General features: G+C 54.0%; 41 protein-coding genes and 1 pseudogene (2 of these 42 cut by a window edge). 14 read left to right on the top strand and 28 right to left on the bottom strand.

Translation table 11 applies throughout. The annotated features are described in order from the left end of the window. Positions 1-1,632, bottom strand: the 5' portion of a protein-coding gene (locus JY391_RS13510; protein ID WP_211934456.1) for an ABC transporter ATP-binding protein. Its footprint begins 276 nt before the window's first position; only the first 1,632 of its 1,908 coding nucleotides appear in the window; it begins with the start codon at positions 1,630-1,632; its stop codon lies beyond the left edge, outside the window. Between the two features lie 12 nt (positions 1,633-1,644). Beyond that, the gene (gene rlmKL, locus JY391_RS13515; protein ID WP_042288037.1) at positions 1,645-3,753 is read right to left on the bottom strand and encodes a bifunctional 23S rRNA (guanine(2069)-N(7))-methyltransferase RlmK/23S rRNA (guanine(2445)-N(2))-methyltransferase RlmL; all 2,109 of its coding nucleotides are present in this window, start codon (positions 3,751-3,753) and stop codon (positions 1,645-1,647) included. Positions 3,754-3,850: 97 nt separating this feature from the next. On the opposite strand from rlmKL, the gene JY391_RS13520 reads away from it, so the two are divergent. Beyond that, positions 3,851-4,960, top strand: coding sequence for a YcbX family protein (locus JY391_RS13520; protein WP_211934457.1), 1,110 nt, complete (start codon positions 3,851-3,853; stop codon positions 4,958-4,960). Here the strand turns inward: JY391_RS13520 and zapC are convergent. Both zapC and pyrD read right to left on the bottom strand, forming a co-directional pair. Further along, positions 4,957-5,499, bottom strand: coding sequence for a cell division protein ZapC (zapC, locus tag JY391_RS13525; protein WP_042288043.1), 543 nt, complete (start codon positions 5,497-5,499; stop codon positions 4,957-4,959). The genes JY391_RS13520 and zapC overlap by 4 nt on opposite strands. Before the next feature lie 179 nt (positions 5,500-5,678). Beyond that, entirely contained in the window at positions 5,679-6,689 is a 1,011-nt protein-coding gene (gene pyrD, locus JY391_RS13530; protein ID WP_060569551.1) for a quinone-dependent dihydroorotate dehydrogenase, read from the bottom strand. Between the two features lie 242 nt (positions 6,690-6,931). Here pyrD and JY391_RS13535 point away from each other — a divergent pair. Then, positions 6,932-7,138 (top strand): annotated as a pseudogene (locus JY391_RS13535) (NAD(P)H-dependent oxidoreductase); the annotation flags it as partial. A 101-nt stretch (positions 7,139-7,239) separates the two neighbouring features. Here the strand turns inward: JY391_RS13535 and pepN are convergent. Then, on the bottom strand, positions 7,240-9,852 hold the full coding sequence (pepN, locus tag JY391_RS13540; RefSeq protein WP_211934458.1) for an aminopeptidase N: 2,613 nt from the start codon (positions 9,850-9,852) through the stop codon (positions 7,240-7,242). A 266-nt stretch (positions 9,853-10,118) separates the two neighbouring features. On the opposite strand from pepN, the gene pncB reads away from it, so the two are divergent. The 4 genes from pncB (at position 10,119) to aspC (ending at position 15,972) form a co-directional block, all read left to right on the top strand. After that, positions 10,119-11,321 (top strand): nicotinate phosphoribosyltransferase, encoded by a 1,203-nt coding sequence (pncB, locus tag JY391_RS13545; RefSeq protein WP_042288068.1) that lies wholly within the window; start codon positions 10,119-10,121, stop codon positions 11,319-11,321. Positions 11,322-11,482: 161 nt separating this feature from the next. Continuing rightward, positions 11,483-12,883, top strand: a complete 1,401-nt coding sequence (asnS, locus tag JY391_RS13550; RefSeq protein ID WP_042288071.1) for an asparagine--tRNA ligase — start codon at positions 11,483-11,485, stop codon at positions 12,881-12,883. A gap of 599 nt (positions 12,884-13,482) precedes the next feature. Further along, positions 13,483-14,598 (top strand): porin OmpF, encoded by a 1,116-nt coding sequence (gene ompF / locus JY391_RS13555; RefSeq protein WP_309568840.1) that lies wholly within the window; start codon positions 13,483-13,485, stop codon positions 14,596-14,598. A 183-nt stretch (positions 14,599-14,781) separates the two neighbouring features. Then, entirely contained in the window at positions 14,782-15,972 is a 1,191-nt protein-coding gene (aspC, locus tag JY391_RS13560; RefSeq protein WP_060569544.1) for an aspartate transaminase, read from the top strand. A gap of 95 nt (positions 15,973-16,067) precedes the next feature. Here the strand turns inward: aspC and JY391_RS13565 are convergent, their stop codons facing one another. From JY391_RS13565 to cmoM, 8 genes are all read right to left on the bottom strand, one after another. Further along, on the bottom strand, positions 16,068-16,715 hold the full coding sequence (locus JY391_RS13565; protein WP_060569543.1) for an MBL fold metallo-hydrolase: 648 nt from the start codon (positions 16,713-16,715) through the stop codon (positions 16,068-16,070). Positions 16,716-16,734: 19 nt separating this feature from the next. Beyond that, positions 16,735-17,283, bottom strand: a complete 549-nt coding sequence (gene mepK, locus JY391_RS13570; RefSeq protein WP_042288084.1) for a peptidoglycan L,D-endopeptidase MepK — start codon at positions 17,281-17,283, stop codon at positions 16,735-16,737. A 178-nt stretch (positions 17,284-17,461) separates the two neighbouring features. Continuing rightward, positions 17,462-19,312, bottom strand: coding sequence for a L,D-transpeptidase (ldtD, locus tag JY391_RS13575; protein ID WP_211934459.1), 1,851 nt, complete (start codon positions 19,310-19,312; stop codon positions 17,462-17,464). 187 nt (positions 19,313-19,499) lie between these two features. Further along, the gene (locus tag JY391_RS13580; protein WP_211934460.1) at positions 19,500-23,729 is read right to left on the bottom strand and encodes an Ig-like domain-containing protein; all 4,230 of its coding nucleotides are present in this window, start codon (positions 23,727-23,729) and stop codon (positions 19,500-19,502) included. Positions 23,730-24,054: 325 nt separating this feature from the next. Continuing rightward, positions 24,055-28,503, bottom strand: a complete 4,449-nt coding sequence (mukB, locus tag JY391_RS13585; protein WP_060569540.1) for a chromosome partition protein MukB — start codon at positions 28,501-28,503, stop codon at positions 24,055-24,057. Further along, positions 28,503-29,207, bottom strand: a complete 705-nt coding sequence (gene mukE, locus JY391_RS13590; protein ID WP_042288098.1) for a chromosome partition protein MukE — start codon at positions 29,205-29,207, stop codon at positions 28,503-28,505. The genes mukB and mukE overlap by 1 nt, the downstream gene beginning before the upstream one ends. Further along, a complete protein-coding gene (mukF, locus tag JY391_RS13595) occupies positions 29,188-30,510 on the bottom strand; it encodes a chromosome partition protein MukF (protein ID WP_211934461.1) in 1,323 nt (440 codons plus the stop codon). Before mukF ends, mukE begins: the two co-directional genes overlap by 20 nt. Beyond that, positions 30,503-31,315, bottom strand: coding sequence for a tRNA uridine 5-oxyacetic acid(34) methyltransferase CmoM (gene cmoM / locus JY391_RS13600; RefSeq protein ID WP_042288105.1), 813 nt, complete (start codon positions 31,313-31,315; stop codon positions 30,503-30,505). Before cmoM ends, mukF begins: the two co-directional genes overlap by 8 nt. 133 nt (positions 31,316-31,448) lie before the next feature. Here cmoM and elyC point away from each other — a divergent pair, with 133 nt between their 5' ends. Continuing rightward, positions 31,449-32,228: an envelope biogenesis factor ElyC gene (gene elyC, locus JY391_RS13605; RefSeq protein WP_042288109.1), complete on the top strand. Its 780-nt coding sequence runs from the start codon at positions 31,449-31,451 to the stop codon at positions 32,226-32,228. Here the strand turns inward: elyC and JY391_RS13610 are convergent. The 14 genes from JY391_RS13610 to JY391_RS13675 all read right to left on the bottom strand — a co-directional run bounded on the left by JY391_RS13610 (position 32,205) and on the right by JY391_RS13675 (position 48,052). Beyond that, entirely contained in the window at positions 32,205-33,098 is an 894-nt protein-coding gene (locus JY391_RS13610) for a YcbJ family phosphotransferase (RefSeq protein WP_042288113.1), read from the bottom strand. The two genes, elyC and JY391_RS13610, sit on opposite strands and share 24 nt — an antisense overlap. Before the next feature lie 153 nt (positions 33,099-33,251). Further along, complete coding sequence (gene kdsB, locus JY391_RS13615) at positions 33,252-33,998, bottom strand: 3-deoxy-manno-octulosonate cytidylyltransferase (protein WP_181821570.1); 747 nt, start codon at positions 33,996-33,998, stop codon at positions 33,252-33,254. Beyond that, positions 33,995-34,177 (bottom strand): protein YcaR, encoded by a 183-nt coding sequence (gene ycaR / locus JY391_RS13620; protein ID WP_042288120.1) that lies wholly within the window; start codon positions 34,175-34,177, stop codon positions 33,995-33,997. Before ycaR ends, kdsB begins: the two co-directional genes overlap by 4 nt. A 51-nt stretch (positions 34,178-34,228) precedes the next feature. After that, positions 34,229-35,461 carry a winged helix-turn-helix domain-containing protein gene (locus tag JY391_RS13625; protein ID WP_181821572.1) on the bottom strand — a complete coding sequence of 411 codons (1,233 nt, stop codon included), beginning with the start codon at positions 35,459-35,461 and terminating at the stop codon, positions 34,229-34,231. A gap of 41 nt (positions 35,462-35,502) precedes the next feature. Then, positions 35,503-36,480 (bottom strand): tetraacyldisaccharide 4'-kinase, encoded by a 978-nt coding sequence (gene lpxK / locus JY391_RS13630; RefSeq protein ID WP_211934462.1) that lies wholly within the window; start codon positions 36,478-36,480, stop codon positions 35,503-35,505. Further along, on the bottom strand, positions 36,477-38,225 hold the full coding sequence (gene msbA, locus JY391_RS13635) for a lipid A ABC transporter ATP-binding protein/permease MsbA (protein ID WP_042288128.1): 1,749 nt from the start codon (positions 38,223-38,225) through the stop codon (positions 36,477-36,479). Before msbA ends, lpxK begins: the two co-directional genes overlap by 4 nt. Positions 38,226-38,261: 36 nt before the next feature. Beyond that, a complete protein-coding gene (locus JY391_RS13640) occupies positions 38,262-40,526 on the bottom strand; it encodes a ComEC family protein (RefSeq protein ID WP_211934463.1) in 2,265 nt (754 codons plus the stop codon). A gap of 204 nt (positions 40,527-40,730) precedes the next feature. Then, positions 40,731-41,015, bottom strand: a complete 285-nt coding sequence (gene ihfB / locus JY391_RS13645) for an integration host factor subunit beta (protein WP_000167332.1) — start codon at positions 41,013-41,015, stop codon at positions 40,731-40,733. A gap of 155 nt (positions 41,016-41,170) precedes the next feature. Next, positions 41,171-42,844 (bottom strand): 30S ribosomal protein S1, encoded by a 1,674-nt coding sequence (gene rpsA, locus JY391_RS13650; RefSeq protein ID WP_042288135.1) that lies wholly within the window; start codon positions 42,842-42,844, stop codon positions 41,171-41,173. Positions 42,845-42,957: 113 nt separating this feature from the next. Beyond that, positions 42,958-43,641, bottom strand: a complete 684-nt coding sequence (cmk, locus tag JY391_RS13655; RefSeq protein WP_042288138.1) for a (d)CMP kinase — start codon at positions 43,639-43,641, stop codon at positions 42,958-42,960. Between the two features lie 172 nt (positions 43,642-43,813). Then, a complete protein-coding gene (loiP, locus tag JY391_RS13660) occupies positions 43,814-44,575 on the bottom strand; it encodes a metalloprotease LoiP (RefSeq protein WP_211934464.1) in 762 nt (253 codons plus the stop codon). A gap of 141 nt (positions 44,576-44,716) precedes the next feature. Further along, the gene (aroA, locus tag JY391_RS13665; RefSeq protein ID WP_211934465.1) at positions 44,717-46,000 is read right to left on the bottom strand and encodes a 3-phosphoshikimate 1-carboxyvinyltransferase; all 1,284 of its coding nucleotides are present in this window, start codon (positions 45,998-46,000) and stop codon (positions 44,717-44,719) included. Positions 46,001-46,071: 71 nt separating this feature from the next. Further along, positions 46,072-47,160, bottom strand: a complete 1,089-nt coding sequence (gene serC / locus JY391_RS13670; RefSeq protein WP_211934466.1) for a 3-phosphoserine/phosphohydroxythreonine transaminase — start codon at positions 47,158-47,160, stop codon at positions 46,072-46,074. Positions 47,161-47,359: 199 nt separating this feature from the next. Beyond that, positions 47,360-48,052, bottom strand: coding sequence for a DUF421 domain-containing protein (locus JY391_RS13675; RefSeq protein ID WP_200035753.1), 693 nt, complete (start codon positions 48,050-48,052; stop codon positions 47,360-47,362). A 136-nt stretch (positions 48,053-48,188) separates the two neighbouring features. Here JY391_RS13675 and ycaO point away from each other — a divergent pair, with 136 nt between their 5' ends. The 4 genes from ycaO (at position 48,189) to pflA (ending at position 54,483) form a co-directional block, all read left to right on the top strand. Then, positions 48,189-49,949, top strand: coding sequence for a 30S ribosomal protein S12 methylthiotransferase accessory factor YcaO (ycaO, locus tag JY391_RS13680; protein WP_211934467.1), 1,761 nt, complete (start codon positions 48,189-48,191; stop codon positions 49,947-49,949). Positions 49,950-50,354: 405 nt separating this feature from the next. Continuing rightward, positions 50,355-51,212: a formate transporter FocA gene (focA, locus tag JY391_RS13685; protein WP_042288150.1), complete on the top strand. Its 858-nt coding sequence runs from the start codon at positions 50,355-50,357 to the stop codon at positions 51,210-51,212. A 57-nt stretch (positions 51,213-51,269) separates the two neighbouring features. Continuing rightward, the gene (pflB, locus tag JY391_RS13690) at positions 51,270-53,552 is read left to right on the top strand and encodes a formate C-acetyltransferase (RefSeq protein ID WP_042288152.1); all 2,283 of its coding nucleotides are present in this window, start codon (positions 51,270-51,272) and stop codon (positions 53,550-53,552) included. Between the two features lie 190 nt (positions 53,553-53,742). Then, a complete protein-coding gene (pflA, locus tag JY391_RS13695; protein ID WP_042288154.1) occupies positions 53,743-54,483 on the top strand; it encodes a pyruvate formate lyase 1-activating protein in 741 nt (246 codons plus the stop codon). Between the two features lie 70 nt (positions 54,484-54,553). Here the strand turns inward: pflA and JY391_RS13700 are convergent, their stop codons facing one another. Further along, positions 54,554-55,402 (bottom strand): MurR/RpiR family transcriptional regulator, encoded by an 849-nt coding sequence (locus JY391_RS13700; RefSeq protein WP_181821583.1) that lies wholly within the window; start codon positions 55,400-55,402, stop codon positions 54,554-54,556. A 121-nt stretch (positions 55,403-55,523) separates the two neighbouring features. On the opposite strand from JY391_RS13700, the gene JY391_RS13705 reads away from it, so the two are divergent. The 3 genes in view from JY391_RS13705 to JY391_RS13715 are tightly spaced (at most 17 nt apart) and all read left to right on the top strand, a layout consistent with a single transcriptional unit that may run on beyond the window. After that, a complete protein-coding gene (locus JY391_RS13705) occupies positions 55,524-55,799 on the top strand; it encodes a PTS sugar transporter subunit IIB (protein ID WP_181821585.1) in 276 nt (91 codons plus the stop codon). A 17-nt stretch (positions 55,800-55,816) separates the two neighbouring features. After that, positions 55,817-57,082, top strand: coding sequence for a PTS ascorbate transporter subunit IIC (gene ulaA, locus JY391_RS13710; protein WP_181821587.1), 1,266 nt, complete (start codon positions 55,817-55,819; stop codon positions 57,080-57,082). Positions 57,083-57,094: 12 nt separating this feature from the next. After that, positions 57,095-57,671, top strand: partial view of a transketolase gene (locus tag JY391_RS13715; protein WP_211934468.1) — the 5' portion only. 224 nt of this gene lie beyond the right edge of the window; only the first 577 of its 801 coding nucleotides appear in the window; it begins with the start codon at positions 57,095-57,097; the stop codon falls past the right edge of the window.

Raw genomic sequence — 57,671 nt, forward strand, 5'->3', positions numbered from 1 at the left:
CGATTTCTTCACCGCTGACTGCGTAAACGCCAGATGCTGTTCCTGCTGCCCGCGCGCGTCGTGGTAACCGCCGACATAGCGGCCAATTTTGCCATTGCCTTCAAAGATCCAGCATTCGGTCACGGTATTGTCGACAAACTGACGATCGTGACTAACCAGCAAAACGGTGCCCTGGTAACCGTCGATCAGTTCCTCCAGTAGCTCCAGCGTTTCGACGTCCAGATCGTTGGTAGGTTCATCGAGAATCAATAAATTGCTGGGCTTAAGGAACAGCCGCGCCAGCAACAGTCGGTTGCGTTCACCGCCGGAAAGCGCGCGCACCGGCGTCATCGCCCGCTTAGGATGGAACAGGAAGTCCTGCAGATAGCCCAGTACATGGCGTGGCTTGCCATTCACCATCACTTCCTGCTTACCTTCCGCCAGGTTATCCATGACCGTTTTATCCGGATCCAGCTCGGCGCGGTGCTGATCGAAATAGGCCACTTCCAGCTTTGTGCCGACGTGGATACGCCCGCTGTCCGCCTTAAGCTGGCCCAGCATCAGTTTAAGCAACGTGGTTTTACCGCAGCCGTTGGGGCCAATTAGCGCAATTTTGTCGCCGCGCTGCACCTGGGCGGAAAAATCGTTAACCAGCTGTTTGCCGTCGATCTGATAATTGACGTTTTCCATTTCAAAAACGATCTTGCCTGAGCGGGTTGCTTCTTCAACCTGCATCTTCGCGGTGCCCATCACTTCGCGGCGTTCGCTGCGTTCGCGTCGCATCGCTTTCAGCGCGCGCACGCGACCTTCATTACGGGTACGGCGGGCCTTGATCCCCTGGCGGATCCACACCTCTTCCTGCGCCAGTTTGCGGTCGAACTCGGCGTTCTGTAACTCTTCCACGCGCAACGCTTCTTCTTTTTCCAGCAGATAGTGATCGTAATTACCCGGATAGGTCACCAGCTTGCCGCGATCAAGATCGACAATACGGGTCGCCATGTTACGAATAAAAGAGCGGTCGTGGGAGATGAAAATAATCGTCCCGTTGAACGACTTCAGGAAGCCCTCCAGCCAGTCGATGGTTTCAATGTCGAGATGGTTAGTTGGTTCGTCCAGCAGCAGTACGCGCGGATTACTGACGAGCGCCCGGCCCAGCGCCGCCTTACGCAGCCAGCCACCGGAAAGCGCAGACAGCGCGGCGTTAGGATCGAGCCCCAACTGCGCCAATACTTCGTTGATCCGGTTTTCCAGTTGCCAAAGATTGTGGTGGTCGAGTTGCTCCTGCACCTTCGCCAGCTCGTTAAGGTTTCGCTCGCTCGGATCGGTCATCACCAGACGGGAAACGTCATGGTAACGCTTGAGGTATTCCGCCTGCTCCTCAATGCCTTCCGCGACAAAGTCGTACACGGTGCCTTCGACGTTACGCGGCGGATCCTGCTGCAACCGCGCGACGATCAGATCCTGTTCATAAATAATGCGACCGTCGTCCAGGCCCTGCTCACGATTAAGGATCTTCATCAGCGTTGATTTTCCGGCGCCGTTGCGGCCCACCAGACAGACGCGTTCGTTATCTTCGATATGCAGTTCTGCGTTATCAAGAAGCGGCGCGTCGCTGAACGACAGCCATGCGCCATGCATACTGATTAATGACATTTACTTATCCTTTCAGGCTGCGGTAATCAGCCAGCAGTTGTGGATCTGGCGGTTGCGGGCAAAGTCCTGGGAAAGCGTTTTTTGGGTGATTTCTTGTGCTTTCAGCCCCAGCGCCGCCAGACCGTCGAGATCCATACGGAATCCGCGTTTATTGTTGGAGAACATGATCGTGCCGCCTTTACGCAGCAGACGCTTTAAATCTTTCATCAGCGCCAGGTGATCGCGCTGAACGTCAAACGCGTCCTCCATCCGCTTCGAGTTGGAGAACGTGGGCGGGTCGATAAAGATCAGGTCAAACTGTTCCGTCGCTTCGCGCAGCCAGGCGAGACAGTCGGCCTGAATCAGACGATGCGCGCGGCCACTTAAGCCATTCAGACGCAGGTTACGTTCCGCCCACTCCAGATAGGTTCGCGACATATCGACTGTCGTCGTACTACGCGCCCCGCCCAGGCCCGCATGGACGCTGGCGCTGCCGGTGTAAGAGAACAGGTTAAGGAAGTCTTTCCCCTTGCTCATCTGCCCCAGCATCCGACGGGCAATACGGTGATCAAGGAACAGGCCGGTATCAAGGTAGTCGGTGAGATTTACCCACAGGCGGGCGTTGTACTCACCGACTTCAATGAATTCGCCCTTCTCGTTCATCTTCTGATACTGGTTTTTCCCCTTTTGCCGTTCACGGGTTTTCAGCACCAGCTTGTTTGGCGCAATGTCGAGTACCGACAGCGTTGCCGCAATAATGTCAAACAGCCGCTGACGCGCCTTTTGCGCATCCACGGTTTTCGGCGGCGCGTATTCCTGGATAACCACCCAGTCAGCGTAACGATCCACTGCGACGTTATATTCCGGCAGGTCGGCATCGTACAGGCGATAGCACTCAATGCCTTCCTGACGGGCCCATTTATCCAGCTTTTTGATGTTTTTACGCAGACGGTTAGCGTAATCTTCCGCCACCGTGGCCGGTTTGCTGTCCGGCGTGGTTTCGGCGATATGATAATTTTTCTGCACACAATCCAACGGGCCGTTTTTCGCTTTGAACTGCTTGTCAGCACGCAGTTGCAGGCTACTGAGCAGATCCGGTGAAGCGCTGAACAGCGACAGATTCCAGCCGCCAAACTGGTTCTTCATCGTGCGCCCAAGCAGGCTGTGCAGCGCAATCAGCGCCGGCTCGCTGTCCAGACGCTCACCGTACGGCGGGTTGCTGATCACTGTCCCGTACGGTCCTGTCGGCAGCGGGTTGCTCAGCTGCGCTACGTCTTTCACCTCAAACGAGATCAGCTCGCCGATCCCCGCGCGACGGGCGTTGCTGCGCGCGCGTTCGATCACCCGCGCGTCGCTATCGGAGCCGTAAAAACGCGAACCATAATCCGCCAGACCTTTTCGCGCTCGGGTTTGCGCGTCGGCTTTCACTTCCTGCCAGATGGCTTCGTCGTGTTGCGCCCAGCCACTAAAGCCCCAGCGCCCACGGTGCAGACCCGGCGCGCGATCGGTGGCCCACATTGCCGCTTCAATCAGCAACGTGCCGGAACCACACATCGGATCAAGCAGCGGCGTCCCCGGTTGCCAGCCGGAACGCATCACAATCGCCGCGGCCAGCGTCTCTTTGATGGGCGCAAGACCGGTTCGGTCGCGATAGCCGCGCAGATGCAGGCCGTCACCGCTTAAGTCCAACGCGATACTGGCGGTGTCTTTATTCAGCCAGACGTTAACGCGGATATCCGGCGATTCACGGTCCACATTCGGACGCGGTAAATTCTTACGGGTAAAGGAATCCACAATCGCGTCTTTTACCTTCAGCGCGCCGTACTGGCTGTTGCGGATGGTGTCGTTCAGGCCGCTAAAGTGAACAGCAAAGGTGGCGTCCGGGGAAAACATCGCCGTCCAGTCGATCGCCATAACCCCCAGATAGAGATCTAAGTCACTGTAAACTTTGCACTCACTCAACGGTAAAATAATGCGCGAGGCCAGGCGACTCCACATCAGGCTCTGGTAAACAAGCCGGGTGTCGCCCTTGAAATGGACACCACCCTGAACAACCTGACACTCTACGGCGCCGAGGCTTTCCAGTTCAGTTTTTAACAGCTCTTCCAGCCCACGGGCCGTACTGGCAAACAAAGAATTCATATCGTCACTTATACTCGAAGAAAATTGCTGCGCATTATAGCTAAACTGACGCCTATGTCATAAAGTTGAAGGCTTATTTCTTTCGAGGGACTGTACCGTGTTGTCGTTAACCCGCCTATTCATTCACCCCGTCAAATCCATGCGCGGCATTGGACTGACCCATGCACTGGCAGACGTCAGCGGACTGGCTTTCGATCGGATTTTTATGATAACCGAAGCGGACGGCACCTTCATTACCGCCCGTCAGTTTCCGCAGATGGTACGTTTTACCCCCTCTCCTCTGCATGATGGCCTGCATCTGACCGCGCCGGATGGCAGTTCCGCCATCGTACGGTTTAACGATTTCGCCGCACAGGACGCGCCGACGGAAGTATGGGGGAATCATTTTACCGCCCGCATCGCACCAGAGGCCATCAACCAGTGGCTAAGCGGCTTCTTTTCCCGCGCCGTGCAGTTGCGCTGGGTCGGGCCTCAACTCACCCGCCGGGTTAAGCGCCATGCGAGCGTCCCACTCTCCTTTGCCGATGGCTATCCTTATCTGCTGGTGAATGACGCCTCGCTGCGCGATCTTCAGCAGCGTTGCCCGGCAGGGGTTCAGGTTGAACAGTTCCGCCCGAATCTGGTGGTTTCTGGTGCCAGCGCGTGGGAAGAGGACACCTGGAAAGTGATTCGCATCGGCGACGTTATCTTTGACGTGGCGAAACCCTGCAGTCGCTGCATTTTTACCACCGTCAGTCCGGAAAAAGGGCAGAAACACCCGTCGGGTGAGCCGCTGGCGACGCTTCAGACCTTCCGCACCGCGTCGGATAATGGCGATGTGGATTTCGGTCAGAATCTGATCGCCCGAAACAGCGGCGTCGTCCGGGTCGGCGATGAGGTGGAGATTTTGTCAACCGGCCCCGCGCGCGTCTATGGCGCGGCCGATACGGATGACATCCCCGACGCCGCGCCGCAGGCAGACGCCTCGGTCAGCATTGACTGGCAGGGGCAGGCATTTCGGGGTAATAATCAGCAGGTGCTGCTTGAACAACTGGAAAACCAGGGAATTCGCATACCCTATTCTTGTCGGGCGGGGATTTGCGGCTGCTGTCGTATCACATTGCTGGAAGGCGAAGTGACTCCGCTGAAAAAGTCCGCGCTGGGCCCGGACGGCACAATTCTGAGCTGTAGCTGTGTGCCAAAAAGCGCGCTGAAGCTGGCGCGTTAAACCGCCTGTTCCAGACTGTAGCTGCTGGCGGTCAACTGCGGCTTCAGTCTGTCGTTCATGATCTTTATCGCATCGCCAAGCTGCATCGTTCGTCCCGCCACCACGACGCCGGGCTGAGCAAGTAAGCACAGCGCGGCGTTGTCGCCAGGTTCCACCACCAGCAAATTGACCTGTTCCTGGGTATCGCTTAACCAGACGCAGGCGGTATCGCCTGTCGTCGGCGACCAGTTATCATTATGCGCCACAAAGTGCCAGCTTTTCGGCATTTGCGGCTTCAGATAACGAATCGCCACCAGCGCATTGAGCACCAGTTCCGCTTTTTGTTCCCGGGAAAGCTCCAGGTCACGGCATTTTTCTTCAAAGGAGAAGTAAAGCGCTGCGTCATCAACGCAGAAACCAGACGGCGAAAATGCATCCGGGGTGAGCATTTTGCGGGCAAAACGCGAGCGAAATAACATGCCATTGGCTAAATCGAGCATCATACGGTCATGCTCTTCGTCATAATACCAGCGCCAGTTATCGTCAGGTTTAATTCGCATTTTTCTCTCCCCTCTCCATTGACCTGTTGCAAAATTGTCCCTTTTTGCCGCTTCGCTTATTGCTTTTATAAGCAAAGCTTAAAATGTCTAAATAAGCAACAGTGAAAGAATATAAAACAACCAGGCGCGGAAATAAACCCCTGGTTGTCTGATATTCTGATATAGCGCGGGAAAAAAAATCAAATATGGGTGACGATTTCTTTAATCAGCGGCGGACCTTTAAAAATAAAACCGGAATAAATCTGTACCAGTGTTGCCCCGGCGGCCATCTTCTCGCGGGCGGCGATGACCGAGTCGATCCCACCTACGCCAATAATGGGCAGTTGGCCTTTTAATTCCTGGGAAAGTCGACGGATAATTTCTGTGCTTTTTAATTGCAGCGGACGACCACTTAAACCGCCCGTTTGATCGCAATTTTTCATTCCCTGGACCAGAGAACGATCGAGTGTTGTATTGGTCGCAATAACACCATCAATATTATGGCGAACTAAACTGTCGGCAACCTGGATCAGTTCTTCTTCTGAAAGATCCGGCGCGATCTTTACGGCGATCGGAACATATTTTTGATGGATCGTTTGCAGATCGTTTTGTTTATTTTTAATTGCGCTTAGCAGATCGTCCAACGCGTCGCCATATTGTAAGGTACGTAATCCCGGTGTATTTGGCGAGGAGATATTAATCGCGATGTAACCGGCATAAGCGTAGATTTTTTCCATACAAATCAGATAGTCATCTTTACCCTGCTCGACCGGTGTGTCTTTATTTTTACCGATATTAATGCCGAGCACGCCGTCATAATGGGCCTTTTTAACATTCTCAACCAGGTTATCCACCCCGTGATTATTAAAGCCCATGCGGTTGATCAACCCTTCAGCATCAACCAGGCGAAAGAGCCGCGGCTTATCGTTGCCCGGCTGCGGACGTGGAGTAACGGTGCCGATCTCGATCGAACCAAACCCCATCGCGCCCAGGGCGTCGATACATTCGCCGTCTTTATCCAGACCGGCAGCCAGTCCAAGGGGATTCTTAAAGGTTAACCCCATGCAAGTGACCGGCCTGGCTGGTACTTTCTGGCGGACTAACGCTTCAAAAGGCGTACCCTTAATGCGGCGTAATTGCTGAAACGTAAATTCATGAGCGCGCTCTGGATCGAGCTGAAAAAGGGCTTTACGAACGAAGGGGTAGTACATGAACTCTCCTGGATTCCCGGTGTGCAGACCGGGGGCGTATTATGGGTGATATCGCACAAAAAGGGAATTGACCTGCGGCAATAAAAAGCAATCGTTTCCCCCGCTGTACCCTTTTTATGCTTTTTTCACATTTTCTATCCCGCATAAATCATTTCGGTTCCCGCCTCTCCTCTGACAGACTGCAAAAAATGTTATCAATGTTACTTAAAAGCAAACATTAAGTTATAAGGGAGAAGGCAACTATGCGCGTCATCACTCTGGCGGGAAGCCCACGCTTCCCCTCTCGCTCCAGTGCATTACTGGAATACGCCCGTGAAAAGCTCAACGCGCTGGACGTGGAGGTTTGGCACTGGAATCTGCACAACTTCGAACCGGCAGATCTGTTATATGCGCGCTTCGACAGCCCGGCGTTGCACATCCTGACGGAACAGCTTAAGCAAGCGGATGGCTGATTAACCGCATGCTGTCGCCTGGTCAAATCAGCGCCACCCGGTAAATTACCCGGTGGCGCTGATTATTTATCGTCCCTAAGAAACGGCAGGTCGACGCATCAGGCAAGCGCTTTCGCGATCTTCTCGAACAGATCGCCGGACAGATTCTCCAGCCCTTTTAACTGTTCAAGCGCGGCGCGCATTTTTTCCTGGCGCGGCAGGTCATAACGCTTCAGACGAATCAGCGGTTCTATCAGCCGCGACGCCACCTGCGGGTTACGGCTGTTCAGCTCGGTTAACATGTCAACCAGGAACTGGTAGCCACTGCCGTCCTCGGCGTGGAAAGCCGCCGGATTACTGCCTGCGAAGGCGCCAATCAGCGAACGCACGCGGTTCGGGTTGCTCATACTGAACGAACGGTGCTTCAGCAAGCCGCGCACCGTTTCCAGCACATTTTCCGCAGGGCTGGTGGATTGCAGGATAAACCATTTATCCATCACCAGACCATCCTGATGCCACTTATCATCATACTCCTGCATCAGCGCGTCGCGGCACGGTAGCTGTGCGGCCACCGCCGCAGAGAGCGCGGCCAGCGCATCGGTCATATTGTTGGCTGTATGGTATTGCTTGCTCACCAGCGTATCGGCAAGCTGCGTTTCGCCAAAGGCGAGGAAACGCAGGCAGGTATTGCGCAAGGTGCGCTTACCGATATCCCCGTGCTCCACACGATACGTGTCCAGATGATTCGCGTTATAGATCGCGAGGAATTCATCCGCCAGTTCTGTCGCCAGCGTCCGGGTCAGGGCTTCGCGTACCTGGGCAATCGCCAGCGGGTCGATAATCTCAAACAGTTCAGCCATTTCATTTGCAGAAGGCAGCGTCAAAATTTCCGCCGCCAGCGCCGGATCAATCGTCTCATCCAGCAGCACCGCGCGGAAAGCGTCGGCAACATGCACCGGCAGCGAGAGCGGTTGCCCCTGCTGAACGCGCGCGACGTTCAGCTTGATCCAGGTCGCCAGCAGACTCTGCGCCGCATCCCAGCGCGAAAAGTCGTTACGCGCGTGACGCATCAGGAAGGTCAGTTGCTGATCGCTCCATTTATATTCCAGTTTCACTGGCGCGGAAAACTCGCACAGCAGCGCCGGAACGGGCTGGAAATAGACGTTATCAAAAACAAACGTTTGTTCCGCCTGCGTGACGTTGAGCACCGGATTCACCGGATGGCCCCCCTTGCGCAGTGGGATCACTTTGCCTTCGTTGTCATACAATTCAATGGCAAACGGGATGTGCAGCGGCAGTTTTTCCGCCTGATCCGGCGTAGGTGGCGTGCGCTGGCTGATGGTCAGCGTGTACTGCTCGGTTTCCGGATTGTAGTCATCTTTAACCGTCACAATCGGGGTGCCGGACTGGCTGTACCAGCGACGGAAATGGGAGAGATCGATATTGGACGCGTCCTCCATCGCCTGGACAAAATCGTCGCAGGTAGCGGCGCTGCCGTCATGGCGCTCAAAATAGAGCTGCATTCCCTTCTGGAAGTTTTCTTCTCCCAGCAGCGTGTGGATCATACGGATCACTTCCGCCCCCTTTTCATAAACCGTCAGGGTATAGAAGTTATTCATCTCGATGACTTTGTCCGGGCGGATGGGGTGCGCCATCGGACTGGCGTCCTCCGCAAACTGTAACCCACGCATCGTACGCACGTTACTAATGCGATTCACCGCGCGGGAACCGAGATCGGAGCTGAACTCCTGGTCACGGAACACGGTTAAGCCTTCTTTCAGGCTCAACTGGAACCAGTCGCGGCAGGTGACGCGGTTACCGGTCCAGTTGTGGAAATATTCATGACCGATCACCCGTTCAATATCGAGGTAGTCTTTGTCGGTGGCGGTGTCGGTTCGCGCCAGCACGTATTTGGAGTTAAAGATGTTGAGGCCTTTGTTCTCCATCGCGCCCATATTAAAGAAGTCGACGGCGACAATCATATAAATGTCGAGATCGTATTCCAGACCAAAGCGCTCTTCGTCCCACTTCATGGAGTTTTGCAGCGAGGTCATCGCCCATGGCGCGCGGTCCAGATTGCCGCGGTCAACGTACAATTCCAGCGCCACTTCCCGGCCTGAACGGGTGGTAAACGTATCGCGCAGCACGTCGAAATCGCCAGCCACCAGCGCAAACAGGTAGCACGGTTTCGGGAACGGATCCTGCCACTGAACCCAGTGGCGACCGTTATCCAGGTCGCCCTCTGCAATGCGGTTGCCGTTAGACAGCAGGAACGGATATTTGGCTTTATCGGCGATAATTTTGGTGGTAAAGCGCGCCAGCACGTCTGGTCTGTCGAGATACCAGGTGATATGGCGAAAGCCTTCCGCTTCGCACTGGGTACACAGCGCGTCGCCGGACTGGTACAGCCCTTCCAGCGCGGTATTTGCCGCGGGGCTGATCGCATTAACAATGCGCAGGGTAAAACGCTCGGGCAAATTGCTGAGGACCAGTTGGCCCTCGTCTTCTTTATAGTCCGTCCACGGTTCATCGTTAACATGGACGGAGATCAGCGTCAGCGCTTCGCCATCGAGTTTAAGCGGGGCATCGGATGCGCCATGACGAACAGCCTGGCTCACTGCCGTGACCAGGGTTTTTTCAGCATCCAGGTCAAAGGTCAAGTCAATATCAGTAATCTGGTAATCCGGCGCACGGTAGTCGTGGCGGTATTTGGCTTGTGGCTGTTGTGTCATAAAAAAACCTTTCGCATCTTTTATAGAGTCTCGACTCCAGTCTATTCCTGTTGCGCAAATCGCGCTACGCAGAATGTTCATCTTTTCAGGCACAAAGCCTCTTGTTGCTACATTTTTATAACACGAGGCACGAAATGCACTCGACCCGAAAGTCAGCTTATGGTGTGATCGGGGTTCAATAAATCGCTAAACAAGGTATACTCCAGCGGTTTTCTTAGTTGTTTATTGTACTAAACGCTCCCGTGAGAGGATGCTACTGCGCACCTATGACACAATTCGCTTCTTCTGTTCTGCACTCGTTGCTGGATACAGACGCTTATAAGTTGCATATGCAGCAAGCCGTATATCACCACTACTATGATGTGCAGGTAGCGGCGGAATTTCGTTGCCGTGGCGACGATCTGCTGGGTATTTATGCTGACGCCATTCGCGAGCAGGTCAACGCCATGCAGCATCTTCGCCTTCAGGAAGATGAGCATCAGTGGCTCTCTGGACTGCCTTTCTTCAAAGCGGATTACCTGAACTGGTTGCGCGATTTTCGCTATAACCCGGAGCAGGTCTCGGTCAGCAATGATAACGGTAAGCTCAATATCCGCTTAACCGGCCCGTGGCGTGAAGTCATCATGTGGGAAGTTCCCCTGCTGGCGGTGATAAGCGAGCTGGTGCATCGTTATCGTTCTCCGGAAGCGGGCGTCTCTCAGGCGCTTGATACGCTCGAAAGTAAACTTGTCGATTTCTCTGCGTTAACCGCCGATCTCGATATGTCTCACTTCCACCTGATGGATTTCGGCACCCGCCGCCGTTTTTCCCGCGAAGTGCAGCAGGCCATTGTCCAGCGCCTGCAGCAGGAGCCGTGGTTTGTCGGCACCAGCAACTACGATCTCGCTCGTCGTCTCTCCCTGACGCCGATGGGAACCCAGGCCCACGAATGGTTTCAGGCGCATCAGCAAATCAGCCCGGAACTGGCGACCAGTCAGCGTGCGGCGCTCGCAGCGTGGTTGCATGAATACCCTGACCAGTTGGGGATCGCCCTGACCGACTGTATTACCATGGATGCGTTTTTACGCGACTTCGGCGTCGAGTTCGCCAGTCGTTATCAGGGGTTGCGGCATGACTCCGGCGATCCGGTGGAATGGGGTGAGAAAGCTATCGCCCACTATGAAAAACTGGGCATCGACCCGCAGAGTAAAACCCTGGTCTTTTCTGATAATCTCGATCTGCGCAAAGCGGTCGATCTGTATCGCCACTTCTCTTCACGGGTGCGGCTGAGCTTCGGCATCGGTACGCGCCTGACCTGCGATATTCCGCAGGTTAAGCCGCTGAACATTGTTATCAAGCTGGTGGAGTGTAACGGCAAGCCCGTTGCCAAGCTGTCCGACAGCCCAGGCAAAACCATTTGTCACGACAAAGCGTTTGTTCGCGCGTTGCGCAAAGCCTTCGATTTACCGCATATCAAAAAAGCCAGTTAACAGCTTAAGGGAGCCGCTACGGCTCCCTTTTCACGTTTATTTCCGAAATCTTCTTCTTTGCTAACGAATTCTGCTTGTCTGATGGCAGATGCCAGGTAACATAGGTATTCCCCCGTTTCGGGGACGTGTTTTTATATTGGACTACTAACAGAGAGAATATTATGAGCGTTGTGCCTGTAGCCGACGTACTCCAGGGCCGCGTAGACGTTGACAGCGAAGTCACCGTGCGCGGATGGGTACGTACCCGCCGAGATTCAAAAGCTGGCATCTCCTTCCTCGCCGTTTATGACGGTTCCTGCTTTGATCCTGTACAGGCCGTCATTAATCATTCTCTGCCCAATTACAATGAAGAAGTGCTGCGTCTGACCACCGGTTGCTCGGTTATCGTTACGGGTAAGGTAGTGGCCTCACCGGGACAAGGGCAAAGTTTCGAGATTCAGGCGACGAACGTGGAAGTCACCGGTTGGGTGGAAGATCCGGACACCTACCCGATGGCGGCGAAACGCCACAGCATTGAATACCTGCGTGAAGTGGCGCATCTGCGTCCGCGCACCAACATGATTGGCGCGGTCGCCCGCGTTCGCCATACCCTCGCGCAGGCGCTGCATCGTTTCTTCGACGAACAGGGCTTCTTCTGGGTGTCCACTCCCCTTATTACCGCGTCCGATACCGAAGGCGCGGGCGAAATGTTCCGTGTGTCGACGCTGGATCTGGAAAACCTGCCGCGTAACGAGCAGGGTAAAGTCGATTTCGATAAAGACTTCTTTGGTAAAGAGTCATTCCTGACCGTATCCGGCCAGTTGAATGGCGAAACTTACGCCTGCGCACTGTCGAAGATCTACACCTTCGGCCCGACCTTCCGTGCCGAAAATTCCAACACCAGCCGTCACCTGGCTGAATTTTGGATGCTGGAGCCGGAAGTCGCGTTTGCTAACCTGAACGATGTCGCCGGACTGGCGGAAGCCATGCTGAAATATGCCTTCAATGCAGTGCTGACTGAACGTGCGGACGACATGAAGTTCTTCGCGGAGCGCGTAGACAAAGAAGCGATTTCACGTCTGGAACGCTTCATTGAAGCTGACTTCGCCCAGGTGGACTACACCGATGCGGTCACGATCCTGGAAAACTGCGGTAAGAAATTTGAGAACCCGGTGTACTGGGGCGTCGATCTCTCCTCAGAGCATGAGCGTTATCTGGCGGAAGAGCACTTTAAAGCGCCGGTCGTGGTGAAAAACTATCCGAAGGACATTAAAGCGTTCTATATGCGCCTTAACGACGACGGGAAAACCGTTGCCGCGATGGATGTACTGGCGCCGGGCATTGGCGAGATTATCGGTGGCTCCCAGCGTGAAGAACGTCTGGATGTGCTGGATGCCCGAATGCTGGAAATGGGCCTGAATAAAGAAGATTACTGGTGGTATCGCGATCTGCGTCGCTACGGTACGGTTCCGCATTCTGGCTTTGGCCTCGGCTTCGAACGTCTGATCGCCTACGTCACCGGGGTGCAGAACGTACGTGACGTGATCCCGTTCCCACGCACACCGCGCAACGCGAGTTTCTAATCTCGACGTCAAAAGGCCAGCGCTGCTGGCCTTTTTATGATATCAACTGTCAGTTTCTGTGAATAATTTGGCAGCAATGTAAAGATCAACCGACTTCCCCTTCCGTCCTGTTACGTCATATTTCAGCGTCATATTTCGTACAAACCAAAATCCCTGATATCACTACGGATTAGTTTATTCTCATCCATTAGTACTTTTTTTAAACAATTGCACAGCATTCCAGACGGCTACAACACGGCATACGCGAAAACAAAGGTGCCGATTTTCTGTACAATTTTTTACACTTATCTGAATTAAAGATAAGAAAATCATATATATAGATATGACTGACGATATTTGAAGCGGAAACAAGTTCGAAACTTGATATCGTTCACAAAGTTCCAAAAATGAAATATATAGTTACATATTTTTTCTTTTTGAAACTAAATCTTTATATTTGTAGCACTTTGACGGTAGCGGAACGCTGGTTTGAATGGAAAGATGCCTGTCAGACACATAAAGACACCAAACTCTCATCAATAGTTCCGTAAATTTTTTTTTACAGAAATTATTGGCGGCAGTGGCAGGTGTCATAAAAAAACCAATGAGGGTAATAAATAATGATGAAGCGCAATATTCTGGCAGTGGTGATCCCTGCCCTGCTGGCTGCCGGTGCGGCAAACGCTGCAGAAGTCTATAACAAAGACGGCAACAAACTGGATCTGTACGGTAAAGCGGTAGGTCTGCATTATTTTTCTAAAGGCAACGGTGAGAACAGCTACGGTGGCGATGGCGACCAGACCTATGCCCGTCTTGGTTTCAAAGGGGAAACACAGATTAATGACCAACTGACCGGTTACGGTCAGTGGGAGTATCAATTCCAGGGTAACAACTCTGAAGGGGGTTCTGACGCGCAGAGCGGCAACAAAACCCGTCTGGCGTTCGCGGGTCTGAAATTCGGCGACGCGGGCTCCTTCGACTATGGTCGTAACTACGGTATCGTTTACGATGCGCTGGGCTACACCGATATGCTGCCTGAATTTGGCGGCGATACCGCCTACAGCGATAACTTCTTTGTGGGTCGCGTGGGCGGCGTTGCGACTTACCGTAACTCCAACTTCTTTGGTCTGGTTGAAGGCCTGAACTTCGGCGTTCAGTACCTGGGCAAAAATGAGCGCGCAAGCACCTATGAGGTTGACGGCGATGACAACAACTTCAGCGACGTGCGTCGTTCAAACGGCGACGGCTGGGGTGGCTCTCTGAGCTATGAGTTCGAAGGCTTCGGCATCGTCGGTGCTTACGGCTCCGCCGATCGTACCAATGCGCAGACTAACCCGGCTCTGCGTGGCCAGGGTGATAAAGCTGAGCAGTGGGCAACCGGTCTGAAATATGATGCGAACAACCTCTATCTGGCGGCAAACTACGGTGAAACCCGTAACGCAACGCCAATTAGCGGCGGTTTTGCTAACAAAACCCAGGACATCCTGTTAGTCGCGCAGTACCAGTTCGACTTTGGTCTGCGTCCGTCCATCGCCTACACCAAATCTAAAGCGAAAGACGTAGAAGGTATTGGTAATGAAGATCTGGTGAACTACGTGGAAGTTGGCGCCACTTACTACTTCAACAAAAACATGTCCACCTACGTTGACTACATCATCAACCAGATTGATTCTGACAACAAACTGGGCGTAGGCTCCGACAACACCGTCGCAGTCGGTATTGTTTACCAGTTCTAATAGCAGACCCCTTTGTTAAATGCCTCAAAAACAGGACTTCGGTCCTGTTTTTTTATGCCTGTCAGCGGAATCTCGCGACTTCACAAAACCTTGAGAGTTTTCACGTCTAACGGTTGGCATTTTGTAAATCTCCCGTTAACCTGATAGCGGAATTCCCTTCTGTAACCACAATGGAACCTCGTCATGTTTGAGAACATTACCGCCGCCCCTGCCGACCCTATTCTGGGCCTGGCCGATCTGTTTCGTGCTGATGACCGCCCTGGGAAAATTAACCTCGGGATCGGTGTCTATAAAGATGAAACTGGCAAAACGCCGGTGCTGACCAGCGTTAAAAAAGCCGAGCAGTATTTACTCGAAAATGAAACAACAAAAAACTACCTCGGCATTGACGGTATTCCGGAATTTGGCCGTTGCACCCAGGAGCTGCTGTTCGGGAAAGGCAGCGCGCTGATTAACGACAAGCGCGCGCGGACGGCGCAAACACCAGGCGGCACCGGGGCGCTACGCGTCGCGGCAGACTTCCTGGCGAAAAACACGGCGGTAAAACGCGTATGGGTGAGCAACCCGAGCTGGCCGAACCATAAGAGCGTCTTTGGCTCTGCGGGTCTTGAAGTCCGTGAGTATGCGTATTACGACGCAGAAAACCATGCGCTCGACTTCGACGCGCTGCTGAACAGCCTCAGCGAAGCCCAGGCAGGCGATGTGGTGCTGTTCCACGGCTGCTGCCACAACCCAACCGGCATTGATCCGACGCTTGAGCAGTGGCAAACGCTGGCTCAGCTTTCTGTCGATAAAGGCTGGCTGCCGCTGTTTGACTTCGCATACCAGGGATTTGCCCGTGGTCTGGAAGAGGACGCTGAAGGGCTGCGCGCTTTCGCCGCGCTGCATAAGGAGCTAATTGTTGCCAGCTCCTACTCAAAGAACTTTGGTCTGTACAACGAACGCGTGGGCGCCTGTACGTTGGTCGCCGCCGATGCGGAAACCGTTGATCGCGCGTTCAGCCAGATGAAGTCTGTCATTCGCGCCAACTACTCTAACCCGCCAGCCCACGGCGCTTCCGTTGTCGCCACCATTCTGAGCAACGACGCGCTGCGCGCGATTTGGGAGCAAGAACTGACCGACATGCGTCAGCGCATTCAGCGCATGCGTCTGCTGTTCGTGAATACCCTGCAGGAAAAAGGGGCAAACCGAGATTTCAGCTTCATTATTAAGCAGAACGGCATGTTCTCCTTCAGCGGCCTGACCAAGGAACAGGTGCTGCGTCTGCGCGAGGAGTTCGGTGTTTACGCCGTCGCCTCCGGTCGGGTTAACGTTGCCGGAATGACGCCAGACAACATGGCGCCGCTGTGCGAAGCCATCGTCGCGGTTCTGTAAGCGACCCGGAAAACAGAAAGCCCGCTGAAACAGCGGGCTTTTTTACTGGCGCGTGGCACCGGTCTGGAGCGCATTGAATGCCTGGCTACATACCGTTACCAGACAGGCATTTCATCCTGGAGGAAAGGATTATGCAGACGTTCGTACCCCAGCGTCGACAGCGGCCCATGCCCCGGAATAAAGGTCACCTCATCGCCTAACGGCAGCAGCTTACGCTTAATGGAGTCAATTAACTGACTATGGTCACCGCGTGGAAAATCGCTGCGCCCCACCCCGCCTTTGAAAATCACGTCCCCGGATATGAGCAACTGAGATGATTTATCAAAAAAGACGATGTGTCCTGGCGTGTGGCCCGGGCAATGTAACACCTGTAAAGTCACATTCCCTACGCTGACAGTCTCTCCTTCATTCAACCAGCGGTCAGGCGTCAAAGGCTGACACTCGTCGAGGCCGAACATGCGACTCTGGGCAGGCAGTCCCTCAAGCCAGAACTGATCTTCTTTTTCCGGACCGATAATCGGGACGCCGTAGTGCTGCGCCAGTTCTGCCGCCGCTCCCACGTGATCGAGATGACCGTGAGTGAGCAGGATCTGCATCAGCGTTACGCCGCTGGCGTCCACTTCCTGTTTGATTTTCCCGGCATCGCCACCAGGATCGACCAGCGCTGCCAGACGGGTTTGCTCACACCAGATCAAGGAACAGTTCTGGGAGAACGCGGTGACCGGAATAATACGATAGTTCATACTTCCCCTGTTTCGTTAATCACCAGTGCCGTACGGGACCGGTGTCAATATGCACAAAGTTACTGCGTGGGTAGTATCCTACACCACCAGCGCGCATAGATAACGCGGCTTTGCGAATATTGCTTAACGAAACGCCTTCAATATGGAAATCCATTGCCTGGCCTTTGGTGTGGTAGCTTTTTTTAGCGACTCCACGACTGTGGGCGCGCAATTCATTATTGGTATCGAGCGAACGATAACCGGAAATCAACTGGACGGGTTTACGGGAGCCGAGTAGCCCTTGCAGGCGGAAAAGCTGGTCAAACAGTCCTGGATCGATGGACTTCACCTTGTTTGCGCGGTAGTCGCGGAAAAAATGGTTAAGTTTGGCTAATTCATCCTGAATGTAAGCTCTGCCATCAAAAAATTCCGCTTTGATTGACTCACCGGTATGAAGATTATTGAGAGTCAAAATACGCGGACGCGGGGTAGAGAGAGTGGCAAACGCAGGCACGGGCAAGATGGCAGCTCCCAGGGCAGCACCACCTAACGCCAGCAGTTTGCGGCGATTAGCGTCAAAATTGTCCATGGTAATAAGGTCTACAGGTAAAAGGTCATCAACAATATGCTTTAGCGCACGAAGGGCACCTTAACTGGCAAAAAAGCCGCCGTCAAGATGGCCCAAGCCCAGCAGTGGCGGGGCTTCTGGCCGGCTGGCCCCGTGACTGCCAAATATTACGACAACAGATTTATCAGAACTTCTTCATTTACCTGATTAATTGTTCCGCTTTTGCCACAATTTGTGCGCTGGATCGCGCTATCTGGTCATAATTGTAAATATCTGTGCGATATTCCGTTCGTCCATCAGCTCCCACGAACGCGGTCAGATAATAAAGATTGACCGGAATCGTCTGGCGAATATTGACGTAGCGGGTATTCCCCTGCTTCAGAGCGTCAGAGATGCGGGTATTATTCCAGCCAGCATCCTGTAGCAGCATATTGGCAAGCTCAGAGGCCTTGTTTACGCGTACGCAGCCGGAGCTTAACGCCCGGGAGTCCCGTTTGAACAGATTATGGTTCGGCGTATCATGCAAATAAATAGCATCTGAACTGGGCATGTTAAATTTATACCGTCCCAGCGAGTTATGCGCGCCGGGCGCCTGCTGGAAACGAAACGGCAGATTCGACGGCGTAATGGTGGACCAGTCGACCTGCCACGGATCAATCGCCTCCCTGCTGTTCCAGCCGCGCATCACCGTATAGCCGTGACGTTCCAGATAGCCCGGGTCATTCCAGACCTTCGGCAGGATGTCTTTTCTCGCCAGCGTCGGCGGGACATTCCACGGCGGGTTGACCACCACATTATTCAGAGCGCTGCTCATCATCGGCGTTTTACGATCGGGACGCCCTACGATAACCCTCGACGCCAGCACCTGGTTGCCGTTCTGATAATAGACCAACGAGTAGGCCGGGATATTAACCATGATCCCCGTCGACAGGTCAGCCGGAAGTAAGCGCAGACGCTGGATGTTCAATGCCAGCACCCCTGCGCGCTGTGCCGGGGTGACGTTCAGCCAGTCGCGGGTCGCAGGACCAATCGCCCCGTCCGCGCCCAGTCCCTGCCAGGTCTGGAAGCGTTTGACCGCCGCGACAAGCTCTTTATCATAAGCCGCGCGTACGGCTGGCGCTGGCTTGCTGCGCGGCGCGCTCTGCGGCGAGGACTTCGCGTCAGGTGCGTCAACGGCGACGGCTGACGGACTGACCACTGCCTCTGATGGCGTTTCATCGCCGGGTAGCGCGATCTTCGGTCCTCCTTCCAGCATCCCGGTACGCTGGAGGATTTCGCGCAGCGCCGGAACATCATTACTCCACTGTCCCGGACGCAGCGTCGCTTTCCCGGTCAACTGCGGCCATGGACGGGAATCGCCGACCAACTCCAGCAGCGACGCATGCATCGACGCGTATTGCGGGTGTTGCGGCGCCAGCCCGGCGATAAAAGCAGGCAGTTGACCGTTATCCAGCGCGACCTGCCACTGGTTAATCACCGACAGCGGCGGCGTCGTCATTGCGTACGGCTTGCTGCTGTAGAGCCAGCGGTTGCCTTTGACCGGAATATTGGCAATAAAGTGCAGGTACCCCATCATCGCGTCAGACAGAACGACATCGCGCGTTAATCCGCTGACGGACGGATCGGTGAGTAGCGCCACCCAGTGGGTGAACTGTGGCTGGAAGCCCGCGATCGCCACCTCAGCCAGTTGCTGCTGGAAGGCTTTCACCGCATCACGATTCTCCCACATCGGCCGCATATCACGCGCCGCATACAGCAATTCCAGTTGATTCATATAGACAGGGGTGTACCCCGCAGGCAACCGGGACTGAAGCTCCGCGCGCGCTTTCTCCGCCGCGCCTTCAGGAAGGGGCTGGAGACCCGCCATCACAGCCGTTGCGGCGGACTGCGCCTGCGGCTGGGCGAGACTTTGTTCATTGGCGACGACAGGACTGCCGCCAGCGATAACCTCAGGCTCATCAGCCTGAACATTGAAGTGTGGAGCGAATGTTACAGCCAGGCACAAACTGAATGCCGAAAGCCGACGACCACCAAATTGATTAAGCAACATCCCTTGCCCCCTGGTTGCTATACGACATGCCCGCACATCCGGGGCTTTTTCCTATTATAGAAAGGCTGACAGGCGTTTACCTAACCTTATGTAAAGGAATTTAAAGATAACTCAGTATGAGAAGGTTGTTAAGTGGGCAGAAAAAATCCCCGTGTTTTAAGCACGGGGAAAGAACGAAAAGGACGCCTTAGTCGGTAATGGTTAATGTGGTCTCGACATCATACTTGTACGACCATTGCGTGCCTTTACTTTTGCCTAAAAGCTGTATCGTGCCGTGATAAACCCCCGCAGGCAAAGACGTGTTTGTTGTGGAAGAATACACGAGATTCGCCCAGACAGGGGCGATGGCCTCGTAACACGCTTGCCCATAAGAGTTCAGTTGGAAGACATTACAGGCCGTGGCGCGACGTCCCTGAACGATCACATTCCACGTTTTCCCGTTCTGATCGGTCATTGGCACCGTGAGCGGGCTGGAGCCCTTCGCGTCGGAAATCAGCGAACCTGGCCCCTGTGTATCGCCAGTCGTCACGAATGCCATATCAGGGATGCCTTCAATATGCTGTGAGTCCCAGTTATCGCCTTGTACGGTGGAGCCGACAACCGAGATGTTCCAGCTCCCCCGGTAATCATCAATGAAGGTGACCGCTTTATTGGTTAACTCTGAGCTGCCAATGGTGGCCTTTACCGTGACCTGCCCTACCGTAGAGCCCGACAGTTTAACCGTAGCGATACCTCCGTTATCGGACTGCGTTTCAGTAGCAGAAAGCGAATTCAGCGTCGTGCTCCAGGAAACCGTCGCGGAAGGCAAGGGATTATTATTACCGTCGACCACTTCAGCACGGTAAGTGACTTCGCCCTTCCCGACATAGGCTGAGTCAGCGCTTGGGGTTAATTTTGCCAGCGTTGCCGTCTTCGCATCCGCAGTAAAAGTAACACTATTGCCCGAATGTGCTCCTGAAGGATTAGCGTCTGGCGTTGCAGTAACCGTTACCACGCCTGATTTCACAGAGGTCCCCTCCGTTGTGGCGCTGCCGCTACTGTCAGTTTGACTGCTTTGCGGGGACAGTGTGACGCCGTCCAGGTCAGCACGCCAGTTTACCGATGCCCCCGTTAAGACGTTGCCATTTTCATCCGCAACTGTCGCTGTCCAGCTGATTTTTTCCTGACCATCGGCAACCGCCGTCGCGGTGTTTGCTTTTACATCCGTCACCTGCGCGGTTGCCACATTCCCGATGACCTGGAGTTGTGCCGTCTGGCTGCTGGCGCCTGCCGCTGCGGTCACCTCGATATTCCCCGCCTTCAGGCTTGAGAATTGGGTCTTCGCGATCCCCTGAGCATCCGTCGTTGATGCACTTTCACTAAAGCGGCTGCTCGTTTCACTGCTACTCCAGTTTACGATTACGCCTGAAATTGGGTTCTGGTTGGCATCAATAACCTTCGCTGTTAGCGTCACGTTATCTTTATCCGCAATAATTCCCGACATTTTATCCGCGCTGAGTGACGATACAGTCGCCGTTCCTGGATCGCCAGTGAACGTTAATTCGCCTAACGTTTTTGTGCTTCCATTGATGCTGGCTTCGACGCTGTAGCGGTCCACCGTGGTCGTTGTCAGCAGCACATCCGCAACCCCATCGGCCTGCGTGGTGGAGCTTGTCGCAGACAACTGACCTGTAGAGGGCGAAACAGCCCATTTTACTTCAGCGGCGGACAGCGGGTTTTCATTTGCATCCACAACCGTTGCGCTAACTTTTATTGCCGCAGTTCCATTGGCTAGCGCACGTTGTTTGTCGCTACTTAACGCCCCAACGCGTGCAGTCGTTGGATCAGCCGTAAAAATCGCGGCTTCAGCCTGGAAAGGCGCACTCTCACTGGTTTGCGCAGTGACAATCACACTTCCCGCTTTCTTCGAGCTTACAGTCATTGCAGCGACGCCATTCGCATCACTGATCGTCTGATTCTGGCTTAAAGTTACATTACTGTTGTCCGCTGACCAGTTAACGGTAATATCCGGTAAAGGAAGACCTTCCGCATTTCTGACCGTCGCTTCATAACGGATAGTACTGGCGCCATCGGCAACCTGTTTTGTGGTGCTTACCGTAATACCGTCAATTTTCTGCGTACTACTATCCGCAACAAAGGTGATGGGATCTGTGGTTTGCGCCTTGCCATTATTAACGCTTGCGCTCACCGTCACTGTTCCCGTCTTCGCTGACTTCAGACTCAATGTTGCCTTACCCTGTACGTCCGACACCGACGTCTTTTCAGTGATTTTTGTGCCGTCCGTTTTATTAACGACCCAGTTAACCGTCACTCCGCCCAGCGGATGATTGGCATTATCCGTCACCTGGGCGGTAATGATGTCGGTATCATTATTGTTTGCCACGACCTGCTTCTTCGCGGCAGAAATAGCGCTGACCTCTGCGCTGGTTATATCTGCGGTGAAACTCAGCGAAGGGGTGCTAATCGCGTTGCCCTGCAGCAACTGAGCTGTCACAACTGTGGTGATCACTGCCGTACTGCTTACCTGAATTTGCGCGGTACCGTTAGCATCTGTCAGCGTAGTGTTCGCGGACAATTTTGCCTGCGGATTATCGGCCGACCAGTCAACAGTCGCGTCTTTCACGACATTACCGTTTTGATCGGTGACATGCGCGGTCAGGGTTAGGGGCGTGACGCCGTTCGCCAGGGCGCTGGTTGCGGGGACATCCACAGCGGTGAGTTGCGCAGCGCTTTGCGTAGCCTCTTCAGTCAGCTTCGCGCTGGCCAGCTTCACGTTTCCGTCAATCAGTGGTTGAATCGTCAGTGTTTCAGCCTGTGTGCCCGCCGTCACGGTAGCAACGTATACGCCAGTTGACGTCTCGTTAAAGTGACCAATCGTCGCGTTCTTCTCTGCTACCTCACCGCTCACCTGCGCGGTGTTCATTTTCGCAGCGCTTAGCGTAGCCGTCAGTCGTGCCGCCAGTCCGCTCGCATTTTCGCCAGACGTTGTTTTGAGACTGACAGTAACATTGGCCGTTGAAGCGCCATCAGCAGGAATGCTGGCGGGTGAGACCACCGTTGTCGACTGCAGCGTAGTAACATTAATGCCGCTCACGTTGACCTTCATTTCGCTGGCGTCAGAAGCGTTGCCTTTTTTATCCCACGCAATAGCTTTGAGGGTGTAGCTATTGACGCCACTTCCCTGCCAGGCGGGTAAGGTGAAAACAAACTGCTCCGCACTTCCGCCGGAAGTGATCTTGCCGCCGTTGCTGAGAAATGAAGCCGCCTGCCATTCAATGCGTTCAAGACCATATTTGGTTTTTACTTTCGCTGTCACGGATTGTTTAGTCTGTTCTTCCCCCTGAATCGCCGTGGGTAATGACAGTGAAATGAGTTCCTGTTTGCGGTATTCAAGTACAATATTATTGTTACGGTCGACGAGATCCTGACGGCTTCCCATCAGAGAGCGACGCTGAGCCAGCGCAGAAGGATCGAGCTGATCGCGCAAAGGCACGCCAGGCGACCAGTTTACGCTGAGATTGAGCTGCGTATCGTTCTGGCCGCTTTTGCCCATTTTTTGATTTGCACCGAGGGTAATCAACGGAACAGGGGTATAGTTGAGGCCTAAGGTGACGGCGTAAGGATTTTTCTGTCGATCGTCTTCATCGTCTCCGAATAACCCCACGCTGTCGCCATAATATTTTTCATAAATTATATTGGCGCCTAACTGAGGATAAGCAGGCAAATACCCCGTCGCGCGAACATCAAAACCATTCGCCGCGCGCTCGTCATAATCCCGATACTGAGAAGATGCCATCCAGTCACTGAGACGAAAATAGCCATTAGCGGCAAGTTTGACGTAATCCCAACCTAACTCAGCGCCCACGCCGAGACGTTCGTGATGGTTATCCGAAACCTGCCGATCGTAAAAAAGATTTGTGCCCCACATCCAGTCGTCAGAAAAATGGCGATACCCCAGTCCTGTATTGATAACATTTCTGTCATCATGCCGTCTGCCGCCTAACTGAGTAAAAAACAGATGTTCTTTTTCGTTATACAACGGAAGCAGGAGATCAAGTTCAGAATCAGAAAGCGTAAAATGTTCATCAGTACTGATATTCACCCGCGCCGTGCCAAACTGATTCAACCACTTTTGCACGGCGGAGGAGGCTTCGCCTGTCGCCGTCGAGATAACCGTAGTGCTTAATGCGGTCGCTGCGTCATCACTACTCAGTAACGATCCCGCTTGCACGGCCGCTTGCGCAACACGATTTGCGTCCTGCCCTTCGCGATTATTCGTATCGTTGGCTGATAAAACAGAGGACTTGTCCTGTGCGCTCTCAGCATAACTCGGTGAAAAATAGACCAGGCTTGAGGAGGAAAATAACTGAAGCGCTATTTGCAAACAGGCTAAAGACTTCCTTGTCGATAATTTCATACAATTTGCCCCTGGTTTATCCATAGGGAAAGTTAAAACCTTATTTTATGGTAAAAAGCACAACACCTTCAATTACGCCAATAATTAACAGGATTAAATTACCCGGATAAAACATGAAATTACATTCTTGAAAGAAATTAATATAAACCCGCCAGCCAGTTCTTTTGAATAAAAATTAACAGCTTATAAAGATAGGCAGAATGAATATTAGAACTTTGAGTTATATATTTAATTTTATATAAATATAAATTTAGAATTTTTCAGGTATCACACGTAAAAAAGCCGTAATCCAGTGATTACGGCTTTTACGTTGTTGCGAACCGATCTACGACGCTTCAGTCACGCCCGGCACACCTTCCGGAGGCTGTGGCGCAAAGCCGCGCAGCCCTACCACGTGTACGTGTTCCGTATTCTGGAAGACTTTACGCACCAGTTTATAAGTGGTGCCTTTTTCCGGACTGATGTTTTCCGGCGCCGCGATGATGAGCTGCATCTGCAGGCGTTCGCACAGCTCAAACAGCGTGGCGATGGAACGCGCATCGAGACGCGCCGCTTCATCAAGGAACAGCAGGCGGCACGGTGAGATATCTTTGCCGCGCAGGCGACGCGCTTCATCTTCCCAGCTCTGTACCACCATCACCAGAATAGACATACCGGTACCGATCGCCTCACCGGTAGACAGCGCGCCGGACTCTGCGCGCAGCCAGCCGTCGGAACCACGGTTAACCTCAACTTCCATTTCCAGGTAGTTACGGTAATCCAGCAATTCCTCGCCAATGGTCTGCGGCGTGCGCTGCCCCATGTCAATTTGCGGATTCAGTCGCTGATACAGCTTCGCCAGCGCTTCCGAGAAGGTGAGGCGATTGCTGTTGAACAGATCCTGATGCTGCTCGTGCTGTTCAGACAACACCTCCAGCAGCGTCGCGTGGGTTTCACGCACGTTGACATTCAACCGTACGCTATTGACCTGGCCGAAGGAAACGCTCTGCAAGCCCTGGTTGAGCTGACGGATACGGTTCTGTTCACGCTGGATAGTTTTACGAATGATGTTCGCCACGCTACGGGAGCTGATCGCCAGTTTCTGTTCGCGGGACGTCAGCTCTTCGGTCAGGCGGCCCAGTTCGATCTCCATCTGTTCGATCGCTTCCACCGGGTCGTCGGTACGAATGATATCCTGACGGATACGTTCACGCAGATGCTGATACACCGCGACGAAGAACTGAATTTTACGCTCCGGACGTTTTGGATCTTCCGACAAGCGCAGGACGTCACGCAGATGCTCGTTATCCGCAACGGCCAGACGCAGCGCGCCGAGCGCCTTATCCGACATGGAACGCAGATCGTCCCCGGAAAGATAGGCCAGCTCGCGGCGGTGCAGGCGGCGCTCCACGCCGCTGTCTTTCACCAGCCGCATCACTGCACACCACCCGGCTTTCGCCGTGACAACCTGCTCACGCATTTCAAAGTAATCGCGTTCCAGACGGCGCAGTTTACGGGTCAGGTTATCCATTTCCGCTTCACAGAAGGTGAGCGCTTTCTCAAGCTGGTTGCGGCGCGAACGGTTATTGCTGAGCTGGGCATGCAGTTCATCACGACGCATCCGCGCACGCTCTTCCGCCCCGCTGTCGGCGCGCACGCCGATATCCTGCAGCTCGCGTTGCAGGTCGTTGAGCAACTCTTTCTTGGTGTCATAGGAACTTTTCAGCGACGCCAGCACCTGGTTGTACTGGCTCAATTGCGCAGCATGACCACGCAGCGCTTCGCGGGCGCGGGTGCGTTCCGCTTCCGCCTGTTCCAGACGTTGACGCAGCTTTTCGTTCAGATCGCTGTTGCCGCTGAGCATTTCCGCTGAGTCGGAGTAACCGAAGTGGGCACGACGCTGCACCACTTCCGTCAGCGCAAACGCCTGTTGACGGGCATCGCGCTGCACTTGTTGGGCATAGGCGAAATCGTCTTTCAGTTGTTCAAACTGTTCCGGGTCGCTCTGCAATACCGAGACGACCGGTTCCAGTTTGGCAAGCTGGTTGCCGTGCTGCTGAATAAAGCGCGCGGCTTCCTGCGCGTCGTCCAGTCGTTCGCGGATCTCATCCACGCGATCCGCCAGACTGTCGTCCGCCAGCAGATTGAGACGCGGCAGCAGGCGGTTCAGGGCAGAAACGCCCTCTTTCGCCTGTTCGTACTGGAGACGCTGCTGCTGGTTGTCGCTTTCATGGGCGGTCAGCGCGCGCTCGAGCTCAACGCGGCGGGCGTTCAACTGGCGAATTTCGGCTTCCGGATCGGACTCAAACGCCACCGAAAGATGGCTACCGATGAAGCGGCTAAAAGCCTGATGCAGACGCTGGGTTTTCTGGACGTCAAAAGAGAGCGTGGCGAAACGTTCCGACAGACCTTCACGCTCAGCGTGCAGGCTTTCGATACGGCTTTCACGCGCAGCGCGGCCAAACAGCGGCACCGACGGGAAACGGGAGTAACGCCACTGGCGATCGGCAATTTTGACCACCACCGCTTTTTCCAGTTCGTCGACGCTGAAAACGCTGTCATCGAAAGACTGCGGGTCCCCTTCAATCAGATACAAATCTTCCGGGCAATCCGTTAAGCCTTCCAGTTGCTCGGCGATCTGCGAAAGATCCGGGACCACGATAGCATGGCGCGACGGGCCGTACAGCGCGGAGAAGTACGGGGCATCTTCCAGACTGACGTCGTCATAGATTTCCGACAGCAGGACGCCGCCAAACCGTTCCGCCAACGCGTTAAGCCGTTGATCTTCCGCACCGCCAGGCTGACTTAAGCGTTCAATTTCTTCGTCAACGGCGTTCTTACGCGCGCCGACTTCATCACGCTCAACAATCGCTTCACGTTCGCGTTCCAGCAACTGTTGCAGATATCCGGTCACATCCTGGCTGGAGGTGAACTCCTCGCCACACTGCTCGCTGAGCTGACTCAGGCTGTTCTGCGCCGCCAGCCACACCGGCGCGCGCTGCATTAAGTGCTGAATGCGCGACTGAAGCTGCTCCTGTTCCTGACGCAGCGCCATCCGCTGTTCGTGAGCGTTAGAGACGCTATCAGAGAGCGACGCGATGCGCGCTTCCAGTTCCTGATGCAGTGCCTCCAGTTCATCAATGTCGAACTGTTTACCCTGCCGTTTGCAGAACTCCGCCAGCAGACGCTCCGCATCTTGCTGTTCGCGCAGGCGCTGCTCCAGCTCGCTCAGGCGCATCCGCAACGGCTGAACCTGTTCAGCCAGGTGGCGTTGATCGACGCCTTCGCGCAGCAGTTCGCGCGCCACGTCCCATGCTTCGTTGCGCGCCAGCGGGCCGTTAATCGCCACCACCAGTTGATACGCCTGCTCAAACTGGCTGTGCGCCGTTTGCGCCACACTCATTTTCTGCTCGAGAGAGAGCATTTTTTCGGTGGCTTCCTGCTCTTTCGCCTGGAAGGTGTCCAGCCACTCGGCGGCACTGTCTGCGGTAAGATCCGGCAAATGGCAAAGTTCTTTAGCGCGCTGTAACGCGGAAATCGCCTGGTTGTATTGAATCGCGCGGGTCTGCTGAACGTCCAGCGCCTGCTGGTAGTCGGCGAGCTGGCTTTTCAGCTCATCCACTTCCAGTTCGGCGGCTTCGGCGCGCGCCTCGTTATCTTCCTGCCGTTCGGCGGCTTCCGCCACCACTTCGTTTTGCTCTTCGAGACGGATCTGCAGCTCGTCGAGATCCGCTTCGTAGCGCTCAATTTTTTCCTGCTGACGGAGCGCGGTTTGCACCAGATTCAGGTGATCGCTCGCGGCCTGATAGTCGGCCTCAAGATCCCCTTCCGCGCCGTTGTGCTCGGCAAGTTCGCGCGCCATATCGACATGTTTATACTGCTCAGCCGCAAGCTGTTTACGCGAGGCGTAAAGTTCACGACGGAACTCCAGCGCCTTGTCCAGGTGAATGCGACGCTCGTTGGCGTGGCGCATGTAGTCCGCCGCCACATAGTTGGTGGCTTCGCTGATCAGGTGCTTAAACAGATCGCGGTCAGACTGGGTGACGCGGATCGCTTCCAGGGTCATGCGGTTTTCACGCAGCGCCGCTTCCATATCCTGGAATGCCTTGCGCACACCGCTGTTTTCCGGCAGCAGGTAGTCGCGTAAAGAGCGGGTGATGGCGCTGGAGATGCCGCCGTACAGCGACGCTTCAATCAGGCGATAGAATTTACTGCGGTCGGAAGCCGAGCGCAGACGACGGGCAATGATGCCCAAATCAAACATCAACGAGTGGTAATCAGTTATGGAGTTGAACTGCTTAAACTGTACGCCTTCCATTTCATCAAGCTTGTCTTTCAGCTCGTTGAGCGTGAGCACACGCGCCTGACGTTCGTTGAGGGTTTCCGTCACCAGTTGCGTCGGCTGAACCGACATCGGCAGTCCCTGAATGGCAAAGGGTTTAATGTCAACTTTCCGGTCGCGACCGGCGACCTGTTGCAGACGCACGCCGACCACCACCCGCTGATGGCGTGAGTTGATGGTATCGAGCATCGAATAACACACGCCCGCCTTCAGCTTACCGTGCAGGCCTTTATCGCGTGACCCGCTGGTCGCCCCCGCTTCGGTTGTGTTACGGAAGTGCAGCAGGGTTAAGTCCGGGATCAACGCCGTGACGAAGGCCGCCATGGTGGTCGATTTCCCCGCCCCGTTACCGCCGGAAAGCGTGGTGACTAATTCATCAAGGTCAAAGGTACGGGCAAAGAAACCGTTCCAGTTAATCAGCGTAAGTGAGCGAAATTTACCGCGTTCAATCATTATTCTTCTTCTCCACTGTCCGGCTGATTCTCTTCGGTCTCATCGTTGAGCTGTAGGTGGTTTTCGACCGGCATCGCCTCTCCGTCGCGAATTAAGCGGCGCTGGGCTTCGCGCGGGTCGTCGCCAGTACGAACATCCGCGCCAAAGCGGAATACCGATTCCGTAATGCGGAATTTGCTGCTGTCGTGCCCCATAAACCATACCATGCCTAAGCGACGCAGACGGTTTAAGGACGAGCGCATTTTTTCCTGCAACTTTTGCCGGTCCACGTCGGAGCCGGTTGAGCGGTTATTCACCAGCTTCAACAGTTTAGCTTCGTCGGCCAGCGTTAACAGTTCGTCGTACAGCTCCTGTTGGGTGAAAATCCCTTCATTCGCCAGCCGCTCCGGGCTGAGATAGAGGTAGCAGAGGATTTTCCCGACCATCATATCCAGTTCGGAAAGAACAGAACGCGGGATCAGCGTCGTGGAACGCGGACGCAGGTAGAAAAACCCTTCCGGCGCGCGGATCAGCTCGACGTTATAGCGGCTGTAAAACTCTTCCAGATAGTCCTGAAAATCCATCAAAAAGGCATGATTATCCAGTTCGTCCAGTCCAATATGACGGCCTGAGCGTAACGCGCTGTCCAGCGCCGGAAATAACGGATTCGCCAGCGCCTGCGCCAGCTTAACCGGCATCACTTGTTCAATATTTGTCAATGACATGCGCCTGTACCTTGGCTCCGTAATCATTAATCGGCTGCCATTTGGCTGGCAGTCCGGTGAAGTCTGCTTGCGCTACGCCAAGACGTACCGCCTGATCGATAACAATACGCGCCACGTCGAAATGACGCGCACGCGGGTACTGCGACAGATATTCGCTTACCACGAGACCGAGATCCAGCGGCGTCTCTTTGGTTTTGTAGACAGCCAACTGTTCTTCGATGATCGCCGCCAGTTGCTCGCGGATCTCGTTAAATTCTTCGTACTCTAAATCCGGTGGAAGTTCCCCGGTCACCTCTTCGTCGCGCAGCGCCATTTCCTCGTCACGCATATCCAGCAGACGATCGGCGTTCGCATAGGTCAGCGCCCACGGCTCATCGAAATAGGTCTGGACAGACTGGCGCAGACGCTGGGCAAAAACGCGATTTTTATCCATGTCGATAGCGGTACGGATAAATTTATGCACGTGGCGGTCATAGCCGATCCACAGATCGATAGACTGCTGGCCCCAACTGATAATACGGTCAAGCTTACTTTGCAGATCAAATACCAGACGATCGACGAAATGCAGATCGTCATGCGCCAGCGTCGCATCCTGGATGCGCAGCAGGTTGGCCTGCAGCTTATCACCCGCCGCCTCCAGCGTATCCTGCAGTTCGCGCAGGGTGCCCGACGTTTCCGAGAGCAAGAGTTCGCAGCTGGAAATTGCCGCCCGCCAGTCTTTATTCAGCAGTTGCGCGATGTCGTCTTTTACCTGCTGTTGCTGCTCATCCATGATGCGCTGAGTGAGATCGATGCTGTCGAAAATTTCCGCCACCGAGTATTTCAGCGGCGCATAGACGTTACGGTGCCAGTGGAACTCGTCGCCGCCTTCATCTGCGGCATCCGCTGCGCGCTTCAGTTCTCCTGCGACGATCGACAACTGCATTGACAGACGCAGCGTGGAGAACTCGCGCTGGCGGATATAATAATCGGTAATCCCGATGCCAAGCGGGGTAAGACGGTAAATGGCGTTCCCTTCCGCCTGCTCGCTGGTAAAGCGGTTCAGCAGACGTTGACGCACCATGTCGTTGATCGCATTGTTCGCGCGTACGCCAATGGTTTCGCTGGTTTGCTCAAACGCATCACTGACATGGCGAAACGCATCCACCAGTTCGCCTTCACTCATCTCGCCGTCGAGTCGCTCACCGTTCAGCGTGGCCACGGCCAACAGAAACGAAAGTCGGTCTACCGGCAGCGAGATAGAAAAATCATTTTTTCTGGCCCAGGCAACCAGTTCGGGGACTGTCTGGGAAAATTCACTCATAGGTTATCCTTGCATCTGCGGGTAAAGCCTCATGGGACAGGCGTTTCAGCGCGGTGACGTGTATATACCGGCCAAGGCTTATCCAGGGTTCCTGACGGCAATAACGCGTTTCAAGTTCAAGCAGCATCTCATAGCAGTCCCGCTGCTGGTGCTTTTCACGCAGATAATCATGAAAGACGCGCACCCCGGTTTTTCCGGTAATTTGCCAGCCAATCTGTTCCAGCCACTGATAAACCTGCCCTGGCTCACGGGGATAGTCCGGTGAAAGCGTGCGCTTTTTACGCTTTGGCATCCCCACCTGCACGTAATCGAAATTCCCGGCCACCATATTGTGCATCAACAGGCCGTTGGCATTGTAGAACATTAACGACAGTGCGCCACCGGGGCGCAATACCGACCACAGCGTCTCTAATACGCAGACCGGTTCTGCAACCCATTCCAGCACCGCATGAAACAATATCAGATCAACCGGGCTTTCCAAATGCGAAGCTACGTCCTGAGCGGCGCATTGTATAAAATGCATGTTATCGCTCACACCTTTTGCGTCCGCCGCCTGCTGCGCGCGGGCGATCATTTCCGCGGAAAGGTCACATAAGGTGACGTGGTGGCCCCGCTCTGCCATTTTGATCGCGGTCTGGCCTTCGCCGCCGCCGGCATCCAGCACGCGCAGTTTTTGCGTACCGTAGTGCGCCAGCAGGCCATCGAGATCCTGCCAGAGGATCGCCTGGCGCAACTGGCCTTTGGTGGTGCCGTAAATGTTACGGGAAAACTTTTCCGCGATGTCATCAAAATTGCGATCCCGCATCGGGCTCTCCACTGACGGCTTGGGGTTCTTAATCAAAACCGCTATTTTGTCACACCCGAGCGGAGAATGAACCTGTCTGGTGTAATATCCTGATTATTCTTCTGCTGTATGGTTAAAAAAGGAACCAAAAAGAATGCTTTTTACACTAAAGAAAGTGATTGGCGGCATGCTGCTGCCTCTCCCTTTCCTGTTGTTAGCGATCGGCGCAGGGTTGATGTTGCTGTGGTTTAGCCGTTTTCAGAAAACCGGGAAGGTGATGATCAGCGCAGGCTGGCTGGCGCTGTTTCTGCTTAGCCTGCAGCCCGTTGCGGACGGACTGCTTCGGCCGATAGAAAGCCGGTATCCCACCTGGCAGGAGACACGAAAAGTGGACTACATCGTCGTGCTGGGCGGCGGTTATACCTGGAATCCCGAGTGGGCGCCCAGCTCCAACCTGATCAGTAACAGCCTGCCGCGCCTTAATGAGGGCATTCGCTTATGGCGGGCGAATCCGGGTTCGAAGCTGATCTTTACCGGCGCGCACGCGCTGACGAATCCGGTCAGTACCGCGGAAGCCGGCGCGCGCGTCGCCGAATCGTTAGGCGTGCCTCGCGCAGATATTATTACCCTGGAGCAGCCGAAAGATACTGAAGAAGAAGCGCTGGCGGTGAAGCGGGCCATTGGCAACGCGCCGTTCCTGTTAGTGACGTCCGCCTCGCACCTGCCGCGGGCGATGATTTTCTTTCAACGCGTCGGGCTGGATCCGCTGCCTGCCCCGGCAAATCAGTTGGCAATTGATTCACCGCTGAATCCGTGGGAATACGCGCTCCCCTCGCCGGTCTGGCTGATGCACAGCGATCGCGTGGGTTATGAGACGCTGGGGCGTATCTGGCAGTGGCTGAAAGGACTGTCAGGCGAGCCAGGGCAGGAGTGATTTCGCCGCAAGATCGACGTTAGCGCGGCTAAAGCGCCCGGTATTGACCAACTGGGCCACTTCGTCCCATAAGACATAAAGCCAGCGCCGACAGATAAACGACTCTGCCACAGGCGCGCGGCGCAGGTAATGCCAGAGCAGATCTTCCGCCAGCGCGTTATCCATCAGACGGAACAGTTCATATTCCCGCGGCGCCCAGAGCATAATGCCCGGCCCCACCATCGCCAGAAGCTGATCGCTTCTGGCATCTTTTAACATACTGCGCAGGCTGAAATTGCCATGCACCAGCACGCAATTATCATTGAACCCCTCGAATAACGCAGGTAGGCATTCCCGCGTTCGAAACAGGATCCTTTTGTCCTGCATCGTCAGCCCGGTGTTGTTGAACTGATTGAGCGTACTCCATAGCACTTCAACACGCTGGCGATACCAGGAGGGCCAGATGTTTTCCTGGGTATTATCCACCGCGCCGACGCAGCCCCGGCTGTCCTGACGATGCCAGGCGAGCAGACCTTCGACGATCTGATCTTTAAGCTGCTCCCAACGCTCCGGGGTGCGCGCTGGCGCTTCGACAGACACGCCCCGCAGGCGTTCCAGCAGCAACACGTCGGGGCCGGGGTGCTCGTCGTGGGTCATTACGCCATACACGACCGGCATCCGGACGGTACCGCTGCGCGCCAGCATAGTGATTTTCCACGCCAGTTGCTGCGCGACGCCGGGAGTGGTGAAACTTCTGGCCATCAGCGGCATCGGATTGCCATGGCTGTCATACAGTGACCACAGCGCCGTATCGGCTTTTTCATTCACGCATTCAATACGGCTTAGTTTTTCGCCCAGTAAATGGCTTAATTCGGCACGCAGCTGTTCCATTCAGTTTACCCTTATAAACGCTACTGCTTTTATAATGAGCGCCAGAGGGGCAGATGTCACCCGGATGAGATCAATTGTTGACAAGAAAATGTGAGGAAAATCGTAACGGTACGACGCGCCGCCCGGGATCGGACGATGCGTCGTAAGGGAACATTAACGCATTTCGGCGCGGACGCGCTCAAGATCTTCGGCGGTATCCACCCCGGTACCGGGAACTTCTTTCGCCACCGCGACGTGGATCTTTTCGCCGTACCACAGCACACGGAGCTGCTCCAGCATCTCGATGTTCTCCAGCGGGCTGGGCTGCCAGCTCACGTAACGGCGAATGAAACCGGCACGGTAGCCGTAAATCCCCAGATGGCGCAGGAAGGTATCGCCAACGGTTTCCAGGCTTTTGGCGAATCGGTCACGATCCCATGGGATTGTCGCGCGCGAGAAGTAAAGCGCATAGCCTTCCGCATCCAGCACAACTTTGACCGCGTTGGGATTAAAGGCTTCTTCCGCGCCGTGGATCGGTGCCGCCAGCGTAGCCATGCCGACCTGACGCTGCGCCAGGTTTTCTGCGACCTGACGAATAATGACCGCCGGGATCATCGGCTCGTCACCCTGAACGTTAACAATCACGGTGTCATCGCTAAACCCGCACTTCTCGACGACTTCCGCCAGACGTTCCGTGCCAGACTGGTGGTCAGCGCGGGTCATGCAGACTTCGCCGCCCGCAGCCTCAACGGCGCGCGCGACATCGTCGTGATCGGTTGCGACGATAATACGCTCGGCGCCGGATTCACGGGCGCGCTCCAGGACGTGCACTATCATCGGCTTGCCATTAATGTCCAGCAGCGGTTTGCCAGGCAGGCGCGTTGACGCATAGCGCGCGGGGATGATGACCACGAAACTCATGATTTCCCCTCGTCAGCCGCCAGCACGCGGGCTTCTGTTTCCAGCAGGACGGGAATGCCGTCACGCAGGGGAAACGCAAGGTTATCCAGTTTGCAGATCAGTTCTTGTTTTTCCTGGTTAAACCAGAGTTTCCCGTTACAAACCGGGCAGGCGATGATTTCAAGCAGACGATGATCCATAGTTCCTCCAGATGGACCGGACAGTGAATCGGTAAATCTTATCATAATCGTTCACGCGTCTGCGTCTAATTCCCAGCCCTGCCGACATTCCGTGAACAGTCCCGGCGGGCAGTGGCCTAACGTCACGCGCGTGGCCTGCTGCCAGCGCGCAAAATCGCCAATTGCCTGTTTTAAGCCGTTCTGTAGCGAAATCCCGGACGTGACGCCCTTTTCCAGGTGCAGCGAAATGATCTCCAGCACCGCTGTTTTACGGTGCATTTTGGCGTCCATCCGACCAACCAGCTGTCCCCGGTGAAGCAACGGCAGGACAAAATAACCAAACTGCCGTTTCGGCGCGGGGGTGTAGCATTCCAGCCGATAACTGAAACCGAAGAGTTGTTCCGCGCGTTTACGATCCCAGACCACCGGGTCAAACGGCGACAGAACCGCGCTGTGCGTCGCGCTCAACTTTTTTGCCTGCGCCTGTTCAAGCAGCGGCAGGAGCTCAGCGTGTAGCCACAGCGTACCGAGCGTGTCGACTTCAACGGGAATAATTTGCTGTTGCTCCGCGCGCGTCTCTCGCCAGCGCTGTAGATCGGGTCGCTTTAGCCGATAGTAATCCGCCAGCCATTGCTCGCGAAAAATGCCAAGGCTGCGGGCGCTGTTGTCCAGCATGAACAGCTCAGCCTGCGCGCGCGGTAGCAGGTCGCGCTCATCATCCCAGTGCGGCATCACGCGATGAGTTAAATCATAAACGCGCTGAAAGTTGCGCCGTTCAACCACCATCAGTTTCCCGGCGGTGAACAGCCCTTCCAGGTGGCGCTTATGCGGCTTCCACTCCCACCATCCGCTGGTTCCCTTACGTGGATGCGCAAAATCCGCCGACCGCACCGGGCCGTTATGCTGAATATGCTGTATGAGTTGTTCAATTTCCCCGGCATGGTCGTTCATCCACGCCGCTTTGTACTTCCAGCCCATGTTTTCCGGGGTCAACATCCGGTGACGTATGAGCTTAAAGTCGCTGCGCGGCAAAAAGCAGGCTTCGTGCGCCCAGTACTCCATTAGCTCGCCGCGAGTCAGCGCGGCGTCAAGCCACTGCGAGGGATAATCCCCCAGACGGCTGAACAACACCAGATAAGGGCTGCGCGCGACAATATTGATGGTGTCGATTTGCAACAGCGACATGCGGGTTATGGTCGCGAGAATATCGGACTCACGGGCTCGACGGCGTGGCTTGCGCAGTAAGCCCTGTGCAGCGAGGTGGAGAAGACGGGCCTCTTTAAGAGAAAGGGACGGCAACGACATTGATGACTCCATCATTCATTCGCTGCCCTCGTGTCAGAATGCTAACGCGCCAGCGAGATCAGCTTTTCAAGTAACGCTTCAGGTTTGTTCCCCGACAAATGCGCATCGACAGGGAGATACCACCAGTTATCTTCAGCAAACGCGCGACACTTCACAGCATCTTTTTCCGTCATGATCAGCGTTTGCTCTGCATTCAGCAATGCCTGTACGTCACGCGCGCGCAACGCCTGGTGATCCGCCAGTGCGACACACTTTTGCGGCTGCACGCCGCAGGCTTCAAGCGTGGCGAAAAAACGTGGCGGATGACCAATGCCTGCCATCGCAACGACATTGTGTAACTGCGCGACGTTACGCCGCTCGCCAGTGCGCAAATTTACCGCCAGCCCCGGATCCAGACGCATTGGAATTTCTCCCGGCTGCGGCACACCGCCATTAACAATCGTCGCATCAACGGTTTTCAGACGGCCTGCACGTTCACGCATCGGCCCTGCCGGTAACCACCAGCCGTTACCGAAGCGGCGAACGCCGTCAATCACCACGATCTCAACATCGCGCGCCAGACGATAGTGCTGCAAACCATCGTCAGTCACGATAATCTGGACGTCATGCTGCGCCAGTATCGCCTGAACCGCCTCCGGGCGATGAGGCGATACGGCAACCGGCGCCCCGGTACGCTGATAAATCAGCACGGGTTCATCACCCGCCTCGGCCGTAGTGGTTTCAGCGCTCAACAACAGGGGATAGGCAGCCGCTTTGCCGCCGTAGCCTCGCGAAACAACACCAACGCGTAGTCCACGTCGCTGAAGCTGCTCCACCAGCCAGATCACCACCGGCGTTTTGCCGTTACCGCCTGCCGTCAGGTTTCCCACCACAACAACCGGCACCGGGGCGCGCCAGGCGCGTTTGATGCCCAGCTGATAGCACAGACGAATCGCCCCGCTCACCAGGCCATACAGCCAGGAGAGCGGCAGGAGTAGCCGCCACAGAGGCGATTCACCGGACCAGATGCGTGCGATCATTGACCAAACTGCATTTTGTGTAGCTGCGCATAGACGCCATGGTGCGCCAGCAGTTCGCTATGCGTCCCGCGTTCTACGATCACGCCGTCTTCCACCACCACAATTTCATCAGCCTGTTCAATGGTAGAAAGGCGATGCGCAATCACCAGCGATGTGCGGTTTTTCTGCAACTCGTCCAGCGCCGCCTGGATTGCGCGCTCAGATTCGGTATCAAGCGCCGACGTCGCTTCATCCAGAATCAGGATTGGGCTGTCACGCAACAGCGCACGCGCAATGGCGATACGCTGACGTTGACCGCCGGAGAGCAGCACGCCGTTTTCCCCGATGATGGTATCGAGGCCATTATCCATCTTATTGATGAAATCCATTGCATAAGCCATACGAGCAGCCTCTTCGATCTGCTCACGGGTGTAATGCTCGTTACGCGCATAGGCAATGTTGTTGGCTACCGTATCGTTGAACAGATGCACATTCTGCGACACCAGCGCAACCTGATTACGCAGGGACGCCAGCGTATAGTCACGCAGATCGTGACCATCCATCAGGATTTCGCCTTCATCGATGTCGTAGAAACGCGTAATCAGACTGGCGATCGTCGACTTACCGGAGCCAGAGCGCCCCACCAGCGCGACCGTCTTACCCGCCGGAATTTTCAGGTTGATGTTGCGCAGCGCGGGCACTTCGCGTCCCGGATAGGTAAAGGTAACATTGCGGAATTCCAGATCGCCGCTGGCGCGTTCAATAACGCGTTTACCGTCATCTTTTTCCTGTTCGCTGTCGAGAATCGCAAACAGAGTCTGACACGCCGCCATACCGCGCTGGAACTGGGCGTTGACGTTAGTCAGAGATTTCAGCGGACGCATCAGGGCGATCATTGCCGAAAAGACAACAGTAATGGTCCCCGCCGTCAGGCTCTCCATAACGCTCGGGAAGCTAGCCGCATACAACACAAACGCCAGCGCCAGCGAGGCGATAAGCTGGATGATGGGGTCAGAAATAGACGACGCGGAGACCATTTTCATCCCCTGCAGACGCATTTTGTTGCTCACCTTATCAAAGCGTTTGGTCTCAACTTCCTGGCCGCCAAAGATCAGGACTTCTTTGTGTCCCTTCAGCATTTGCTCGGCGCTGGTCGTGACCTGCCCCATCGTGTTCTGCATGTTTTTACTGATGGCGCGAAAACGCTTTGATACCACGCGGATCGCAATCGACACAATCGGCGCCAGCACCACGAGGATAATCGACAGTTGCCAGCTGTAATAGAACATCATGGCAAACAGGCCGATTATCGACGCGCCTTCGCGCACAACGGTAATCAACGCGCTGGAGGACGAGGAAGCCACCTGTTCAGAATCATAGGTGATGCGGGAGAGCAGTGTCCCGGTAGATTGCTTATCGAAGAAGGCGACGGGCATCCCCATCATATGACCAAACAAACGGCGACGCATGGTCATCACCACTTTGCCCGATACCCAGGAGATGCAGTAACTGGAGATATAGCTGGTAATACCACGTAATATCATCAGCCCAATGACCACCAGCGGCATCCAGAGCAGCACTGAGCGATCGGTTTTACCAAAACCTTCATCAAGTAAAGGTTTGAGGAGCGATAACATGAAGGTATCGCTGGCCGCGTTGAGGATTAACGCCACCCCCGCCACGATCAGACCCGCTTTGAAAGGCGCAATGGTAGGCCACAGTCGGCGAAACGTCTGCCACGTAGAGAGATCTTTATCGTTATGCATTCAAAAAACCAGCATTTGTTGAAATAGCCGCATATTCTACCCGTTATCGCCTGACACGCCAAACCACTGATGATACCAACGCGGTAAAATTTGCTCCCGTAGGCTGCTTATGCGCCAGCCCTGTGCGGAGAAATCCAGCGAAATTTGCCCCTGATGCGGGGTATCGCGCCACTGGTACCCCTGCTGCTGATAGCGCTGTCTGACCTTCCATGACGGTAACCGCCAGGCGTTATAACGCGATGCCGAGGCCAGCGCCATCTCGCCATTAACCCGCTGTATGAGTGCCAGCGAGGAGGACGTATTGCTGCCATGATGCGGCACCTGAATAATCGTAGCCGACAGATGCTGCCAGTAATGACTCAGCATCCGTTGCTCAGCTGGCGTCTCTATGTCGCCCGTCAACAATAGGCTGTGGCGACCATCGTCGATCTTCACCACACAGGAGTGATTATTGCCCTTGCCGCGATCGCCTTTTAACGGCCAGTGCGCGCTGAAACGCAATCCCTGCCAGTACCAGACCTCACCGCGATAACACGGTAAATGATTTCGCCAGCCTAACGGACTGCGGACCCATAGCCCGGGCCAGGTGCTCAGCATAGAGTCTAGCCCACCCCGGTGATCAAGATGTTCATGGCTGAGAATAATCCCTTCTGGCTCCAGATGATGCCAGCGTAGCCACGGAATAATAATGTGTTGCGCGCTGTCCCCTTCAGGCCAGGCCAGCCCGGTGTCGTACAACAGCGCTTTGCCGTTACGCGCGATAACTACCGACAATCCTTGTCCAACATCCAGCATATGCGCCTGCCACGTATCGGTACGCGGCGGGCTCCAGAAAGGCCAACTGAGCAGGGCAAGCGTTGCCAGGCAGAGTCCGGGTAACACCCGTAAGGCATTAAACCGCCAGCCAACAAGCACCAGCCAGGGAGCGAAAACCAGCCACTGCCAGCGCGCATCTACCGCTATCCATCCTTTCGGCAATTGGGTTAACGCCCAGAACACGGCGGCAAGCGAGCGATCGGCCAGATACCACAGTACAGACTCAACCACTAACGGCCCGCTGACGTGCGCCACCATTCCTGCGAGGATCAGCGGTACGCTAATAAACGTTACCAGCGGCACGGCGAATAAATTCGCCGCAAAAGAGGTCAGGCTAAGGCCGTGAAACAACGCGATTTGCAGCGGCAAAAGCAACAGCGTCATCCCCAACTGTAAATGGGCCAGCTCGACCAATAAACGCCCTGCCCGCGGTAACGTCCACTCCGGACAGGGAAACCATTGATACCAGAACAGCAGGGCCGCAACGGCGAAAGCGGAAAGCCACAGGCTCTGGGAGAGCACCGCCAACGGATCGCAAATGACAATCGCCGCCAGACAGCTGCACCAGACGGCCCATCCGCTCCACTGCCGTCCACTCAGCTTTAGCGCCGTCCAGACAAATAGCGCAATGATCGTACGCAGCGCGGGTGGCTGAAGACCGGTTAGCCAGGCGTAGAATATGGCGCCGAGCAGCCCGCCGATAAGCGGATGCTGCCAGTGGATCCAGCGCACCGGCAGCAGAAACTGAACGCCACGAAGCAATCCACTGACGAGCAGAGCCATTAAGGCAATATGCAGCCCGGAAATCGCCATCAGATGGGCGGTGCCGGTATCGCGAAGGATGTTTTTCACCTCTTTCGTGATCGCCAGACGTTCCCCCATCCCCAGACCGACTATCACCTGCTGCCACGGATACTCCGCCAGCCTGGCTTTCAGTGATGCGAGATATCTGGCTCGCCAACTGCATTCCCCGTCCAGGATTTTTGCCTGCAGAAAACGGCCTGTGAGCGGTTGATGCTGTGCCAGGGCGTAGCGCTGGCTGTCAAATCCCCCGTCATTTAACTGCCCGTGAACAGCCCTGATCCTAATCGTCATCGCCCAGTGCTGCCCTGCACAGGGTTCGGAAGGCAAATACTGCCCATAAAGAACGATACCCACCGCAGGAAAAAGACGACGCCCTGCCAGATGAGTGATACGTCCGGCGTGTGTCGTGATGTTATCCGTCGCGGTCAGTTCGATAATGGCGTCCTGATTTTTTACCGGCAGCGTGTTTCCGGCCCAAAGCGACTGTTTAGCCGCGAAAACGCCCCACAGAAAAAACAACAGAACCAGCCCGGCAAGCTGCATCCATTTGCCGGAGAAAAGCGTTAGCGAACAGGCCAGCGCGAAAAGACTGATAAGCCAAAGCGTATCAGGCAAAGCCGGTAAGAAAAGCAAAGGGAAAATACCGCATAGCGCGCCCAGACTGACCGTCGTGATTTTCATGAACACCTCCGTGTGAGCGGAAGTGTGCAGGTTAGCCAACGGTCCGTCAGGCGGTAATGGCAGGCTTTACGATGCGGTTTCCAGCGTTTTTATCACCGTGTTGTAAACCGCCAAATTTATTGCGGGGCGTCTTCCAGAATGGAGCGTCAGAAATGAAAAAAGCACCAGAAAGGTGCTTTTTCGCAGGTTACGTTTTGAGGAAACTTAACCGTAAATATTGGCGCGATCGCGCAGTTCTTTACCTGGCTTAAAGTGCGGAACGTATTTTCCTTCCAGCTCGACTTTATCGCCAGTCTTCGGGTTACGCCCGGTTCGTGGTGCGCGATAGTGCAAAGAGAAGCTGCCGAAACCGCGGATTTCAATACGCTCGCCCTGCGCAAGAGTCGAGGCCATATGTTCCAGCATCTCTTTAACTGCATCTTCAACCGCTTTTGCGGGAATATGAGATTGCTGGGTTGCAAGTCTTTCAATCAATTCTGACTTGGTCATGATTCCTCCGGTTCCTATAAGGCATATAAGCGCTGCTGTTGCATTGATTAAGGGCGGCCGTAGCCGCCCTTTGTCATTGATTACAGAACGAATCCTGTAATCTGTCAAGTAATCTCATCTGACTTCGCGATGAAACATCCCGAAGTTTCAAAGAATTACTCGCCTTTAGCTGCTTTGAATGCTTCAGCCATTGCGTTGTTAGAGAAGTTTGCATCTTCCTGTTTGTTAACAGTTGCGATGGCATCTTTCTCATCAGCTTCGTCTTTCGCACGAACAGACAGGCTGATTGCACGGTTCTTACGGTCAACGCCGGTGAATTTCGCTTCAACGTCGTCGCCTACGCTCAGAACCAGTGTTGCATCTTCAACGCGGTCACGGGAAGCTTCAGAAGCGCGCAGGTAACCTTCAACGCCGTCAGCCAGTTCTACGGTTGCGCCTTTCGCGTCAACTGCAGTCACTTTACCGTTTACGATTGCGCCTTTCTTGTTCAGTGCAACCCAGTTGTTGAACGGATCTTCTGCCAGCTGTTTAACGCCCAGGGAGATACGCTCACGCTCTGCGTCAACCTGCAGAACAACGGCTGCGATTTCGTCGCCTTTTTTGTATTCACGTACTGCTTCTTCGCCTGCAACGTTCCAGGAGATGTCAGACAGGTGAACCAGGCCGTCGATGCCGCCGTCCAGGCCGATGAAGATACCGAAGTCAGTGATAGACTTGATTTTACCTTCAACACGGTCGCCCTTGTTGTGGGTTTCCGCAAACTGCTGCCACGGGTTAGATTTGCACTGCTTCAGACCCAGGGAGATACGACGACGTTCTTCGTCGATATCCAGAACCATCACTTCCACTACGTCGCCAACGTTAACAACTTTGGACGGGTGGATGTTTTTGTTGGTCCAGTCCATTTCGGAAACGTGTACCAGGCCTTCAACGCCTTCTTCGATTTCAACGAAGCAACCGTAGTCGGTCAGGTTGGTCACGCGACCGGTCAGTTTGGTACCTTCCGGGTAACGCTTAGCGATAGCAACCCACGGATCTTCGCCCAGCTGTTTCAGGCCCAGGGATACACGGGTACGCTCGCGGTCGAACTTCAGCACTTTAACAGTGATTTCGTCGCCAACGTTTACGATTTCGCTCGGATGCTTAACGCGTTTCCAGGCCATATCGGTGATGTGCAGCAGGCCGTCAACGCCACCCAGATCAACGAATGCACCGTAGTCAGTGAGGTTCTTAACGATACCTTTAACTTCCATGCCTTCCTGCAGGTTTTCCAGCAGCTGATCGCGCTCTGCGCTGTTTTCGGATTCGATAACGGCACGACGAGAAACAACAACGTTGTTGCGCTTCTGATCCAGCTTGATGACTTTGAACTCAAGCTCTTTGCCTTCCAGGTGCAGCGTGTCGCGCACCGGACGAACGTCTACCAGGGAACCTGGCAGGAACGCACGAATACCGTTCAGCTCAACAGTGAAGCCGCCCTTAACTTTGCCGTTGATAACACCGGTAACAGTTTCAGCATCTTCGTAAGCTTTTTCCAGCGTGATCCATGCTTCGTGACGTTTAGCTTTCTCACGGGACAGCAGGGTTTCACCGAAGCCGTCTTCTACTGCATCCAGAGCAACGTCAACTTCGTCACCCACCTGGATTTCCAGCTCGCCCTGGGCGTTTTTGAACTGCTCAGCCGGGATGGCGGACTCAGATTTCAGACCAGCGTCAACCAGTACTACGTCTTTGTCGATAGCAACAACAACACCGCGAACGATGGAACCCGGACGGGTTTCGATTTCTTTTAAGGATTCTTCAAACAGTTGAGCAAAAGATTCAGTCATGTTTAATCTTCAGGTTTCATATTTAACGTCCATCTGACTCCATGCCGGATGGGGTTGTTTAACATACCCGCTGTCATTCCATTGCAACGGGGGTACTGCAAATTCGGTCGCTTTTAAGCGAGTGCCAGTTTTTGGCGCGCGTATTGTAGCGCTTTTTCAATCACTTGCTCAATGCTTAATCGGGTTGAATCTAAAACTAAAGCATCAGCAGCGGGAACTAACGGCGCTACAGCACGGTTTCGGTCGCGATCGTCGCGTTCTTTGATCTCGGCCAAAAGGCGTTCAAAGTTAACACTAAAGCCCTTTTCCTGCAACTGTAGCATACGGCGATGCGCACGTTCTTCAGAGGAGGCGTCAAGGAAGATTTTCACCGGCGCGTCCGGAAAAACCACCGTCCCCATATCCCGTCCGTCCGCGATCAGGCCAGGCAACTCACGGAAGGCGCGTTGACGACGCAACAGCGCTTCACGTACGCGTGGAAAGGCGGCGACCTGTGACGCAGCGTTCGCCACTTCCTGCGTGCGAATTTCACCGCTCACATCTTCGCCTTCGAGAATCACTTCCAGATTTCCGTTGGTTGAGACAAAGCGCACATCAAGATGGGTCGCCAACGGAACCAGCGCATCTTCAGAGGCGACATCGACATGATGATGCAGCGCCGCCAGCGCTAACACGCGATAGATAGCACCAGAGTCCAGCAGATGCCATTGCAATGCTTCCGCCATTGCCTTGCACAAGGTGCCCTTTCCTGCACCACTTGGGCCATCAATGGTAATTACCGGGGCAATTGCCGTCATCTTTCTCTCCTTAAACAGGCACACCGTTAACGTAAACGCCGCGCATTATACGCGCCAACGCCCACAATCGTTAACGTTGTGTGCAAAAACCCGAATCGTCTGTATTCAGATGAAGAATAATTGCGCAATTATAGCGGGCTGGTGCATAACCAGCCCAAAAGATGACAATGTTTTACTTTTTGTCGGCGGCAATACGGTCGCGCATGTGCTGAGCGCGATCGGCTGAGGCGGGGTGGGAGTCCATCAATGATTTCGCATGCCCCGCGTCCATGGTGGCGAATTTATCGAATGCGGTGACCAGTCCCTGGGTATTTATGCCGCGTTTCTTCAGCAGGTCATAGGAGAAATCATCGGCATCCGATTCCTGGCTGCGGGAGAACGAAGAGTTGATTACCCCTTCGGCCAGGTCGCCGAGTTGAGATTGCGACAGTTTGGACGCCACTCCGCTGGTAGCGGAGAGGGCGTCACGGGCCGCCAACGTTGCATAGGCCGTTTGCATGGCTTTACGGGAATGCCCTAACGAGACGTGGCCTAACTCATGCCCCAGAACGCCTTCGATTTCGTTATCGGTCATCAGATCCATCAGGCCTGAATAGACGCGAACACAGCCGTTCGCCATTGCCCATGCGTTGATCTCACGGGTCATATATACCTTGTAAGATACCGGCGTGCCGTCAATGTTATTGCCCAGCGCTTTCGCGATTTTATTTAGCCGCTTCGTGTATTTGCTCTTAGAAGCCGCCAGTTTATTTTCACTGTCCATCTGTTTGCAGGACTCAGCAGACAGCGCTTTGACGTCCGCATCCGAAAGCGTCGCCGCTTTGTAAGCAGCGACGCCGGAACTGGCAAGTAGATCGCCGTTGACGCCATTTTTACAGCCAGCCATTAACGTAGCGGAAATCGCCACCGCCAGCAGCAATGATTTATTTTTCATGCTAATCTTCCAATGATATTTATAATAAAAAGATATAAATCAAGAGGTTAAATCGAGAGGAAGGTAGCATTAGCGATAAGGGTAAATAAAGTACGAAAGCGGACGCAAGCGCGCCAGCACAAAGGCTGGCGCGAAAGATAATCAGGCGGGAGTGCTAATACGCGCCAACTGCTCGAAATAATCCGGGAAGGTTTTAGCGGTACATTTCGGATCAAGAATGGTCACCGGCGTGTCGGATAACGCCACCAGCGAAAAACACATCGCCATACGGTGATCGTTATAGGTGCCAATTTCAGCAAACTGTAATTTCGCTGGCGGGGTGATGCGAATATAGTCGCGCCCCTCTTCCACTTCCGCCCCTACTTTACGCAACTCGGTCGCCATCGCAAACAGACGGTCGGTCTCTTTGACGCGCCAGTTATAGATGTTACGAAGCGTGGTCGTACCTTTAGCAAACAGCGCCGCCGTCGCAATGGTCATTGCCGCATCGGGAATGTGGTTCATGTCCATATCAACGGCATTTAGCTCACCGCGAGTACAGGCAATAAAATCATCGCCCCAGGTCAGTGTCGCCCCCATTTTTTCCAGCACATCCGCGAAGCGAATGTCCCCCTGCATACTTTTGCGGCCAATACCGGTCACCTTTACCGTCCCGCCTTTAATGGCTCCCGCGGCAAGGAAATAAGAGGCGGATGAAGCATCGCCTTCGACCAGGTAAACACCGGGAGACTGGTATTGCTGACGGCCCTTCACGACAAAACGCTGATAGTGATGGTTTTCAATTTCCACGCCGAAGGTTTTCATCAGATTTAACGTAATGTCGATATACGGCTTCGACACCAGCTCGCCTTTAATGCTGATGATGGTTTCCTGCGACGCCAGAGGGGCCGTCATTAACAGTGCGGTCAAAAACTGGCTGGAAACGCTGCCATCAACCTCAACCTGACCGCCGGTAAAGCCTCCGCGCAGACGAAGCGACGGATAGTTTTCCTGCTCCAGATAGCCAATACAGGCCCCGCCCTGACGCAGCGCATCAACCAGATGACCAATTGGTCGCTCTTTCATACGCGGCTCGCCGGTCAGCACAATGTCGTTTGTACCGAGGCAAAGCGCTGCGGCAAGCGGACGCATGGCCGTTCCGGCGTTGCCCAGAAACAGCTCCAGTGCGCCGGTAGCCTGCAGCGGACCACCGTTGCCGGTGATTTCGCAACGGGTACGATCCGCAGAAAGGGTGTAATTGATCCCCAACGCGCTCAGCGCATTGAGCATATGGCGCACATCATCGCTGTCTAACAGGTTGGTCAGAACGGTGGTGCCATGGGCTAACGCCGCCAGGAGCAAAGCGCGGTTAGACACGCTCTTAGAGCCAGGCAGATTAATGGTGCCATCGACCCGCGCGATGGGTTGTAACGTCAGGGATTCCATGTACTCAACTCTCAAAAAACAAAAATAAAAACCCCACAGACGACGCTGTGGGGACGAAACGCCACACTTATTTAGCCGTGACGACGTTCGAAATCGACCATAAAGTCGGTCAGGGCTTTGACGCCTTCCAGCGGCATCGCGTTATAAATGGACGCACGCATTCCCCCCACCACACGGTGGCCTTTCAGCGCGTGAAGACCTGCCGCAAAAGACTCTTCAAGGAACAGTTTGTCCAGCGCGCTGTCCGCCAGCTGGAACGGTACGTTCATACGGGAACGGTTGGCTTTCGCCACATCGTTGCGGTAGAAATCGCTGTTATCAATCACGCCATACAGCAGTTCGGCTTTCTGTTGATTGATTTTATGCATCGCGTCGACGCCGCCATTCGCCTTCAGCCATTTAAATACCAGGCCGGAAAGATACCAGGCAAAAGTTGGTGGCGTATTAAACATTGAGTCGTTATCGTTCAGAACGGTGTAGTCGAGGATCGACGGGCAACTGGTGTGCGCTTTTCCTAACAGGTCTTCGCGCACGATCACAATCGTCAGCCCGGCAGGTCCGATGTTTTTCTGCGCGCCTGAATAGATAACGCCGTAGCGGGAAACGTCTAACGGCGCCGAAAGAATCGTTGAGGAGAAATCAGCCGTCACGACCACATCGGCGGCAAAATTCGGCGTTTCATTAATGGCAATGCCGTCAATGGTTTCATTCGGGCAGTAGTGCATATACGCCGCGTTATCCGAGAGTTGCCATTCGCTCATCGGTTTGACCGCGCGCAGTCCGTCCACGGTGACTTTGGCATCAATCACGTTTGGGGTGCAGTATTTTTTCGCTTCTTTTACCGCGCTGGCCGCCCAGTAACCGGCGTCCACGTAGTCTGCGGTGGTTTTATTTCCCAAAATATTCAGCGGAATAGCCGCAAACTGCCCGCGTCCGCCGCCGTGACAGAACAGAACTTTATAATTGGAAGGGATGTTGAGGAGATCGCGAAAATCCTGTTCCGCTTCCGCTGCGACCTGGATAAATTCTTTACCGCGGTGGCTCACCTCCATGACGGAGGTGCCAAGACCGTTCCAGTCACACAGTTCCTGTTGAGCCTGTTTGAGCACGTCTGCCGGTAACATTGCCGGGCCTGAACTAAAATTGAAAACCTGAGCCATTTCCCCTCACCACGTTGCATTGTTATTCACCCACGCTCTGACGAAGCGCAAAGAGTGGGTTTACGTTATTCCTGTGGATATTGGTTTTATCATTCAGTGATACGCGCCGCAACGGGTAATAATCGGCGCGGTGAAAATGAGTGTTCGCTCACACAACACAATCTGTCGGATTGATGGCGAATGACCGATATTTTTGCTGTCAGAGCACCCTTTTTGCCCGACTGGCCTTCGACCATTCTGGATTCTTGCAGCGCGGACAATCTTGCCTGTCGCCAGCGTTAAGGGTAATGACTTCGCTGCAACGCACGCAGGCGTAATCTCCCGTTTCGGGAACGACATGAAATCGCTCGGTGCAATATTTAGGCAAAATGCTCAGACCGGATTTTATCTTTTCTTCTTCAAAGAAATAGACGCTGATTTGCCCGTTGGTTTCCAGTATCGCCAGCCGCACCTGGCCAAGCTGCTCTACGCCATTCAGACGCAGTTCCATAAAGAACTCAAACTCCGTCATATTGGCATGATTCAGTTTGGACCATGCCAGCTCGCCATCTTCAATGATGACGACCGGTTTCCCCTCCAGTAAATCGCCAATCCTTTCACTACGCGCCATCAGCCACATCGCCAACCGGTAAAGCAGCGCAATTATGATAAAGACCACCAGCACCGGCAGCATTGGGACATCATCATAAAAAGCGACGTCTCCTGCCGCGGAGCCCAGCGTCAAAATAATCAACACTTCAAAAAGCGACATCTGGCGCACGCCGCGCCGTCCCGTCAGCTTAAGAAACAGATAGACCAGTACAAAGGTATAAAGACTACGTAACGCAACCTCGCCCAAAAATTCCAGTGGCACTTTGTCCAGTGCCATCCGTTGTAGATCAAACGCTTTCATTTCTCTGCTCTTATGGTGGTTTACTGCATAAAAGCATAGTCAAAACTTTTATTTCCGCCGCGTTCGTGGCGGCGATAGCGTCAGTCAGATAAAACCCGTATCATTGCGCGCTTTCCGTACGACAAAAGTGATTTTCATGACGCAAACATTTATTCCCGGCAAAGACGCCGCCCTGGAAGATTCCATCGCTCGCTTCCAGCAAAAATTGCTCGATCTCGGTTTCCATATTGAAGAAGCCTCATGGCTGAATCCGGTGCCAAACGTCTGGTCGGTGCACATCCGCGACAAAGAGTGCGCGCTGTGCTTTACCAACGGCAAAGGCGCGACGAAAAAAGCGGCGCTGGCCTCTGCGCTGGGCGAATATTTTGAGCGTCTGTCGACGAACTATTTCTTTGCCGATTTCTGGCTTGGCGATACCATCGCCAACGGCCCGTTTGTGCATTACCCTAACGAAAAATGGTTCCCGCTGAACGACAGTGACGACGTGCCGGAAGGGTTGCTCGACGCGCGTCTGCGCGCTTTCTACGATCCGGAAAACGAACTCACCGGCAGTATGTTGATCGATCTCCAGTCCGGCAACGAGGAACGCGGCGTGTGCGGCCTGCCTTTTACTCGCCAGTCAGATAACCAGACCGTCTATATTCCGATGAACATTATCGGCAATTTGTACGTCTCTAACGGTATGTCCGCCGGTAATACCCGTAATGAAGCGCGAGTCCAGGGACTGTCGGAAGTCTTTGAGCGTTATGTGAAAAATCGCATCATTGCCGAAAGTATCAGTCTGCCGGAGATCCCTGCCGATGTACTGGCGCGCTATCCGTCGGTGGTGGAGTCCATTGCGACACTGGAAGCGGAAGGTTTCCCGATCTTTGCCTATGACGGCTCGCTGGGCGGCAACTATCCGGTGATCTGCGTTGTCCTGTTCAACCCGGCTAATGGCACCTGTTTTGCCTCTTTTGGCGCCCATCCGGATTTCGGCGTCGCGCTGGAACGTACCGTGACCGAACTGCTGCAGGGCCGTGGACTGAAAGATCTCGATGTGTTTACCCCGCCCACCTTCGACGACGAAGAAGTGGCCGAGCACACTAATCTGGAAACCCACTTTATCGACTCCAGCGGTCTGATCTCGTGGGATCTGTTCAAGCAGGATGCCGACTATCCGTTCGTCGACTGGAACTTCTCTGGCACCACCGAAGAGGAGTTCGCAACGTTAATGGCCATCTTCAACGCCGAAGATAAAGAGGTCTACATCGCCGATTATGAACATCTTGGTGTGTACGCCTGCCGTATCATCGTACCGGGTATGTCTGACATCTATCCCGCCGAGGATCTGTGGCTCGCGAATAACAGCATGGGAACGCATCTTCGCGATACTCTGCTTTCGCTTCCGGGTAGCAACTGGGAAAAAGAAGATTATCTCCGTCTTATCGAGCAGTTAGATGATGAAGGGTTTGATGACTTTACCCGCGTGCGCGAACTGTTGGGCCTGGCGACGGGTCCGGATAACGGCTGGTATACCCTGCGTATTGGCGAGCTGAAAGCGATGCTGGCTTTGGCGGGCGGCGATCTGGAACAGGCGCTTATCTGGACCGAATGGACAATGGAGTTCAACGCGTCCGTCTTTACGCCGGCGCGAGCCAACTATTATCGTTGTCTGCAAACGCTGCTGCTGCTTTCCCAGGAAGAAGAGCGCGAACCGCTGCAATACCTGAACGCCTTTGTGCGTATGTATGGCGCGGATGCGGTAGAAGCGGCAAGCGCGGCGCTGAGCGGTGAAGCGGCTTTCTACGGCCTGCAGCCGGTGGATTGCGATCTTCATGCCTTCGCTTCACACCAGTCTCTGCTGAAAGCGTATGAAAAGCTGCAGCGCGCAAAAGCCGCATACTGGTCAAAATAAAGGCAATTGGCTTACTGACTGTAGGCGTTAATTATCGTCTGAGCTATATTACGGGGCGCTTTACGTGCCCCGTTTTACTTATTTTTGAAGAGCCAAATATAAATGTAATAACAAGGTTAAATATTGGTAGTTGATATTACTATTATTAACCGCTATTTGTTACTTTATTTGGCAATTACTCCATATTAATTAACCGCTCAACAGACCCAGGAAGGAAAAAATTCAACTCATTTGCTAAATTTTAAAATTTATTTTTATTAGGATAATCAATAAATTACACCGAAATCGCATAAAAACCATGCGCTTTACGGGCCTATAAGCCAGGCGAGATATGATCTGTATCAATTTCTCATCTATAATGCTTTGTTAGTATCTCGTCGCCGACTTAATAAAGAGAGAGTTAGTGTGAAAGCTGACAACCCTTTTGATCTTTTACTCCCTGCTGCAATGGCCAAAGTGGCCGAGGAAGCAGGTGTCTATAAAGCAACGAAACATCCGCTTAAGACTTTCTACCTGGCGATTACCGCCGGTGTATTTATCTCCATCGCCTTTGTTTTCTATATCACTGCGACGACCGGCACGGGTACGATGCCCTTTGGTATGGCGAAACTGATTGGCGGTATCTGCTTCTCTTTGGGGTTGATCCTTTGCGTAATTTGCGGCGCTGACCTCTTTACCTCCACCGTTTTGATTGTTGTTGCCAAAGCCAGTGGGCGTATTACCTGGGGCCAGTTAGCGAAAAACTGGCTGAATGTCTATTTTGGTAACCTGGTGGGTTGCCTGCTCTTTGTGCTATTGATGTGGCTTTCCGGCGAATACATGACCGCCAATGGTCAATGGGGACTCAATGTTCTGCAAACCGCCGACCACAAAATGCACCATACTTTTATTGAAGCCGTCTGTCTCGGCATCCTCGCTAACCTGATGGTGTGCCTGGCCGTATGGATGAGCTATTCAGGTCGTAGCCTGATGGATAAAGCGTTTATCATGGTTTTACCGGTCGCCATGTTTGTTGCCAGCGGTTTTGAGCACAGTATCGCAAACATGTTTATGATCCCGATGGGTATTGTTATCCGTGATTTCGCCACACCGGAATTCTGGACCGCTGTTGGGTCTACTCCGGAAAGTTTTTCTCACCTGACCGTGATGAACTTCATCACTGATAACCTGATTCCGGTTACGATCGGTAACATTATCGGCGGCGGTTTGTTGGTCGGGTTGACATACTGGGTCATTTATCTGCGCGGCAACGATCATCATTAATTCTGATTTTCGCACTGCGCAGTAAATAAAAAATCCACTTAAGAAGGTAGGTGTTACATGTCCGAGCTTAATGAAAAGTTAGCCACAGCCTGGGAAGGTTTTACCAAAGGTGACTGGCAGAATGAAGTAAACGTCCGTGACTTCATCCAGAAAAACTACACTCCGTACGAGGGTGACGAGTCCTTCCTGGCTGGCGCGACTGAAGCCACCACAGCGCTGTGGGACAGCGTAATGGAAGGCGTTAAACAGGAAAACCGCACTCACGCGCCTGTTGACTTTGACACCTCTGTTGCTTCTACCATCACTTCTCACGACGCTGGCTACATTAACAAAGCCCTTGAGAAAATCGTTGGTCTGCAGACTGAAGCGCCGCTGAAACGTGCGATCATCCCGTTCGGCGGTATCAAAATGGTTGAAGGTTCCTGCAAAGCGTACAATCGCGAGCTGGACCCGATGCTGAAAAAAATCTTCACTGAATACCGTAAAACGCACAACCAGGGCGTGTTCGACGTTTATACTCCGGACATCCTGCGTTGCCGTAAATCCGGTGTTCTGACCGGTCTGCCAGACGCATATGGCCGTGGTCGTATCATCGGTGACTACCGTCGCGTTGCGCTGTACGGTATCGACTACCTGATGAAAGATAAATTCGCGCAGTTTACCTCTCTGCAGTCTGACCTGGAGAATGGCGTAAACCTGGAAGCGACGATTCGTCTGCGTGAAGAAATCGCTGAACAGCACCGCGCGCTGGGTCAGATCAAAGAGATGGCGGCGAAATACGGCTGCGATATCTCTGGTCCGGCTACCAACGCTCAGGAAGCTATCCAGTGGACCTACTTCGGCTACCTGGCTGCCGTTAAGTCTCAGAACGGCGCGGCAATGTCCTTCGGTCGTGTCTCCACCTTCCTGGATGCGTACATTGAACGTGACCTGAAAGCGGGCAAAATCACCGAGCAAGACGCTCAGGAAATGATTGACCACCTGGTCATGAAACTGCGTATGGTTCGCTTCCTGCGTACCCCGGAATATGATGAACTGTTCTCTGGCGACCCGATCTGGGCAACAGAATCTATCGGTGGTATGGGCGTAGATGGCCGTACTCTGGTTACCAAAAACAGCTTCCGCTTCCTGAATACCCTGTACACCATGGGTCCTTCTCCGGAGCCGAACATCACCGTTCTGTGGTCTGAAAAACTGCCGCTGAACTTCAAGAAATTCGCCGCTAAAGTGTCCATCGACACCTCTTCTCTGCAGTACGAGAACGATGACCTGATGCGTCCGGACTTCAACAACGACGACTATGCTATCGCATGCTGCGTAAGCCCGATGGTTGTGGGTAAACAAATGCAGTTCTTCGGTGCGCGTGCAAACCTGGCGAAAACCATGCTGTACGCAATCAACGGCGGCGTTGATGAAAAACTGAAAATGCAGGTGGGTCCGAAATCTGAACCGATCAAAGGCGATGTTCTGAACTTTGACGAAGTGATGGACCGTATGGATCACTTCATGGACTGGCTGGCTAAGCAGTATGTCACCGCGCTGAACGTTATCCACTACATGCACGACAAGTACAGCTACGAAGCCTCTCTGATGGCGCTGCACGACCGTGACGTGGTTCGCACCATGGCATGCGGTATCGCAGGTCTGTCCGTTGCGGCTGACTCCCTGTCTGCTATCAAATATGCGAAAGTGAAACCGATTCGTGACGAAGACGGTCTGGCTATCGACTTCGAAATCGAAGGCGAATACCCGCAGTTTGGTAACAACGACGCTCGCGTTGATGACATGGCGGTTGACCTGGTAGAACGTTTCATGAAGAAAATTCAGAAACTCACTACCTACCGTAACGCTATCCCGACTCAGTCTGTGCTGACCATCACCTCTAACGTTGTGTATGGTAAGAAAACCGGTAACACCCCAGACGGTCGTCGTGCTGGCGCGCCGTTCGGACCAGGTGCTAACCCGATGCACGGTCGTGACCAGAAAGGTGCGGTTGCCTCTCTGACCTCCGTGGCTAAACTGCCGTTTGCTTACGCGAAAGATGGTATCTCTTACACCTTCTCTATCGTACCGAACGCACTGGGTAAAGACGACGAAGTTCGTAAGACTAACCTGGCGGGTCTGATGGATGGTTACTTCCATCACGAAGCGTCCATCGAAGGTGGTCAGCACCTGAACGTGAACGTCATGAACCGTGAAATGCTGCTCGACGCGATGGAACATCCGGAAAAATATCCGCAGCTGACCATTCGTGTATCAGGTTACGCAGTACGTTTTAACTCCCTGACGAAAGAACAGCAGCAGGACGTTATCACCCGTACTTTCACTCAGACCATGTAATTCCCTGTCTGACTGAAAAAGCGTAGAATAAAGGCTCCACGTAAGTGGGGCCTTTTTAGCAAATAGCCCGCCTCACAGCCTGGTTTGTCAGCTATCTATACTTTGGGTATCTGCCAAAACAGACTCGACACAGCCCATGAGCTGTGCGCCAACACGGCCCCGGATGGGCCACATCTGGAGAAACACCGCAATGTCAGTTATTGGTCGCATTCACTCCTTTGAATCCTGTGGTACCGTTGACGGCCCGGGCATTCGCTTTATTACCTTCTTCCAGGGCTGCCTGATGCGCTGCCTGTATTGCCATAACCGCGATACGTGGGATACCCACGGCGGTAAAGAAGTTACCGTTGAAGAACTGATGAAAGAGGTGGTGACCTATCGCCACTTTATGAATGCTTCTGGCGGCGGCGTAACGGCATCTGGCGGCGAAGCGATCCTGCAGGCGGAATTTGTTCGCGACTGGTTCCGCGCCTGTAAAAAAGAAGGCATTCATACCTGCCTGGACACCAACGGCTTTGTCCGCCGTTACGATCCGGTTATTGATGAGCTGCTGGAAGTGACCGATCTGGTGATGCTCGACCTTAAGCAGATGAACGACGAAATCCACCAGAACCTGGTGGGCGTATCAAACCACCGCACGCTGGAGTTTGCCCGGTATCTGGCGAAAAAAGAGGTTAAGGTCTGGATCCGCTACGTTGTGGTGCCAGGCTGGTCCGACGACGACGACTCCGCGCATCGCCTGGGCGAGTTTACCCGCGATATGGGTAACGTCGAGAAAATCGAGCTGCTGCCCTATCATGAGTTAGGCAAGCACAAATGGGTGGCGATGGGTGAAGAGTACAAACTGGACGGCGTAAAACCGCCGAAAAAAGAGACCATGGAACGCGTGAAAGGCATTCTGGAGCAGTACGGTCATAAAGTGATGTACTAACTCATTGACGCGTTTGGGCCTACGCCAGTAGGCCCGATAAGCGCTGCGCCATCTGGCGCGCCCGCCCCGACTACGACATAAAATATTGCGAAAGTTTATTCGCCACGCTTTCAATTGAGAAAATACTTTTCTGATGCGCTTTGCGACACTCAGCATAGCGTTCATCCTGCGCTTCCAGGGCATTGAGCAGTCGGTCTGCAACAAGCATCGCACCGGCTATTTCTGCAAAACCGTACTCACCTTCCCCTTTCAACGCCACCGCCGCCTGCAGATTCCAGTCGGAAAGACGACTCAACGGCGCTATCGTGCCGCGGGTTAGGGAAAGAATTCGCACATTCTGCTGCTTCGCCAGCGTCAGGGCTTGCATCATGTCCGCTGACGACTCTCCGGTATGAACCACAATAATCCCCTGACTCTGCGGGTCGACCATAATGGATGACGTGGCGAGATAAAAACGATCGACGAAACTCGCCGCTTTGCCCATTTTGATCAGGTTCATTTGCAAAAACAGCGCAACGGGTACGGCAGCGCCAACGGCGTAAATCGCGACATTGGTTACCGTATTAAGCCACGCAGCGGCAGCAAACAGCTCTTGTTGATTAAGGATGGCGTGGCTGTCGCGAATACTCGACACCACAGCCGCGATCTCCTCATTTCCCTGTTCATCAGGACGCGTTGCCCCCTGCTCAAGCGCCAGTGCCGTTCGGAAGTCGGAAAAGCCTTTAAAGCCGAACGCGCGGCAAAAACGGGTGATACTTCCCTCACTGGTTTCGATGGAATCCGCTAGCTCGGTAATGGTATGCCGCATCACAAAATCGGGGTTCTCCGTTACAAAACGGCCCACCTTTTCCAGAATCGGGCTCAGCCCCGAGGATTCATTTCTGATATTTATCAGCAAGTTAGTATCAATCTGACTCATTTTTCGCCTTTTTGCTCAAAATGCAAACACAATCACATCTTTCAACGCGGTGAATGGATAATAATTTTTTTCACTAAATCATCAAGAAAAATAATTATTTTTACACAACAGGAGAAAGCGTATGAAGGGTCTTATTGTCTGTCGCACTGGCATGGGCAGTTCTTTGATGCTCAAAATCAAAGCACAAAAAATCATCGATAAACACGGCTGGGATATTGAACTCGAACATGACGTATTGTCCGGACTTGCCACCTGGCAAGGCATTGACTTTGTTATCACCATGCGCGACCTCACCGATGAAATCGAAGCTGCCGGATTCAAAGCAATCGGCATAACCGACTTGATGAATAGCGAAGAAATGGAAACTGCGCTCACCAGCGTAATTCAGAGCAACTAACCTCTTTCGGAGGCAATATGGATCTCCTCAGGTTTATTGTATTCGACATTTTAGGTGTAACCCCACTCTTAGTTGGATTTATTGCATTAATCGGCCTGTTAATCCAACGTAAACCCATCGAAAAAGTGCTGTCTGGCACCTTCAAAACCATTGTCGGCTTTCTGGTTTTTGCTGGTGGGGCCGGACTGGCGGTAACCTCTTTGGGCAATTTCCAGACGTTGTTCAGCGATGGTTTTGGGTTGAAAGGGGTAATGCCTTTGGCAGAAGCGCTAACCGGACTGGCGCAAACCAAGTTTGCGATGTGCGTGTCGCTGATTATGGTGATTGGTTTTGGCTGGAACCTGCTTTTCGCCCGCCTGACCCCCTTCAAATATATCTTTCTGACCGGACAGCACAATCTGTACCTCTCAGCGTTGCTGACCGTTACGTTGAAAGCGCTGGGCTATAGCGATGGCATTACGATTATCGTCGGGTCGGTGCTGCTGGGGTTGGCCGCCTGTATTTACCCGGCGATTGCACAGCCCTGGATGCGAAAAATCACCGGCAATGATGAGATCGCAATGGGGCATTACGTTACGCTGGCCTATGCCGCCTCGGGCTGGATCGGCTCGAAAGTTGGCGATCCGAAAGAGTCGACCGAAAAGCTAAATCTTCCCGGCTGGCTGGGGATTTTTAAAGACTATATTGTCTCCGTCTCAATTTCGGTCAGTATTTTCTATTACATCGCGGCGCTGGCGGCCGGTAAAAGCGCAGTGTCTGCCGTCGCGGGCGGAATGCACTGGCTGGTTTACCCCCTGTTTCAGTCGCTGACGTTTACCGCTTCACTGTACATCATCATTACCGGGGTTCGCCTGCTGCTCTCAGAAATCGTGCCGGCATTTCTCGGGATCTCTGAAAAATTCATTCCCAACGCGAAACCGGCGCTCGACTGTCCGGTCGTGTTCCCTTACGCGCCCACCGCCACTGTCCTTGGCTTTATCTCTTCTTTTGTCGGGGGACTCGTCGTGATGGGGCTTCTCGCGCTGGTGGGGCAAACGGTGATCATTCCCGTCGCGATCCCTTACTTCTTTATTGGCGCGACCGCTGCCGTGTTCGGCAATGCTTCTGGCGGCTGGAAAGGCGCCGTGGCAGGCAGTTTTATCACCGGCATTCTCATCGGCATTGGCCCCGCACTGATCTATCCCATCATGGAATCGGTGGGGCTTTCAGGCACCAGCTTCCCGGAAACAGACTTTGTTGCGCTTGGTCTGGTGGTCTATTACATCGGCAAAATGCTGCCCTGATAAGGAGTGAATATGACTATTGATGAACTGAAGTCCCATGCCCGCGCCGCACGTCGCGATATTGTGACCATGATTTATGAATCCGGCATTGGCCACCCTGGCGGCGCGCTTTCCATTATCGACATTCTGACCTGGCTTTATCATCAGGAGATTGACCTGAATATTACGCCCCGGGCAAGGGTGGTAATGAGTAAAGGCCATGCCGTTGCAGCCCAGTACGTCATGTTGTATCAGTTGGGAAAAATCGCCCGCACTGAGTTTGCCACCTTTCGCCAGATCAACTCACGTCTTCAGGGCCATCCAAGCGTGAAGTCGCTGCCGGACGTCGATGCCACTACCGGTCTGCTGGGTCAGGGCCTGTCGGTGGCGCTGGGAATGGCTGCGGCAAAAAAACGCCGCCAGGATCCGCATCGCGTCTTCGCCATTCTCGGCGATGGCGAGATGCACGAAGGCCAGATCTGGGAATCCCTACAACAGGCTGCCCATATGCGGATGGATAATCTGGTCGCCGTCATTGACTACAACGGTTTCTCTTCACACGATCCGGTGAATCAGGTGATCAACCTGGAGCCTCTTGCCGATAAAATTC

Origin of the sequence: Citrobacter sedlakii, assembly GCF_018128425.1 — a bacterium.
In the GTDB taxonomy this organism is placed as follows: Bacteria; Pseudomonadota; Gammaproteobacteria; order Enterobacterales; family Enterobacteriaceae; genus Citrobacter_A; species Citrobacter_A sedlakii.

Coding starts and splice junctions, on each gene's coding strand:
- ihfB (WP_000167332.1), bottom strand. CDS start 41,015: ATGACCAAGTCAGAATTGATTGAAAGACTTGCAACCCAGCAATCTCAT.
- ycaR (WP_042288120.1), bottom strand. CDS start 34,177: ATGGATCATCGTCTGCTTGAAATCATCGCCTGCCCGGTTTGTAACGGG.
- serC (WP_211934466.1), bottom strand. CDS start 47,160: ATGGCTCAGGTTTTCAATTTTAGTTCAGGCCCGGCAATGTTACCGGCA.
- JY391_RS13675 (WP_200035753.1), bottom strand. CDS start 48,052: ATGAAAGCGTTTGATCTACAACGGATGGCACTGGACAAAGTGCCACTG.
- pyrD (WP_060569551.1), bottom strand. CDS start 6,689: ATGTACTACCCCTTCGTTCGTAAAGCCCTTTTTCAGCTCGATCCAGAG.
- ycaO (WP_211934467.1), top strand. CDS start 48,189: ATGACGCAAACATTTATTCCCGGCAAAGACGCCGCCCTGGAAGATTCC.
- lpxK (WP_211934462.1), bottom strand. CDS start 36,480: ATGATCGCACGCATCTGGTCCGGTGAATCGCCTCTGTGGCGGCTACTC.
- mukE (WP_042288098.1), bottom strand. CDS start 29,207: ATGTCATTGACAAATATTGAACAAGTGATGCCGGTTAAGCTGGCGCAG.
- ldtD (WP_211934459.1), bottom strand. CDS start 19,312: ATGTTGCTTAATCAATTTGGTGGTCGTCGGCTTTCGGCATTCAGTTTG.
- JY391_RS13610 (WP_042288113.1), bottom strand. CDS start 33,098: ATGGAACAGCTGCGTGCCGAATTAAGCCATTTACTGGGCGAAAAACTA.
- pepN (WP_211934458.1), bottom strand. CDS start 9,852: ATGACACAACAGCCACAAGCCAAATACCGCCACGACTACCGTGCGCCG.
- aroA (WP_211934465.1), bottom strand. CDS start 46,000: ATGGAATCCCTGACGTTACAACCCATCGCGCGGGTCGATGGCACCATT.
- msbA (WP_042288128.1), bottom strand. CDS start 38,225: ATGCATAACGATAAAGATCTCTCTACGTGGCAGACGTTTCGCCGACTG.
- ulaA (WP_181821587.1), top strand. CDS start 55,817: ATGGATCTCCTCAGGTTTATTGTATTCGACATTTTAGGTGTAACCCCA.
- zapC (WP_042288043.1), bottom strand. CDS start 5,499: ATGCGAATTAAACCTGACGATAACTGGCGCTGGTATTATGACGAAGAG.
- mukF (WP_211934461.1), bottom strand. CDS start 30,510: ATGAGTGAATTTTCCCAGACAGTCCCCGAACTGGTTGCCTGGGCCAGA.
- cmoM (WP_042288105.1), bottom strand. CDS start 31,315: ATGCGGGATCGCAATTTTGATGACATCGCGGAAAAGTTTTCCCGTAAC.
- JY391_RS13580 (WP_211934460.1), bottom strand. CDS start 23,729: ATGAAATTATCGACAAGGAAGTCTTTAGCCTGTTTGCAAATAGCGCTT.
- aspC (WP_060569544.1), top strand. CDS start 14,782: ATGTTTGAGAACATTACCGCCGCCCCTGCCGACCCTATTCTGGGCCTG.
- elyC (WP_042288109.1), top strand. CDS start 31,449: ATGCTTTTTACACTAAAGAAAGTGATTGGCGGCATGCTGCTGCCTCTC.
- loiP (WP_211934464.1), bottom strand. CDS start 44,575: ATGAAAAATAAATCATTGCTGCTGGCGGTGGCGATTTCCGCTACGTTA.
- JY391_RS13700 (WP_181821583.1), bottom strand. CDS start 55,402: ATGAGTCAGATTGATACTAACTTGCTGATAAATATCAGAAATGAATCC.
- pncB (WP_042288068.1), top strand. CDS start 10,119: ATGACACAATTCGCTTCTTCTGTTCTGCACTCGTTGCTGGATACAGAC.
- rpsA (WP_042288135.1), bottom strand. CDS start 42,844: ATGACTGAATCTTTTGCTCAACTGTTTGAAGAATCCTTAAAAGAAATC.
- ompF (WP_309568840.1), top strand. CDS start 13,483: ATGATGAAGCGCAATATTCTGGCAGTGGTGATCCCTGCCCTGCTGGCT.
- JY391_RS13625 (WP_181821572.1), bottom strand. CDS start 35,461: ATGTCGTTGCCGTCCCTTTCTCTTAAAGAGGCCCGTCTTCTCCACCTC.
- JY391_RS13640 (WP_211934463.1), bottom strand. CDS start 40,526: ATGAAAATCACGACGGTCAGTCTGGGCGCGCTATGCGGTATTTTCCCT.
- pflB (WP_042288152.1), top strand. CDS start 51,270: ATGTCCGAGCTTAATGAAAAGTTAGCCACAGCCTGGGAAGGTTTTACC.
- pflA (WP_042288154.1), top strand. CDS start 53,743: ATGTCAGTTATTGGTCGCATTCACTCCTTTGAATCCTGTGGTACCGTT.
- JY391_RS13565 (WP_060569543.1), bottom strand. CDS start 16,715: ATGAACTATCGTATTATTCCGGTCACCGCGTTCTCCCAGAACTGTTCC.
- cmk (WP_042288138.1), bottom strand. CDS start 43,641: ATGACGGCAATTGCCCCGGTAATTACCATTGATGGCCCAAGTGGTGCA.
- asnS (WP_042288071.1), top strand. CDS start 11,483: ATGAGCGTTGTGCCTGTAGCCGACGTACTCCAGGGCCGCGTAGACGTT.
- rlmKL (WP_042288037.1), bottom strand. CDS start 3,753: ATGAATTCTTTGTTTGCCAGTACGGCCCGTGGGCTGGAAGAGCTGTTA.
- JY391_RS13705 (WP_181821585.1), top strand. CDS start 55,524: ATGAAGGGTCTTATTGTCTGTCGCACTGGCATGGGCAGTTCTTTGATG.
- kdsB (WP_181821570.1), bottom strand. CDS start 33,998: ATGAGTTTCGTGGTCATCATCCCCGCGCGCTATGCGTCAACGCGCCTG.
- mepK (WP_042288084.1), bottom strand. CDS start 17,283: ATGGACAATTTTGACGCTAATCGCCGCAAACTGCTGGCGTTAGGTGGT.
- mukB (WP_060569540.1), bottom strand. CDS start 28,503: ATGATTGAACGCGGTAAATTTCGCTCACTTACGCTGATTAACTGGAAC.